Source organism: Aminobacter sp. 01T433, assembly GCF_056398585.1.
In genome coordinates, this window is record NZ_JBFTPR010000022.1 from 1 (window position 1) to 57,363 (window position 57,363).

At 63.8% G+C, this 57,363-nt stretch carries 47 protein-coding genes and 1 pseudogene (1 of these 48 only partly in view); 21 read left to right on the forward strand and 27 right to left on the reverse strand.

Annotated elements, in window-relative coordinates; all coding sequences use genetic code 11:
• Positions 1–318 (reverse strand): annotated as a pseudogene (locus tag AC1DLV_RS26425) (hypothetical protein); the annotation flags it as partial.
• 351 nt (positions 319–669) lie between these two features.
• Between AC1DLV_RS26425 and AC1DLV_RS26430 the strand changes: the two are divergent.
• Positions 670–975 (forward strand): hypothetical protein, encoded by a 306-nt coding sequence (locus tag AC1DLV_RS26430; RefSeq protein ID WP_476803010.1) that lies wholly within the window; start codon positions 670–672, stop codon positions 973–975.
• A 98-nt stretch (positions 976–1,073) separates the two neighbouring features.
• Here the strand turns inward: AC1DLV_RS26430 and AC1DLV_RS26435 are convergent, their stop codons facing one another.
• The 3 genes from AC1DLV_RS26435 to AC1DLV_RS26445 all read right to left on the reverse strand — a co-directional run bounded on the left by AC1DLV_RS26435 (position 1,074) and on the right by AC1DLV_RS26445 (position 8,223).
• On the reverse strand, positions 1,074–4,367 hold the full coding sequence (locus AC1DLV_RS26435; protein WP_476803011.1) for an autotransporter family protein: 3,294 nt from the start codon (positions 4,365–4,367) through the stop codon (positions 1,074–1,076).
• A 236-nt stretch (positions 4,368–4,603) separates the two neighbouring features.
• Positions 4,604–5,485: an aldo/keto reductase gene (locus AC1DLV_RS26440; protein WP_476803012.1), complete on the reverse strand. Its 882-nt coding sequence runs from the start codon at positions 5,483–5,485 to the stop codon at positions 4,604–4,606.
• A gap of 254 nt (positions 5,486–5,739) precedes the next feature.
• Positions 5,740–8,223, reverse strand: a complete 2,484-nt coding sequence (locus AC1DLV_RS26445) for a heavy metal translocating P-type ATPase (RefSeq protein WP_476803013.1) — start codon at positions 8,221–8,223, stop codon at positions 5,740–5,742.
• 162 nt (positions 8,224–8,385) lie between these two features.
• Between AC1DLV_RS26445 and AC1DLV_RS26450 the strand changes: the two genes are divergently transcribed.
• The 5 genes from AC1DLV_RS26450 to AC1DLV_RS26470 all read left to right on the forward strand — a co-directional run bounded on the left by AC1DLV_RS26450 (position 8,386) and on the right by AC1DLV_RS26470 (position 15,313).
• On the forward strand, positions 8,386–11,187 hold the full coding sequence (locus AC1DLV_RS26450; RefSeq protein ID WP_476803014.1) for a [protein-PII] uridylyltransferase: 2,802 nt from the start codon (positions 8,386–8,388) through the stop codon (positions 11,185–11,187).
• Positions 11,188–11,233: 46 nt separating this feature from the next.
• A complete protein-coding gene (gene murJ, locus AC1DLV_RS26455; protein ID WP_476803015.1) occupies positions 11,234–12,832 on the forward strand; it encodes a murein biosynthesis integral membrane protein MurJ in 1,599 nt (532 codons plus the stop codon).
• Positions 12,833–12,976: 144 nt separating this feature from the next.
• Positions 12,977–14,044 carry a tryptophan--tRNA ligase gene (gene trpS, locus AC1DLV_RS26460; protein WP_476803016.1) on the forward strand — a complete coding sequence of 356 codons (1,068 nt, stop codon included), beginning with the start codon at positions 12,977–12,979 and terminating at the stop codon, positions 14,042–14,044.
• A gap of 85 nt (positions 14,045–14,129) precedes the next feature.
• A complete protein-coding gene (locus tag AC1DLV_RS26465) occupies positions 14,130–14,621 on the forward strand; it encodes a universal stress protein (protein WP_476803017.1) in 492 nt (163 codons plus the stop codon).
• Positions 14,622–14,740: 119 nt separating this feature from the next.
• Positions 14,741–15,313, forward strand: a complete 573-nt coding sequence (locus AC1DLV_RS26470; protein ID WP_109578126.1) for a NifU family protein — start codon at positions 14,741–14,743, stop codon at positions 15,311–15,313.
• A 147-nt stretch (positions 15,314–15,460) separates the two neighbouring features.
• Here AC1DLV_RS26470 and AC1DLV_RS26475 read toward each other — a convergent pair whose 3' ends face one another.
• Positions 15,461–16,081, reverse strand: a complete 621-nt coding sequence (locus AC1DLV_RS26475; RefSeq protein WP_476803018.1) for a L,D-transpeptidase — start codon at positions 16,079–16,081, stop codon at positions 15,461–15,463.
• Between the two features lie 275 nt (positions 16,082–16,356).
• Here AC1DLV_RS26475 and AC1DLV_RS26480 point away from each other — a divergent pair, with 275 nt between their 5' ends.
• Positions 16,357–16,857 carry an MmcB family DNA repair protein gene (locus tag AC1DLV_RS26480; protein ID WP_109578128.1) on the forward strand — a complete coding sequence of 167 codons (501 nt, stop codon included), beginning with the start codon at positions 16,357–16,359 and terminating at the stop codon, positions 16,855–16,857.
• A gap of 105 nt (positions 16,858–16,962) precedes the next feature.
• Here the strand turns inward: AC1DLV_RS26480 and AC1DLV_RS26485 are convergent, their stop codons facing one another.
• From AC1DLV_RS26485 to hrpB, 3 genes are all read right to left on the reverse strand, one after another.
• A complete protein-coding gene (locus tag AC1DLV_RS26485) occupies positions 16,963–17,523 on the reverse strand; it encodes an ActR/PrrA/RegA family redox response regulator transcription factor (protein ID WP_476803019.1) in 561 nt (186 codons plus the stop codon).
• Between the two features lie 177 nt (positions 17,524–17,700).
• Positions 17,701–19,020 (reverse strand): ActS/PrrB/RegB family redox-sensitive histidine kinase, encoded by a 1,320-nt coding sequence (locus tag AC1DLV_RS26490; protein ID WP_476803020.1) that lies wholly within the window; start codon positions 19,018–19,020, stop codon positions 17,701–17,703.
• Between the two features lie 39 nt (positions 19,021–19,059).
• Positions 19,060–21,654: an ATP-dependent helicase HrpB gene (gene hrpB, locus AC1DLV_RS26495; RefSeq protein ID WP_476803021.1), complete on the reverse strand. Its 2,595-nt coding sequence runs from the start codon at positions 21,652–21,654 to the stop codon at positions 19,060–19,062.
• 257 nt (positions 21,655–21,911) lie between these two features.
• On the opposite strand from hrpB, the gene AC1DLV_RS26500 reads away from it, so the two are divergent.
• Positions 21,912–22,637, forward strand: a complete 726-nt coding sequence (locus AC1DLV_RS26500; RefSeq protein WP_476803022.1) for a hypothetical protein — start codon at positions 21,912–21,914, stop codon at positions 22,635–22,637.
• Between the two features lie 80 nt (positions 22,638–22,717).
• Here AC1DLV_RS26500 and AC1DLV_RS26505 read toward each other — a convergent pair whose 3' ends face one another.
• Entirely contained in the window at positions 22,718–23,827 is a 1,110-nt protein-coding gene (locus AC1DLV_RS26505) for a Gfo/Idh/MocA family protein (protein WP_476803023.1), read from the reverse strand.
• A gap of 160 nt (positions 23,828–23,987) precedes the next feature.
• On the opposite strand from AC1DLV_RS26505, the gene AC1DLV_RS26510 reads away from it, so the two are divergent.
• Positions 23,988–24,845, forward strand: a complete 858-nt coding sequence (locus AC1DLV_RS26510) for a MurR/RpiR family transcriptional regulator (RefSeq protein ID WP_476803083.1) — start codon at positions 23,988–23,990, stop codon at positions 24,843–24,845.
• A 140-nt stretch (positions 24,846–24,985) separates the two neighbouring features.
• Positions 24,986–26,827 (forward strand): dihydroxy-acid dehydratase, encoded by a 1,842-nt coding sequence (ilvD, locus tag AC1DLV_RS26515; RefSeq protein WP_476803024.1) that lies wholly within the window; start codon positions 24,986–24,988, stop codon positions 26,825–26,827.
• 63 nt (positions 26,828–26,890) lie between these two features.
• On the opposite strand, the gene AC1DLV_RS26520 is transcribed toward ilvD, so the two are convergent.
• Positions 26,891–27,814: a helix-turn-helix domain-containing protein gene (locus AC1DLV_RS26520; RefSeq protein WP_476803025.1), complete on the reverse strand. Its 924-nt coding sequence runs from the start codon at positions 27,812–27,814 to the stop codon at positions 26,891–26,893.
• A 270-nt stretch (positions 27,815–28,084) separates the two neighbouring features.
• Between AC1DLV_RS26520 and AC1DLV_RS26525 the strand changes: the two genes are divergently transcribed.
• The gene (locus tag AC1DLV_RS26525) at positions 28,085–29,473 is read left to right on the forward strand and encodes a pyridoxal-phosphate dependent enzyme (RefSeq protein ID WP_476803026.1); all 1,389 of its coding nucleotides are present in this window, start codon (positions 28,085–28,087) and stop codon (positions 29,471–29,473) included.
• Positions 29,470–30,636, forward strand: coding sequence for a cystathionine gamma-synthase (locus tag AC1DLV_RS26530; RefSeq protein WP_476803027.1), 1,167 nt, complete (start codon positions 29,470–29,472; stop codon positions 30,634–30,636). The genes AC1DLV_RS26525 and AC1DLV_RS26530 overlap by 4 nt, the downstream gene beginning before the upstream one ends.
• A gap of 173 nt (positions 30,637–30,809) precedes the next feature.
• Here the strand turns inward: AC1DLV_RS26530 and AC1DLV_RS26535 are convergent, their stop codons facing one another.
• Complete coding sequence (locus AC1DLV_RS26535; protein ID WP_476803028.1) at positions 30,810–31,298, reverse strand: MarR family winged helix-turn-helix transcriptional regulator; 489 nt, start codon at positions 31,296–31,298, stop codon at positions 30,810–30,812.
• 88 nt (positions 31,299–31,386) lie between these two features.
• On the opposite strand from AC1DLV_RS26535, the gene AC1DLV_RS26540 reads away from it, so the two are divergent.
• Positions 31,387–32,268 carry an EamA family transporter gene (locus AC1DLV_RS26540; RefSeq protein ID WP_476803029.1) on the forward strand — a complete coding sequence of 294 codons (882 nt, stop codon included), beginning with the start codon at positions 31,387–31,389 and terminating at the stop codon, positions 32,266–32,268.
• Between the two features lie 4 nt (positions 32,269–32,272).
• Here AC1DLV_RS26540 and tauC read toward each other — a convergent pair whose 3' ends face one another.
• From tauC to AC1DLV_RS26560, 4 genes are all read right to left on the reverse strand, one after another.
• The gene (gene tauC / locus AC1DLV_RS26545; protein WP_476803030.1) at positions 32,273–33,130 is read right to left on the reverse strand and encodes a taurine ABC transporter permease TauC; all 858 of its coding nucleotides are present in this window, start codon (positions 33,128–33,130) and stop codon (positions 32,273–32,275) included.
• Positions 33,127–33,900 (reverse strand): taurine ABC transporter ATP-binding protein, encoded by a 774-nt coding sequence (locus tag AC1DLV_RS26550; protein ID WP_476803031.1) that lies wholly within the window; start codon positions 33,898–33,900, stop codon positions 33,127–33,129. The genes tauC and AC1DLV_RS26550 overlap by 4 nt, the downstream gene beginning before the upstream one ends.
• A gap of 91 nt (positions 33,901–33,991) precedes the next feature.
• Positions 33,992–35,005, reverse strand: coding sequence for a taurine ABC transporter substrate-binding protein (gene tauA, locus AC1DLV_RS26555; protein WP_476803032.1), 1,014 nt, complete (start codon positions 35,003–35,005; stop codon positions 33,992–33,994).
• A gap of 183 nt (positions 35,006–35,188) precedes the next feature.
• On the reverse strand, positions 35,189–35,434 hold the full coding sequence (locus tag AC1DLV_RS26560) for a DUF982 domain-containing protein (protein WP_476803033.1): 246 nt from the start codon (positions 35,432–35,434) through the stop codon (positions 35,189–35,191).
• 261 nt (positions 35,435–35,695) lie between these two features.
• Between AC1DLV_RS26560 and AC1DLV_RS26565 the strand changes: the two genes are divergently transcribed.
• Genes AC1DLV_RS26565 through AC1DLV_RS26575 form a run of 3 tightly spaced genes read left to right on the forward strand, consistent with a single transcriptional unit; the run spans position 35,696 to position 40,960 of the window.
• Positions 35,696–36,814 carry an efflux RND transporter periplasmic adaptor subunit gene (locus AC1DLV_RS26565; RefSeq protein ID WP_476836292.1) on the forward strand — a complete coding sequence of 373 codons (1,119 nt, stop codon included), beginning with the start codon at positions 35,696–35,698 and terminating at the stop codon, positions 36,812–36,814.
• Entirely contained in the window at positions 36,811–37,875 is a 1,065-nt protein-coding gene (locus tag AC1DLV_RS26570) for an efflux RND transporter periplasmic adaptor subunit (RefSeq protein ID WP_476803035.1), read from the forward strand. Before AC1DLV_RS26565 ends, AC1DLV_RS26570 begins: the two co-directional genes overlap by 4 nt.
• 1 nt (position 37,876) lies before the next feature.
• Positions 37,877–40,960, forward strand: coding sequence for an efflux RND transporter permease subunit (locus AC1DLV_RS26575; RefSeq protein ID WP_476803036.1), 3,084 nt, complete (start codon positions 37,877–37,879; stop codon positions 40,958–40,960).
• A gap of 13 nt (positions 40,961–40,973) precedes the next feature.
• Here the strand turns inward: AC1DLV_RS26575 and AC1DLV_RS26580 are convergent, their stop codons facing one another.
• The 11 genes from AC1DLV_RS26580 to pcaD form a co-directional block, all read right to left on the reverse strand.
• Entirely contained in the window at positions 40,974–41,690 is a 717-nt protein-coding gene (locus AC1DLV_RS26580; protein WP_476803037.1) for an ABC transporter ATP-binding protein, read from the reverse strand.
• The gene (locus AC1DLV_RS26585) at positions 41,671–42,435 is read right to left on the reverse strand and encodes an ABC transporter ATP-binding protein (RefSeq protein WP_476803038.1); all 765 of its coding nucleotides are present in this window, start codon (positions 42,433–42,435) and stop codon (positions 41,671–41,673) included. Before AC1DLV_RS26585 ends, AC1DLV_RS26580 begins: the two co-directional genes overlap by 20 nt.
• Positions 42,432–43,439 carry a branched-chain amino acid ABC transporter permease gene (locus tag AC1DLV_RS26590; RefSeq protein WP_476803039.1) on the reverse strand — a complete coding sequence of 336 codons (1,008 nt, stop codon included), beginning with the start codon at positions 43,437–43,439 and terminating at the stop codon, positions 42,432–42,434. The genes AC1DLV_RS26585 and AC1DLV_RS26590 overlap by 4 nt, the downstream gene beginning before the upstream one ends.
• The gene (locus tag AC1DLV_RS26595; protein WP_476784091.1) at positions 43,440–44,303 is read right to left on the reverse strand and encodes a branched-chain amino acid ABC transporter permease; all 864 of its coding nucleotides are present in this window, start codon (positions 44,301–44,303) and stop codon (positions 43,440–43,442) included. It lies immediately after the preceding gene.
• Positions 44,304–44,368: 65 nt separating this feature from the next.
• Positions 44,369–45,541, reverse strand: a complete 1,173-nt coding sequence (locus AC1DLV_RS26600; RefSeq protein ID WP_476803040.1) for an ABC transporter substrate-binding protein — start codon at positions 45,539–45,541, stop codon at positions 44,369–44,371.
• A gap of 157 nt (positions 45,542–45,698) precedes the next feature.
• Entirely contained in the window at positions 45,699–46,871 is a 1,173-nt protein-coding gene (pobA, locus tag AC1DLV_RS26605) for a 4-hydroxybenzoate 3-monooxygenase (RefSeq protein WP_476803041.1), read from the reverse strand.
• Between the two features lie 87 nt (positions 46,872–46,958).
• Positions 46,959–48,023: a 3-carboxy-cis,cis-muconate cycloisomerase gene (locus AC1DLV_RS26610; protein ID WP_476803042.1), complete on the reverse strand. Its 1,065-nt coding sequence runs from the start codon at positions 48,021–48,023 to the stop codon at positions 46,959–46,961.
• Between the two features lie 3 nt (positions 48,024–48,026).
• Complete coding sequence (gene pcaG / locus AC1DLV_RS26615) at positions 48,027–48,641, reverse strand: protocatechuate 3,4-dioxygenase subunit alpha (protein WP_476803043.1); 615 nt, start codon at positions 48,639–48,641, stop codon at positions 48,027–48,029.
• Positions 48,641–49,396 (reverse strand): protocatechuate 3,4-dioxygenase subunit beta, encoded by a 756-nt coding sequence (gene pcaH / locus AC1DLV_RS26620; protein ID WP_476803044.1) that lies wholly within the window; start codon positions 49,394–49,396, stop codon positions 48,641–48,643. Before pcaH ends, pcaG begins: the two co-directional genes overlap by 1 nt.
• Positions 49,386–49,796 (reverse strand): 4-carboxymuconolactone decarboxylase, encoded by a 411-nt coding sequence (gene pcaC, locus AC1DLV_RS26625; RefSeq protein ID WP_476785325.1) that lies wholly within the window; start codon positions 49,794–49,796, stop codon positions 49,386–49,388. The genes pcaH and pcaC overlap by 11 nt, the downstream gene beginning before the upstream one ends.
• A 7-nt stretch (positions 49,797–49,803) precedes the next feature.
• Positions 49,804–50,601 (reverse strand): 3-oxoadipate enol-lactonase, encoded by a 798-nt coding sequence (gene pcaD, locus AC1DLV_RS26630; RefSeq protein WP_476803045.1) that lies wholly within the window; start codon positions 50,599–50,601, stop codon positions 49,804–49,806.
• A gap of 94 nt (positions 50,602–50,695) precedes the next feature.
• On the opposite strand from pcaD, the gene pcaQ reads away from it, so the two are divergent.
• Together pcaQ and AC1DLV_RS26640 are read left to right on the forward strand one after the other, a co-directional pair.
• Positions 50,696–51,613 carry a pca operon transcription factor PcaQ gene (gene pcaQ, locus AC1DLV_RS26635; protein WP_476803046.1) on the forward strand — a complete coding sequence of 306 codons (918 nt, stop codon included), beginning with the start codon at positions 50,696–50,698 and terminating at the stop codon, positions 51,611–51,613.
• 81 nt (positions 51,614–51,694) lie between these two features.
• Complete coding sequence (locus AC1DLV_RS26640; protein ID WP_476803047.1) at positions 51,695–52,447, forward strand: SDR family NAD(P)-dependent oxidoreductase; 753 nt, start codon at positions 51,695–51,697, stop codon at positions 52,445–52,447.
• A 74-nt stretch (positions 52,448–52,521) separates the two neighbouring features.
• On the opposite strand, the gene AC1DLV_RS26645 is transcribed toward AC1DLV_RS26640, so the two are convergent.
• Positions 52,522–53,892: an aspartate aminotransferase family protein gene (locus AC1DLV_RS26645; RefSeq protein WP_476803048.1), complete on the reverse strand. Its 1,371-nt coding sequence runs from the start codon at positions 53,890–53,892 to the stop codon at positions 52,522–52,524.
• A gap of 196 nt (positions 53,893–54,088) precedes the next feature.
• Between AC1DLV_RS26645 and AC1DLV_RS26650 the strand changes: the two genes are divergently transcribed.
• The 3 genes from AC1DLV_RS26650 to AC1DLV_RS26660 form a co-directional block, all read left to right on the forward strand.
• Positions 54,089–54,775 (forward strand): GntR family transcriptional regulator, encoded by a 687-nt coding sequence (locus AC1DLV_RS26650; protein WP_476803049.1) that lies wholly within the window; start codon positions 54,089–54,091, stop codon positions 54,773–54,775.
• A 1-nt stretch (position 54,776) separates the two neighbouring features.
• Complete coding sequence (locus tag AC1DLV_RS26655; protein ID WP_476803050.1) at positions 54,777–55,898, forward strand: NAD(P)/FAD-dependent oxidoreductase; 1,122 nt, start codon at positions 54,777–54,779, stop codon at positions 55,896–55,898.
• A gap of 82 nt (positions 55,899–55,980) precedes the next feature.
• Positions 55,981–57,363: the 5' portion of an NAD-dependent succinate-semialdehyde dehydrogenase gene (locus AC1DLV_RS26660; RefSeq protein ID WP_476803051.1), read on the forward strand. The gene runs 51 nt beyond the window's last position; the window shows 1,383 of its 1,434 coding nt (coding positions 1–1,383); its start codon is at positions 55,981–55,983; its stop codon lies off the right edge, out of view.

Consider the following 57,363-nt stretch of genomic DNA (forward strand, 5'->3'; position numbering starts at 1 on the left):
GGACGAAATCTTGGAGTAGATCAAATCGCCAAAGATGCTGTAGCGCCCGTTCCGCGCTTCGGCGATCGCCATCGCGGCAAAGTCGAGTTCATCCAGGATATCGCTGAAACTCGAATCGATATGAACGACAGGCAAGCCGAACTGCGCGGAGTCGCCCGAGAGCCCCGCCGCCCAGAAATAGGGCGTCACCGAAAACGTCCATCCCTGCTCGACTATCGGCGTCGCTACCGGACTGACTGGGGAAACAATGTCGGCAGCGACTGCCGGAACGGTGAGAAGGCCGCCGAAAACGAGGGTCCAAACAAAACCAGCTTTCATTCCCATCCTCCGGAACGAGCGTTCACGTGGTGGCGACCGTTCCGCCGGGCGGAACCGGACTTTGCCACGCGTTACTCTCAACTGCGACTATGTCCCCTGGCGTCCGTTCGGCAGGCACTGCCGAATGAAGCACCTTCCGCAAGGTTACACATAAACCGCCGCGTCGTGCGAGAGGGCGCATCTAATTTGCATGAAGTGATGCTAAATTATCTCACACAGAGCCCGTCGTTGCATGCCTGTGAGGCAATCTCGAAGTCATTCGTCCGGTCCGTAACCATGCGATGAAGCTTGCAGGCAAACAAATGCTGCGCGACAGTGCAAGTATTCAGCAACGTCGATCAGGAGAAGAAGATGAGAAAGCAATTCGTCGGTGCAGCTGTTTTCTTGGCAACCACCTCAATGGCCTGGGAGGCAAGTGCGTCCATCCCGCTGGTGAATGCCACCTGTCCCGGCAAGATCGAAGTTCACGCCGATGAGGGCGGCCCGATCTACATCAACGGCAAGGAAGGCAAGCTGAAGAAATTCAACAACAACTACTACGAGGCCAAGGGCAGCGGGGTGACGATCTCGCTGAGCATCAACCCGGATGGGTCTGCTTCCGTATCCTACACCGGCAAGCACGGAGCGAACGGCATTTGCGCGGTCAAGAACGATTGAAGCGTTTCTCGCGATGTTCGCGCTTGTGAAAGGCCGATCGGCGCTTCGGCCTTTTACCAATCGCCCGACGCTTGTGCCTGCACCGGCGGGAGCAATTTTCACCACTTGACCTTGAGCCCCGCCTTGCCTTCCCAGGCATGGTCGCCGCCGTTGAAGGCGGCTTCGTAATTGACATTGCCATAGAGCGTGGTGACGTCGCTGAGCTGCATGGCACCGCCGAGGCCAAGCTTGCCCCAGGTGCCGCCGAGATCGGCCGTGAAGGGGATGGGACCGGTGGCCGAGGAGAACTCGGTCGTGGGGTCGCCAAGGAATTCGTGCCAAATGTCGGCACGGCCCCACAAGGTCAGCTTGCGCGGCGCTGAGGAGCCGCTGCCGGCGATGTCCCAGCTGCGCGACAGCCGCGCGCCGACCCGCCCGGCCAACGAGTCAGTGTCGGAATAACTGACGTTGGCGGCCCCGTCGTTAAAGCCGGAAATGTTGATCGCCTGGTAGACAAGTTGCGCCTGCGGCTCGAGCAGCCAATTGTTGCCGAGGTCGAAGGGATAACCGCCTTCCAGCGAGGCGGCGAGGCCAAAGCCGTCGGTGTCGCCTGGCTGCAGGCCGCGATTGGCGCTCATCTCCATATCGTACCAGGTCGCCTGGACGACGCCGTCGAGATACCAGTTGTTGGCGCCGAACCGGGTCCAGTAGCCGCCGATACTGAAGGCGGTGAAATCGTCGGTACCAGCAGGGATGCTGGTGCCCAGCAGGCTGTGCTCGACATCGGCGCTGGCACGGCCGAGCGCGAAATAGACACCGGCATTGTCGCGCTTGCCGTCGTCAAAGTCCTTGCGATGCAGGTCGAGCCCGAACTGCAAGGCGCCGTAGGAATAGTCGAAGGCGGGACCGTCACTGCCATAGATGCCGACCGCATCGCCTTCGCGGTGGCCCCATTGGCCGATCACCCGTCCCCAGGCGCCATCGGGCTGGTGATCGCGGCCTGGGCTCAGCAACTGCGCATCGCCGCCCATGCGTTCATGCAGCGTGTCGATCAGCCCGCGGCCATAGGTGGCGACCAGAACCGGCATGGCCGTGTAGAGCGACACCTCCTGGCGATAATGCGGCGCCGGTGGCTGCGGCACGGGCGGCTGCAGGCACGCTGGCAGGGTCGGGGCCAGCGTACAATCGAGCGTCGAGCGCAGGTACCAGTTCTCAGGCCCTGAGGCATCGACGCTCGCGCGGAACAGCGTGTATTCGTAAGGGCCGGCGACCGCCGGCGCTCCAAGGGCGAAAGCACCAGGTGTCGTGGTGCCGCCATTGACCGCATCGACCACCAGGATGCCGTTGGCGGTGGTGACATCGCCGAGGCCGCCGGCATTCTTGATCAGAAGAGTGCTTGTGCCGCTTGCCGTTCCGCTATCGATGACCAGCCGGTCGGACGGCGAGCTATCGGCGGCGAGGAACGTGTTGAGCCCCAGCCTGCCACCCTGGCCGGCATAATTCACCGCCGTCAGCGTTTTGTAACTCGAAAGCTGCGTCGGATCGCCGACGGGCGCCGTGTAGTTGATCGTGCTGGCATCGTTCGCCAGGCTGGTGACGTTCGAGTTGCCAGTCATCGTCCACAGCGAGCCGGCCAGAAGCGAAACATTGGACGTGCTCAGCGCGTCGGTGAGAGCCGCGCCCTTTATGATCGAGGGATCGACCGTGATGTTGGCAACCGTCGGGTTTGCCGCGTCGGATGTCGCCACATTCAGCCAAAGGCCGTTGTTGATGACCGCAGTGGAATTGTTGAAGGCGACATTCGCCGTGCCGCCATCTACCGCAATCGAGGCGCCCTGGGGGCTAGCGAGCGTCACCTGGTTCAAGGTCGCCGTCTGGATGCTACCCGCTGGGCCGATCGCGGACAGGCCAGTTGCGCCGCCGCCATTTGCCGTCAGCGTGCTGTTGGCGAGGCTGAGCACTGCGTTGTCTTCCACGACAGCGCCGTGGGCATTTGCCCCGCTGGTGGTGACGCTAATGCCGACGGCTTTGATCGAAGAGCCTGGATTCATCGCATGGAGGCCGAAGCCGTTGTCTCCGGTCGTCGTGATCACGCTGTTCGACACTTCAGCCGTCGAAGCCACCCTGACATTGACGCCACTGCCTACGCTGTCGATGGTGCCGTTGCGAAATGTCGCCCGCGCCCCGGGGCTGAGGTTGATCCCGTTCCCGCTGGCGTTCACGACAACACCATCTGCGTTGATGATGGCCGCGTTTGACGCATTGAAGCCGTGGTCGCCGCCGCCATTGAGCGCCGTGACCGAACCCCCCGTCATATTGATCGTGCCGGCATTGGCGAACACCCCTAATGCATTGTTGCCGGTCGCGGTCGCAACCACGTTGGTGGCGTTGATCGTTCCTCCCGGACCAACGCGCAAAGCACTGTTGATGCTGGTAGCCACGCTGTCGGTCACCGTGATGGTTGCGCCGGCCTCGGCCCCGACGGCGAATCCGCCGAAATTGGTCACCAGGATGGTGGCGTTCGCGGCCCTGATGGTCGAGCCCGCGTCGGTTGCGAAGAGTCCCAGCGCGTCAGTGCCGTTGATGGTGATGGAAGCGCCCGCGCCGATATCGACCGAGCCGCCACTGTCGGCCCTGACGCCATGGGAGTTGGCGCCACGGGTTAACACCGTCAGCGGCCCGATGGTTTGGATAGTGCCGCCATTGGTCGCCTGGAAGCCCACGGCGTTGTTGCCTTGCGTCGTGACCGAGCCCCGCATGAACCCGATGAAACCACTATTGGCGACCACGCCGCTGCTGCCGGCGCCGCGCGTGGTGATGGTGACGTCGCTGGCTGTCACCGTCGAGCCGGTGGCCGAATTCAGCCCCAGGCTGTTGGTATTGAACGTGTCGATCGTGCCGCCCGTCAGCGCGATCGTGCTACCGTTCGCCGCGACGGCTCCGCTCGAAGTGGGGCCGCGCGTCACGATGGTGAGGTTGGTTCCGGTGATCGTGCCGATATCGGCCGACAAGGCGTTGGCGAGGCTGCCGGTGGTCGTCAACGAACTGGTGTTGAGGACGATTTCTCCGTTCTGTTCAACCCGTCCGACAAAGGCGCGGTCGCCGCCTGTCGTCATGGTGAGGCCACTGCCGGTGATCCGGCTCGGCGTGCCGGCATTCACCCCTGTAGAAAACAAAATGTAGCCGTTCTGGGCGAAGGCTCCGGTCGAGTAGGTGGTCGCCGGAAATGAAACGCTTGGCACGGTGACCTGGGCGCCATTGGTGGCGGAGATCGCCTGGGCGAATGCCGGGCCTGTTGCGGCCACAAGCGCGGTCGCGCCTGCGCCACAGAACAAGGCAAGCGCTGTGGTGGTCGAAAGCCGATCCAGCACTCGCCAGCAGGATGGGCTTTTTGGCAACAGGACAGCGCTCACGACACATCTCCGTCGTTGCACCCCATCCCCAACTCGCAGATGATTGCCAAGCCTTGGATTTCCGCAAGGTCATCCTGCCTGTGCGGGCGATATCATCAACGACGTGTTGCATAAATACCCACAACCTATGATCGAGGCAGGTTGCGGCTGTATGATTGAGGAAGTCTCACTTCTTCACGCAGTGGCAGGGGTCGAATCCGCGCTGCCGACAGCTTGCGGCGCCTGCGAACCGCCGCTCAGATCATTTCCAGCGGGCGCTTGCGGGCAGGCGGCGGGAAAAGTCGGTCGAGCTCGGCAAGGTCCTCTGATGTAAGGCTGATGTCGCGCGCGGCGGCGTTCTGCCTGAAATGTTCGAGGCTCGTCGCCTTGGGGATGGCGATGACGCCTGGCTGTGCCATGACCCAGGCGAGCGCGATCTGCGCGGCGGTGGCATCGTGGCGGTGAGCAATCGCGGCAAGGCCCTTGTTGTTGGCCAAAGCGCCCTGCTCGACCGGCGAATAGGCCATGACAGGCAAGCCGCTTTTCCGGCACAGGGATATCAGGTCGAACTCGATGCCGCGCCGCGTTAGATTGTAGAGCACCTGGTTGGCCTGGGCGTTCTGGCCTGCAGGCAGGCGGGCCATTTCCTCCATGTCGTCTGTGTCGAAATTGCTGACGCCCCAATGGCGGATCTTGCCTGACTGGCGCAGCTCTTCGAACACGGCGATGGTTTCCGACAACGGCACGCCGCCGCGCCAGTGCAGCAGATAGAGGTCGATGCGGTCGGTGTGCAGGCGCTTGAGGCTCGCCTCGCAAGCCCTGACGACGCCGTTGCGCGAGGCGTTGGACGGCAGCACCTTGGAGACCAGGAAAACCTCGTCACGACGCCCGGCGATGGCCTCGCCCACCACTTTTTCGGCACCGCCGCTGCCATACATCTCGGCGGTATCGATCAGCGTCACGCCCAGATCGAGCCCGAGCCTCAGTGCCGCAACCTCGTCAGCCGCGCTGCCGCGCGCCTCGCCCATCATCCAGGTGCCCTGGCCGAGCACGGGAACGACTTCGCCGGAAGGAAGCGTCGTTGTTTTGGACAGTGAGGCGTCTTGCGGTGAAGAAGGCATCTTCGATGTTGAAGACATGGCGGGCTCCTATCCGGTTTCCGCCACTATCTATCTCACTTCGCCGGGTTCGCGGCCAGCCAGGCTTGCGTCTGCTTGATCTCGGCCCCCTGTTACAGCGCTGTTGGCGGCAGGTGCCGCCATATGCGCTGCGATCGGTGGTCTAGGCCGGTGCAGTTTCGAGCAGCACCGCTACCAGCATGCCGGCCGCCATCAGGCCAAGCACAATCCTCTTCATCCAGTTCATCCAAAAGTCCTTTTTTCGGTGCCGGGCTTCAGAGCTTGAGGGCCCTGAGCCTGAGCGCGTTGGCAATCACCGACACCGACGACAGACTCATCGCGGCGGCGGCAATCATCGGCGACAAAAGCGTGCCGAGCACCGGATATAGGACGCCGGCGGCCACAGGAACACCCAGGACGTTGTAGATGAAGGCGAAGAACAGGTTCTGCTTGATGTTGCCGATGGTCGCCTGAGCCAGCTTGCGGGCGCGGACAATGCCGCCCAGATCGCCCTTGAGCAACGTGATGCCAGCGCTTTCCATCGCGACGTCGGCACCTGTGCCCATGGCGATGCCGACATCGGCCGCGGCAAGTGCGGGTGCGTCGTTGACGCCGTCGCCGGCCATGGCGACGCCCTGGCCCTTGGCACGCAGCTCGTCGACCAGCGCCTTCTTGCTCTCCGGCAACATGTCGGCGCGGACCTCGTCGATGCCAAGCTTCTGGGCCACCGCCTTGGCGGTGCGCTCGTTGTCGCCGGTCGCCATGATGATCCTGAGGCCAAGACCGTGCAGGGTGCGGATCGCCTCGGCCGCCGTCGCCTTGATCGGATCGGCGACAGCGACGATGCCGGTCGGCTTGCCATCGACGGCGACGAACATGGCGGTCTTGCCATCGCCGCGCAGGGCATCGGCACTTGCCGCAAGCTCGGCCGTGTCGAGGCCGAGATCGGCCATCATCGCGGCATTGCCGAGCGCGACCTTGCGACCGGAGACGGTGCCTGACACACCCTTGCCGGTGATGGATTCAAAGTCCTTCGCGTCATGCACGGCCACGCCACGCTTGGCCGCTCCTTCGACGATGGCTTCGGCGAGCGGGTGCTCGGAGCCTTTTTCGAGCCCGGCGGCGAGCGACAGCAACTCATCCTCCGTGATGCCCCTGGCGGCGACCACGTCGGTCAGCTGGGGCCGGCCCTCGGTCAGCGTGCCGGTCTTGTCGACAATGAGGGTGGTGACCTTGGAGAAGCGCTCAAGCGCTTCGGCATCCTTGATCAGCACGCCGGCCTGAGCACCCCGGCCCGTGGCCGTCATCACCGACATCGGCGTGGCAAGGCCAAGCGCGCAAGGACAAGCGATGATCAGCACCGACACAGCCGAAACGATGGCGAAGACCATGCTCGGCTCGGGGCCGAAAATCGCCCAGACGATGAAAGCAGCGATGGCGATCACCACCACCGCCGGCACGAAGTAGAACGAGACGCGGTCGGCGAGGCCCTGGATCGGCGCGCGGCTGCGCTGGGCCTTGGCGACCATCTCGACGATCTGCGACAGCACGGTGTCGGCACCGACCTTGTCGGCGCGCATGATCAGCGAACCGTTCTTGTTGAGCGTGCCGCCGGTCAGCCTTTCGCCCTCGACCTTTTCGACCGGGACCGGTTCGCCTGATATCATCGATTCATTGACCGAAGAGCGGCCTTCGAGCACTACGCCGTCGACAGGGATCGCATCGCCGGGCCGGATGCGCAGGCGGTCGCCGCTGACGACTTGCTCCAGTGGCACTTCGCTTTCCGAGCCGTCATCGGCGATGCGCCGCGCCGTCTTGGGGGCGAGATCGAGCAGGGCGCGGATGGCCGAGCCGGTGCGCTCGCGGGCGCGCAACTCCAGAACCTGGCCGAGGAAGACCAGTGCGATGATGACCGCCGCCGCCTCGAAATAGACCGGCACCGAGCCGCCATGACCGCGGAACTGATGCGGGAACAGGTCGGGGAAGAGGGTGGCGACAACGCTGTAGATGTAGGCTGCACCGACACCGAGCGAGATCAGAGTCCACATGTTGGGGCTGCGGTTGAGGACGGATTCCCAGCCGCGATGGAAAAACGGCAGCGCCGCCCACAGCACGACAGGCGTTGCGAGCACAAGTTCGAGCCAGACAGCGGTCCGTTCGCCGATCCAGTCGCGCACGGGCAGGCCGACCATGGGCCCCATGGTGATGATCAGAAGCGGGATCGACAGGATGGCGCTGACCCAGAACCGGCGGGTGAAGTCGACAAGCTCGGGGCTCGGCCCCTCGTCGCCGGTCGGCATGACAGGTTCCAGCGCCATGCCGCAGATCGGGCAGGAGCCGGGCTTGTCGCGAATGATCTCGGGATGCATCGGGCAGGTGTATTGCGAGCCCTTTGGCGCCGGTGCGGCGGCCGGCTTGTCGCCAAGGTATTTTGCCGGCTCGGCGGTGAACTTGCCCTCGCAGCTCGATGAGCAGAAATAGTAGCCGCTGCCTTCGTGCTTGAGGAAATGCCTGGCGCTGTCACGGGCGACGTCAATGCCGCAGACCGGATCGGTGGCGCTGATGAATTTTTCGGGCTCCTTGGCGAACTTGTCGCGGCAAGAAGCACTGCAGAAATGGAACAGATGGCCCTTATGTTCGAGCGTCGGCTTGCCGGCGGCCGGATCGACAATCATGCCGCAGACAGGGTCGCGAACCACTGTTTCCGGCGCGGCGGGCGTCTTTGCAGGATGATGATGGTGGGCGTGCTTGTCATTCATTGCTAAAAATCCACGCTTCTTCAAAGAATCAGCATAGGGCTTCCAACAGGGGGAAGGTCAATGCGAACCGCCCCTGACGGATGCGGCTCTTCTCAGCGCCATACCCATGGCAAAAAATTCGCGCTATAGACGCCGCCACAAGGGCAAGGCCAGCCGAGGCAGATGACAAAAATCCCGCTCAAGCTCGAACAGCTGATCAACGCGGACGAACTGCGCCGCGAACTGACGGCGCTGACCAGCGCCACAGGCGGCGACGGTGCCGATCCCGCCCTTCGCGCCAAGGCCTTGCTACTGTTCAAGGAGCGGATCGCCGCCGGCAAGAGCGTCGCCGAAAAGATGCTGATGGAAGACAGCAGCGGCACCGCCTGCGCGACGCGCATCTCGCACCTGATGGATGAGATCATCCGCGTCCTCTACGATTTCGCCGTCACCCATGTTTACCGGGCCAAGAACCCGTCCTCGGCCGAACGCATGGCGGTGGTGGCCGTCGGCGGCTATGGCCGCGGCACGCTTGCGCCGGGGTCCGACATCGATCTGCTGTTCTTGCTGCCCTACAAGCAGACGCCGTGGGGCGAGCAGATCGTCGAATACATGCTCTACATGCTGTGGGACATGGGGCTGAAGGTCGGCCACGCCACCCGCAATATCGACGAGTGCCTGCGTCTTGCGCGCGGCGACATCACCATCCGCACGGCGATCCTGGAAGCGCGCTTCCTTTGGGGCGAAGAACCGCTCTGCAACGAGCTGATCGAGCGCTTCGACCGTGAGCTGGTGAAGGATACCGGGGCCGAATTTGTCCAGGCCAAGCTCGCCGAGCGCGACGCCCGCCACGCCAAGGCAGGCGAAAGCCGCTATGTTGTCGAGCCGAACATCAAGGACGGCAAGGGTGGCCTGCGCGACCTGCATACGCTGTTTTGGATCGGCAAATATTACTACCGCGTGCGCACCGGCGCCGAACTGATCGACAAGGGCGTATTCACCGAAGGCGAGTATGGCCAGTTCGTCGAGGCCGAGGATTTCTTGTGGGCGGTGCGCTGCCACATGCATTTTTTGACCGGCAAGCCGGAAGAGCGGCTGCATTTCGACATCCAGCGCGAGATCGCCGAGCGGCTGGGCTACACCAACCAGCCGGGGCTATCGGCGGTCGAACGCTTCATGAAGGACTACTTCCTCGTCGCCAAGGAAGTCGGCGACCTGACCCGCATCTTCTGTGCTGCGCTCGAAGAAGAGCAGGTCAAGGACGTGCCCGGCTTCAACCGGTTCCTGCAGGGCTTTTCACGGCGCCGGCGCAAGCTTGCCGGCACCAGCGACTTCATCATCGACAACCATCGCATCACTGTCGCCGACGACAAGGTGTTCGAGCGCGATCCGGTCAACATGGTGCGCTTCTTCTGGTTCGCCGACCGGCACGGGCTGGAGCTGCATCCCAACGCGCTGAAGTTGCTCACCCGCTCGCTCGGGCTTGTCGATCGCGGCCTCAGGCGCAATGCCGAGGCCAACCGGCTGTTCCTCGACGTGCTGACCTCGGACCGCAACCCCGAGCTCAACCTCAGGCGGATGAACGAAGCGGGGCTGCTTGGGCGGCTGATCCCCGATTTCGGCAAGATCGTCGCGATGATGCAATTTTCGATGTACCACCACTATACGGTGGACGAGCATCTGCTGCGCTGCATCGGCGTCTTGTCGGAGATCGAGCATGGCGACGGCGCCAAGATCCACCCGCTGTCGCATACGCTGATCCCTGGCATCCAGAAGCAGCGCGAGGCGCTTTATGTCGCGGTGCTTTTGCACGACATCGCCAAGGGCCGTCCGGAAGATCACTCGGAAGCCGGCGCCAAGATCGCGCGGCGGGTCTGCCCGCATATGGGCCTGTCGCCTACCGATACCGAGACAGTTGCCTGGCTGGTCGAGAACCATCTGGTCATGTCGATGACGGCGCAGACGCGCGACCTCAACGACCGCAAGACGATCGACGATTTTGCAAGCGTCGTGCAATCGGTCGAGCGGCTGAAGCTTTTGCTGATCCTGACCGTGTGTGACATTCGCGGCGTTGGTCCTGGCGTGTGGAACGGCTGGAAGGGCCAACTTTTGCGCACGCTCTATTACGAGACCGAGCTTTTGCTGACCGGCGGCTTTTCCGAGCTGTCGCGGGCCGAGCGGACGGCTGCGGCGCGCGAGACGTTGGCAACGGCACTTGCCGATTGGCCGGAGGAGCTGCGCCAGAAATACGTCAAGCTGCACTATGACGCCTATCTGCTGACTGTCGATTTCGAAGACCAGAAACGCCACGCCGAATTCATCCGCGCCGCTGACGAGGCTGGCAAGCAACTGTCGACCATGGTGCGAACCCGCGAATTCGAGGCGGTGACCGAGATCACCGTGCTGGCGCAAGATCACCCCCGCCTGCTGTCGGTAATCGCCGGAGCTTGTGCGGCTGCCGGCGGCAACATCGTCGATGCGCAGATTTTCACCACCGTCGACGGGCGCGCGCTCGACATCATCCTGATTTCGCGCGAATTCGACCGTGACGAAGACGAGCGCAGGCGCGCCGAGCGCGTTGGCCAGCTGATCGAGGACGTGCTTTCGGGCCGGGCCTGGCTGCCGGAGATGATCGCCAAACGCGCCAAGCCCAAGCGCGGCCAAAAGACCTTCCGCATCCAGCCGCGCGCCGAGATCCGCAACGCTTTGTCGAACCGATTTTCGGTGATCGAGGTCGAGGGCCTCGACCGTCCCGGCTTCCTGTCGGAAATCACCGGCGCGCTGTCGGACCTTTCGCTCGACATCGCCTCGGCGCACATCACCACCTTTGGCGAAAAGGTCATCGACACGTTCTACGTCACCGACCTGACCGGCCAGAAGATCGAAAATCCGACCCGGCTCGAAAACATCCGCACAAGGCTGATCGCCACGCTCGATGGTCCAGCTGCCGAGCGCACCAAGGCCAAGGCGGCAGCGGCCGAATGATGACGGCCATTGTCCCGCCCAAATCCGCAAGGCATCGTCGCACCCCATGTCACTGATCAAGAAATTCGCGACCGTTGCGTCGGGCACGCTGATGAGCCGCGTGCTCGGTTTTGCCCGCGAGATGCTGATGGCCGCAGCCCTTGGCACCGGGCCGATTGCCGACGCCTTTTACGCCGCGTTCCAGTTTCCCAACACCTTCCGCCGGCTGTTTGCCGAAGGCGCTTTCAATGCGGCCTTCGTGCCGTTGTTTGCCAAGGAGATCGAGGCCAACGGCGTCGAGGGCGCGAAGCGCTTTTCTGAGGAAGTGTTCGGCGTGCTGTTTTCGGCACTTCTGGTGCTGACCATTGCCATGGAACTGGCGATGCCGCTGATCGTGCGTTTCATCGTAGCCCCAGGTTTCATCGACAACCCGGAAAAATACGACCTGACGGTGGCGCTGGCGACCATCATGTTCCCCTATCTCATCTGCATGTCGCTGGCGGCGATGATGAGTGGCATGCTGAATTCGCTGCGCCGCTATTTCGCAGCGGCGATCGCGCCTGTGTTCCTCAACATCATCCTTGTCGGCGTGCTGGCCAATGCCTGGTATCGCGGCCATGACGGGCTGGCGGTGGGTTATGCGCTTGCCTGGGGCGTGCTGGCGGCAGGGCTGGTGCAACTCGTCATCGTGTGGATCGCCGTACGCCATGCCGGCATTGCCATTGGCTTCCGCCGGCCCAAGCTGACGCCGAACGTCAAGCGTCTTCTGTGGCTGGCACTGCCGGCGGCGATCACCGGCGGCATCACCCAGATCAACACGCTGATCGGCACGGCCATCGCCTCAGGGCAGGAAAGTGCCGTGTCCTCGCTCAACCTCGCTGACCGGGTCTACCAGCTGCCGCTCGGCGTTGTCGGCGTGGCTGTCGCCATCGTCTTGTTGCCGGAGCTGTCGCGGGCGCTGAAATCGGGCAATCTGATCGAGGCCGCCAATTTGCAGAACCGCTCGGTCGAGTTCACTTTGTTCCTGACGCTGCCGGCTGCGGCAGCGCTGCTGGTCATTTCCGAGCCGATCGTGCGCGTGCTCTACGAGCGCGGCGCCTTCGCCGCTTCCAACAGCACACCCGTGGTGTCGGCGATCCTTGCCATATTCGGCCTTGGCCTGCCGGCCTTCGTGCTGATCAAGGCGTTCACGCCGGGCTTCTTCGCCCGCGAGGACACGCGCACGCCGATGTATTTCGCCGCCATATCCGTGGCGGTCAATATTTCGGTGGCGCTGACGCTGTTTCCCTCCTGGGGCGCGCCCGGCATTGCCGCTGCTTCCGCAATCGCCGGCTGGGTCAACGCCGCGATGCTTTTGGGAACCTTGATCTGGCGCGGCCAGTGGGACCGCGACTCAGCCCTGTTGAAGCGTATCCCGCGCCTTGTCATCGCCTCCGCCGTGATGGCGGCCGGCCTGTGGTTCGGCGCCCGCGAGGCCGATCAATGGCTCGGTTCGGCGGCACCGTTCTACACCCAGGCCGCAGCGCTGGCCGTTTTGGTGACCGGTGCGATGATCGTCTATTTCGGCATAGCCTTCGGCATCGGCGGCGCCGACACAGGCATGATCAGGCGCAACATCAGGCGCGGGCGCGAAAGTGCTGCGGCCACGGCCGTCGAGCCTGAGTAAGCGGCGGTAGACCGCGCTGTGCTACAGACCAGCGACCATGGTGCCAGATCAGTCGAGACTTGATCCAAGCTTCGGGCTCGTTCATAAGCGCCACTCGAATTTCGCCGCGCGCGAAACGGCCCTCCACAAGCCACGGGATCAATCATGACCGCCTTCAAACCGCTTATCTTCTCCGGCGTCCAGCCGACCGGAAACCTCCACCTCGGCAACTATCTCGGCGCCATCCGCAAGTTTGTAGCCCTGCAGGAAACCAACGAATGCATCTATTGCGTCGTCGACCTGCACTCGCTGACGGCCCAGCTCGTCCATGACGATCTTCAGGGACAGACGCGCTCGATCACCGCGGCCTTCCTGGCCGCCGGCATCGATCCCACCAAACACATCGTTTTCAACCAGGCGCGCGTGCTGCAGCATGCCGAGCTTGCCTGGATCTTCAATTGCGTGGCGCGCATCGGCTGGATGAACCGCATGACGCAGTTCAAGGACAAGGCCGGCAAGGACCGCGAGAACGCTTCGCTGGGCCTGCTTGCCTATCCCAGCCTGATGGCTGCCGACATCCTGGTCTACCGCGCCACCCATGTGCCGGTCGGCGACGACCAGAAGCAGCATCTGGAGCTGACGCGCGACATCGCCCAGAAGTTCAACAACGACTTTTCCGCCCGTATCGCCGATCTCGGCATCGGCGTGGAGATGCAGGTGGGCGAAGAGACGGTCAACGGCTACTTCCCGATCACCGAGCCGATCATCGGCGGGCCGGCAGCACGCATCATGTCGCTGCGCGACGGTTCAAAGAAGATGTCGAAGTCGGACCCCTCCGACCTGTCGCGTATCAACCTCACCGACGACGCCGACACGATCTCGAAGAAGATCCGCAAGGCCAAGACCGATCCGGCGCCGCTGCCGAGCGAACTCGAAGGCCTCAAGGAACGTCCCGAGGCGGAAAACCTCGTCGGCATCTATGCTGGCCTCGCCGACATCTCCAAGGAAGAGGTGCTGCGCCAGTTTGCCGGCCAGCAGTTCTCGGTGTTCAAGCCCGCCCTTGCCGACCTCGCGGTGGAGAAGCTCGCGCCGATCGCCGGCGAGATGCGCCGCCTGATGGCCGATCCCGGCCATATCGATGCCGTGCTGCGTGACGGCGCCGACCGCGCCCGCGTCATTGCCGAAGGCACCATGAAGGATGTGCGCAACATCATCGGCCTGCTCGGCGACTGAAAAAGACACCGGCGCTGGCTGCTTGCGGGCAGCTCGCGCCGGTGGCAGATTGCTAGCCAAAATAGCGCGTGGATCAGGGTAGGAAATGGTCTCCAAACGTCTCAGCAAGGAAGCCGGTCACCGGCGCAAGTTCCTGGCGATCATCGACGACACGCCCGAATGCGAACGCGCCGTCGCCTATGCCTCCAAGCGCGCCAGGAGCACAAGCGGCGTACTGGTGCTGCTTTATGTGATCGAGCCGGACGACTTCCAGCATTGGCTGGGCGTTGAAAAGATCATGCGCGAAGAAGCGACCGCTGCTGCCAACGGGGCGCTCGACACCCATGCCGCGAAAGTGCGCGAGACGCTGGGGATCGAGCCGGAACTGGTCGTGCGCGAAGGCCGGCCCGCCGACGAGATCCACAAGCTGATTGAAGATGACCAGGATATCGCTATCCTGGTGCTGGCGGCCGGTGCCGGCAAGGAAGGCCCTGGGCCATTGGTCGCCTCGATCGCCGGCAAGGGTGCAGCCTTCCCGATCCCGGTGACGGTGGTGCCGCAGAACCTGTCGGACGAAGAGATCGACAGCCTGGCCTGACGAGCAGGCGCAACATATTGGCGCGGAGGCGCGCCAGCGGCTTGAATGTCGGCCGTGTAAAGCCTAATTAGAACTATTCCAAACTGACAACCCGCGCGCGCGGGCACGGAGACACGGCCATGTTCATCCAGACCGAAGCGACCCCCAATCCGGCGACGCTGAAGTTCCTGCCGGGCAAGGAAGTCCTGCTCGAAGGCACGGCCGATTTCCGCGATGCCGACAGCGCACGCGCCGCTTCCCCGCTTGCCGGCCGGCTGTTCGACATTCCCGGCGTCACCGGCGTGTTCTTCGGCTACGACTTCATCACCGTTTCCAAGGACGGCCCGGACTGGCAGCACCTGAAGCCGGCGATCCTCGGCTCGATCATGGAACACTTCATGTCGGGTGCGCCCGTCATGGCCGGCCAGGCTGCCGGTGGTGGTGGCCATCACGACGACCAGAATGAATTCTTCGACCAGGCCGACGCCGAGATCGTGGTGACGATCAAGGAACTGCTCGACACGCGCGTGCGCCCGGCAGTCGCCCAGGACGGCGGCGACATCACTTTCCGCGGCTACGAAAACGGCACCGTGTTCCTGCACATGAAGGGCGCCTGCGCCGGCTGCCCGTCGTCGACCGCGACGCTCAAGCACGGCATCCAGAATCTCCTGCGCCACTTCGTGCCTGAGGTTCAGCAGGTCGAACAGGTCTGAGGCTGCCCGACAATTCTCCTCCGCCGGCCATCTGCTGCGGAACGAATTCTCAAAAGGGTCTCTGAAAAGACTGCCAAATAACAAAAAACCGGGCCCAAGTGCCCGGTTTTTCGTTTGCGACGTCCGTGTTGCCTGGACGGTTCGCGCTTATTTCACGATGACTTTGGCGCCGACTTCGACGCGGTTGTAGAGGTCGATGATGTCCTGGTTCATCAGGCGGATGCAGCCTGACGACATCGCCTTGCCGATGGAATTCCACTCGGGCGTGCCGTGCAGCCGGTAGCCGGAATCGCCGCCCTTGTTGAAGAGATAGAGCGCGCGCGCGCCGAGCGGGTTCTTGAGGCCGGGCTCCATGCCACGGGCATATTTGGCGAGCTCGGGCTGGCGCTGGATCATCTCGCTCGGCGGCGTCCAGGTCGGCCATTCACGCTTGAGCGCGATGCGGGCGGTGCCCTGCCACTCGAAACCTTCGCGCCCGACGCCGATGCCGTAGCGCATCGCCTTGCCGTCCGGTTCGACGAGATAGAGGAACTTCTCACCGGTATCGATGACGATCGTGCCCGGCTTCTGGTCGGTCTCGTAGCGCACCAACTGACGGTGATACTTGCTCGGGACCTTGTTGATCGGAATGGTCGGCAACTGATAGCCGGCATCCGTGCGCCCGCCGTAGTCGTTGGAAAACATGCGCGAAACGCCGTCCGTCGAGCAGCCCGCGAGCGCTGTGGTGAGCGCCAGGGCGGCGACAATGGCAAACGACTTCAATCGCATATGCTGTTCCCAAGCTGGTGCGGTGTCCGGGCCGATTCGGCCTCATTTTTGCCACCATCCTTAAGGCCCCAGCCTTTTGCTTGCCAAGAGGAAGCAGGGGCACAAACCATTCGTGCACAAACGTTAATCCCTCGATATGGCATTTCGGCAACACGTATCGCGGGAAAAGGTATGAAATTCAACGAGGAGCGGTAACGGATCCGTGAGCGGAAATGCGTCTGGAATAATCCAGCGAGCGGGTTCAAAACGTGAACAAATGATGCGATGATTGGTCCATGCCGATCATTTCACCACTTGCTTCGAATCCGCTCATCGACGGTCGCCAATCCGAACGCGCCATGCTGGTGCGCCGCGGCGTGCAGCGCCTGCTCATGCAGATGGGCGCACATGTGCTGCCCGAACTGTCGCTGGCGACCGGACGGCGCGCCGATCTTGTGGCGCTGACGCGCCAGGGCGACATCTGGATCATCGAGATCAAGTCGTCGATCGAGGATTTCCGCGTCGACCGCAAATGGCCAGATTACCGGCTGCATTCCGACCGCTTCTTCTTTGCTACCCATCCCGACGTGCCGGCCGAGATTTTCCCTGAGGAGTGCGGCTTCATCCTGTCGGACGGCTATGGCGCGGAAATCATGCGCGACGCACCCGAGCATCGAATGGTGGCTGCGACCCGCAAGGCGCTGATGCTGCGCATCGCACGCGCCGGTGCCGCGCGCCTGCTCGCCGCCGAACTCGCCGGCGTTTCAGTGCCGGCGCTGGAAGGGGAAAGTGAATGAGGGGGAAGGAAGTGGGGGAATAAGGCAGTAGGGCAGTAAGGCAGTAATTAGGCTGATCGGCCGAGTTTCCTTACTGCCCTACTGCCCCATTCCCCTATTGCCTACTTATCTCGGCGCCCGCTTGGCGAGAATGCGCTGTAGCGTGCGGCGGTGCATGTTAAGCCGGCGCGCGGTCTCCGACACATTGCGCTCGCACATCTCGTAGACGCGCTGGATATGCTCCCAGCGGACACGGTCGGCGGACATCGGGTTTTCCGGCGGGGCGGCACGCTCGCCCGTGGCGTTGGTGAGCGCGGCATAGACGTCGTCGGCATCCGCCGGCTTGGACAGATAGTCGATCGCACCAAGCTTCACGGCGGTGACGGCGGTGGCGATGTTGCCATAGCCGGTCAGGATGACGGTACGGGTGTCTTCGCGGCGCTCGCGGATGGCCAACACGACATCGAGGCCGTTGCCGTCGCCAAGGCGCATGTCGACAACAGCGTAAGCGGGGGGATTGGCGCGCACCTTGGCGACCGCTTCCTCGACGCTCTCGGCAGTGTCGACGACAAAGCCGCGGCTTTCCATGGCGCGTGCCAGGCGCGTCACGAATGGCTTGTCGTCATCGACAAGCAACAATGAATGGTCTTCGCCCGGCAACCCGGCCGCAATGTCCTGGGTGGTCATCGCCTTTGATCCTTTTTGTCGTTGATCCCAGTCGTTCTTATGGTTTTACAAGCAGATATAGGTGCAAAGCCGCGATGTCCAATGGCCGGGTGCATGACCCGAAAATCGAAGTCGATTTTCCGGAGGGACCACGCCCCAAATTCAATTGGTACAGCGTCCTTTGCGCGTCATTCCGGCTCAGGCAGAGTCGAACATCGTCGACCCGGCCGGTAGCGGACTGAGGAAAGCGGCGCGCGGCCACGAGATCTCGACCACAGCCCCTTCTCCCGGCACGCTCGAATTGGTGAAGGTGATTTCAGCACCTGAACGCTCGAGCAAGGTCTTGGCGATGAACAGGCCAAGACCAAGACCGCCGCCGGGCTCCGCACCCTGGCGGGTCGACATATAGGGCTCGCCGATGCGGTCGATGATATCAGGCGGGAAGCCAGGGCCGTCGTCCATGATGGAGAAGCTGACATCGTCGGCATCCCAGCTCCACCGGATCGTCACATGGCTGCGGGCGAAGTCGACGGCGTTTTCCACCAGATTGCCGAGACCGTAGATAACGCCCGGGTTGCGATGGCCGACAGGCTCGGGACCGTTGCGTTCGCCCGGGTCGAGCTTGATGGTGATGCCGAAGTCGCGATGCGGGGCGATGACCTCTTCGACCAGCGAGGTCAGCGGCAGGCGGGCGAGATGCTGTTCGCCCTCCGACGACAGGCTGGTGAGGCGCTTCAAGATCTCGCGGCAGCGCTCGCTCTGGCTGCGCAGCAAGGTGACGTCCTCGCCATATTTCGGATCGTTGCCGAGCGCGCGTTCCATCTCCTTGGCGACCAGCGTGATGGTGGCGAGCGGCGTGCCGAGTTCGTGGGCGGCAGCGGCGGCGAGACCATCGAGCGCCGACAGATGCTGCTCGCGCTGCAGCACCAGCTCGGTTGCAGCCAGCGCATTGGCAAGCAGGCGCGCTTCGTCGGCGACACGGAAGGCATACATGGCGGTGAAGGCGATCGAGCAGCACACCGCGATCCAGATGCCGGCGGTGTAGATGAAGGGCATGGCAAGCTCGATGCCGTCATACCAGGGCAAAGGCAGATGGAAAAACGCAAGCAGGCTGACGATGACGATGACCAGGCCAGCGAGGATGGTGGTGAGGCGCAGCGGCAGCGACGTCGCCGAGATGACGACCGGCACCGTCATCAACAGCGAGAACGGGTTGGTCAAGCCGCCCGTCATGTAGAGCAGGCCGGCGAGCTGCAGGCTGTCAAAGGCCAGAATGCCCAAGGCGGCGAACGGGTTGAGCCGATGCGTGGCGGGATAGCGGAAGGCCAGGAACAGGTTGAGCCAGGCGGAACTGGCAATGAGGGCAAAACACAGGCTGACCGGAAGCGGGAATTCGAGCCAGTAGGCAACGAAGATGACCGTGATGCTCTGGCCGACGATCGCCAGCCAGCGCAGGCGGATCAGCGTGTTGAGGCGGAGCCGGTGGCTGTGCTGGAGGTCGGGCGTGCGCGTGTTCATATGCGCTATATGCGCTGGACGCGGCGCGCCGCCAAGAGCCTAAGTACCGCGCGGTTTGGCACGGGCGGTTGCCTGCGCCTCCAGGGGATTGTCGGGCCAGACGTGGCGGGGGTAGCGGCCGCGCATGTCGGAACGCACATCGGCCCATGAGCCGCGCCAGAAGCCGGGCAGGTCGCGCGTCGTCTGGATCGGGCGATGCGCCGGCGACAGAAGTTCGAGCGTGAGCGGAACGGTGCCGTCGGCGATCGAGGGGTGTTTGTCCATGCCGAACAGCTCCTGCACGCGCACAGCCAGTACCGGCCATTCACCGTCATAGCGGATCGGCACATGGCTGCCTGACGGGGCTGTGAAATGGGTGGGCGCAAGTGTGCCGATCTTGCGCTGCAGGTCGTGCGGGACAAGCGACATCAGCCCATCGTGAAAGGTGCCCGCGCCAATGCGGGCAAAGGAGGCCTCGCCGCGCAGGAAGGGCAAGAGCCAGTCTTCGAGGCGCTCGAGCAGCGCCTCGTCGGACATGTCGGGCCAAGGATCGCCCAGGCCGCGATGCAGCCAGGACAGGCGCTGGCGCAAGGTCTCGGCCTCCTTGCCCCAGTCGAGCAAATCGAGACCGTGGGCGCGAAGTGCTTCAAGGATCGCGCGGTCGGCCTCTTCGCCCTTGGGCGCGGGCAGCATGCGCTCGGACAGGGTGACAGCGCCGATGCGGACGGTTTCGCGCACGCGCACCGAGCGTTTTTCCCTGTCGAAGCTGGCTTCGGTTTTCCGCTCCAGATGCGCAGAAAGGATGGTGCGGATATCGGCTTCCGAGACGGCGGCGGCGGACGAAATGCGGGCGTTCTGCGCCTTGCCCTGGAGATCGGCGACGACGAGATAAGGCTCGCCGGCCAGCGGGTCGGCGGCGTCGACAGCGGCACCGCTGCCATTGGCCAGAACGAAGCGCCCACGCTCGCCCCGCGCCTTGGCGACCCGGTCGGGCCAGGCAAGGAGAAGGAGCGTGCCGGGGGTGAATGTAGCGGCCGTCGCCGATCCTCGCGCAGATTCGCGCTGCCCCTCATCCCCTGCCGGACCTTCTCCCCGTAACGACGGGGAGAAGGAGGGCGGCCGCGACGTAGACGCCCCCCTCTCCCCGTCCTTCACGGGGAGAGGGTAAGGGTGAGGGGCAGCTTTTTCAGCCTGCCGCGCCAGCCGCTCGGCTAGCTGCCGCGCTGCATTGGCGCGGGGCGAGCGCTCGTTGCGGAAGCGCTGCAGACGGCGTTCGAGGTCGGCGCTGTCGCCGCCCAGGCCGCGCTCGGTCATCAAGACGGCGAGCTGTGCCGCCTCAAGGGCCGTGCCCTGGCGGGCCGCTTCGGCGACCATGTGGGCGAGACGGACCGGCAGCGCAAGCTTCCTCATGGCCTGGCCAGAGGCCGTCAGGCGGCCGTCGGCGTCGATGGCGTCGAGCTCGATGAGGAGTGCCTTTGCCTCGGCCAATGCCGGTGCCGGCGGCGGGTCGAGAAAGGCAAGCGTGGTCGGATCGGCGACACCGAAGGCTGCGCAGTCGAGCAAAAAGCCGGACAGGTCGGCCTCAAGAATCTCGGGTGGCGAGAAAGCCGGCAGTGCCGCTGTCTGCTCGGCGCGCCAGAGGCGCACGGCGACACCGGGGCTGGTGCGGCCGGCGCGGCCGGCGCGCTGGTCGGCGGCGGCGCGCGAGGCGCGCACGGTTTCAAGACGGGTCAGGCCGCTCGAAGGTTCATATTTCGGCAGTCGCGACAGGCCGGAATCGACGACGACACGGACGCCGTCGATGGTGATCGAGGTCTCGGCGATGGAGGTGGCGAGCACGATCTTGCGGCGGCCGGCAGGCGCGGGCCTGATCGCGGCGTCCTGCGCCTTGCCGTCAAGCATGCCGTAGAGCGGCACGATGTCGGTGTCTGCACCAATGCGGCCGTCAAGGCGTTCGGCGGTGCGCTCGATCTCGCGCTGGCCGGGCAAGAAGGCAAGCACGCTTCCCGGCTCATTGGCGAGCGCGTCGCGGATCGCCTTGGCCATGGCGTCCTCGACTGAAACGCCTGCCGGGCGTTCATCGTAGCGGATATCGACGGGATAGCTGCGGCCCTGGCTTTCGATGACAGCGGCACCGTCGAGCAATCTTGAAACACGCGCGCCGTCGAGCGTCGCCGACATCACCACCAGCCGGAGATCGGGCCGCAACGCACCTTGCACGTCGAGTGCCAGTGCGAGGCCGAAATCGCCATCGAGCGAACGCTCGTGGAACTCGTCGAACAGCACGGCGGCTGTGCCGGGCAATTCGGGATCGTCGAGGATCATGCGGGCGAGAACGCCCTCGGTGACGACGAGGATTTTTGTCTTGGCGCTGACCTTGTTTTCCATGCGCATGGCATAGCCAACTGTTCCACCGGGCTCTTCGCCGAGCAGCGAAGCCATGCGTCGTGCCGCGGCACGGGCAGCCAATCGGCGCGGTTCGAGCAGGATGATCTTGCCGTCGCCGCGCCAAGGTGCGTCGAGCAGCGCCAGAGGCACCAGCGTCGTCTTGCCGGCGCCGGGCGGCGCGACCAGAACGGCGCTGTTGCCGGAAGCAAGGGCCTCGGCAAGTCGCGGCAGGACCGCCGTCACCGGCAGGTCGGGAAGCTTGGTCATGAGATCGTTCCGGCGGCGTATGAAGCCGCACGAGCGGCATGGCCGGCAATATCAGCGGAAGCAGGCACGAGGCAACAAGCGACGACGGCCAAGCGCCGTTCGGTCATCTGAGTTTCGGCCCGATCGTGTCGGCAGGCTGCAGCTATTCTTACGGTGCGTCGCGAGGATTGATCGATCCGGCAGCCGGTCGCCCTTCCCTTGCCCGAAACCGACAATATGTGACGGCTCCCCGATAGTTTTGCGACAGGAGAGGGTCCATGGCGCAGATCATCCATCCGGCAGCGCTTGTTGCTCCGACGCGTTTGCGTCAACGCGACCAATCCTGGTTCCTGGTCGCTGCATTGACGGTTGTGAGCGCGGTTACCGTCGCCGCTGCCCTGACAGCAATCCTCGCTCCCGGCATCCGCTCGCTGCTCCTGCATGAGGACGGCATCGTCGAGACGGGCACCGTGTTGTCCCTGGCCGCAGCCGTGCTCGGAGCGGGTGCGGCAACCGCGCTTCGTGGACCACGCGTGCCGCTGGTGCTAGCGGGTGTGATCGGGCTCGCCGAACTGCTCGATGAAACCAGCTTCGGCTCCCGCTTGTTCGGCTTCGAGCCGCCAGCACTTTATGGTGGCGGGCAACTCGACGGATTCCATGACCTTTTGATCCTGGCCTACCGGCTGCTGCAGGGCGTCAGCCAGAATCTCGCCTGGCTGTTGATCGGGCTGATGCTCGCCTTGTCGGTGGGGCTGGTGCTTTTTGCACTACGCCAGATCGTCAGGAGCGGAGCGACGACATGGCTCTCGGGACACGCTCTGCTTTTCCTGCATGTCGGCTTCATTGGGCTAGCGCAAGTCATCGACATCGCGACGTCGTCGCGCGCATTCTCCGCCGTGGAGGAAGTGCTCGAGATGAACGCCGCGATCCTGTTGGCGTTTTATGCGGCTCAACAGGCGTGGGTGGAGTCCACCCGACGCGTTCGGCCAAGTGAGGCGCGCTGAAACGCCCCCCTCACCGGTTTGCTGCGCAAACCACCTCTCCCCCACTGCGTGGGGGCGAGGAACCCAAGCTGGAACGCCCCCTACCTCACCTTCACCCATTTCTGTTCCGCAAACGACTGCGCCATGGCATGCACCGTGCGCTCGATCTCAAGCCCCTCGTCGAAGTCGATGACTCGCGCCGGCGCACCTGCGATGCGGGCGAGGAGTTCGCGGCATTCGATGGTCTTGAGGTCATTGAAGCCGAGGCCGTGGCCGGGCGCGGGGACAAACTTGCCGTAGGGCTCGTGGACGGGGGCGGCAAGGATTGTGCGGTAGCCCTGCTCGGTCGGGCGGTCCGAAGTGACATAGAGCTGGATCTCGTTGAAACGCTCCTGGTCGAAGACGATCGAGCCTTTGGAGCCGAAGATCTGCAGCTGGATGCGGCCCTTGCGGCCCCAAGCCGAGCGATTGACCAAAAGCGTGCCGGAGACGCCGTTTTCGAGATGGATCAGGCCCGAGGCGATGTCGTAGGTCTCGACCGCGCGGCGGCCACCGCCCGTCACCTGCCGGTCGGGATAGGGTTTGGCCATGTCGCACATGACGCTTCCGACCCGGCCGAACAGGGCCGTGATCAGCGACAGCGGGTGGACGGCGAAGTCGTCGAGGGCGCCGTAGCCAGATGTCGCCTCATGCTTCCAGAAGAAGGGAGCCTCGGGATCGGCCATGAAGTCCTCGTCCATCTCGACGCGGAGATGGTTGACCTCGCCGATGATCTTTTCGTCGAGCAGCTTGCGAATGTGGCGAATGGTCGGGCTCTGGATATAGTTGTAGCCGAGGACCGCCACCTTGCCCGATTTGCGCGCGGCAGCGGCCATGGCCTCGGCCTCGGCCAGCGTCGGCGCCATCGGCTTTTCGCACCACAGGTGCTTGCCGGCTTCGAGGATGGCGATGGCCATCTCGGGGTGGAACTGGTTGGGCGTGGTCAGCGAGACGATGTCGACCTCGGGGTCAGCGACGACAGCGCGCCAGTCGCCGGAGGATTTTGCGAAACCGAGCTCGGTGGCGCGGCTCGCTGCGAGGTCGGCATTGGCCTCGCCAAGATGGACGAGCCGCACGCGCGGCACGTCGCCGAACACGGTGCTGACGGCGTTCCAGGCGAGCGCGTGGCACTTGCCCATGAAGCCGGTTCCGATAAGTCCTACACCTGTCACTTCACGCTCTCCCGGTTTATAGAAGTGGCATCGCCATCGACGGACTGAATAGTCGAATTTTGTCGAAAATGGAACATACAGTTCATTATATTTGGACAGGCGGGCGTGGCAGCGATATGTTGCAATGGGCGGAGGCGGAATGGACCAGATGAACGAGACGATGTCGGAGGCGCTGCCGCGCGATTTCGAGGCCCTGCGGTCGTTGATCCTCGATCGCCGCCAGTCGCTGCCCAAGCGCATCGCGCAGGTCGCAGCCTACGCGCTCGACAATCCCGACGAGATCGCCTTCGGCACCGCCGCCAGCATCGCCACATCGGCCGGCGTGCAGCCCTCGACGCTGATCCGCTTTGCCCAGCATCTCGGCTATGACGGCTTCACCTCCCTGCAGCAGGTTTTTCGCGAGCGGCTGCGGGAGCGCACGACGTCCTACGAAGAGCGGCTGACCGTGGTGCGCGGCGACGCCGACGAAGGCACCTCCAACCGCCGCATCGTCGACGGATTCCTGGCGGCAGCCAGCAAGTCGCTCGACGTGATGTCGCGCAACCTTGACGACGACACCCTCGACCGCGCCATCGACATCCTCAACGGCGCCGAAACGATCTACATCCTTGCCCGCCGCCGCTCCTATCCTGTCGCAAGCTACATCGCCTATGCGCTGGGCAAACTCGGCGTCCGTAGCCAGTTGATCGAATCCGCTTCCGGCTTGAGCCCCGAGATCATCTCATTTGCCTCGTCCAAAGACGCAGTGATCGCCATCAGCTTTTCGCCCTATGCCTCGGCGACGGTCGAGGAGGCGCGGATACTTTCGGCCAACAACGTGCCGGTCATCGCCATCACCGACAGCGCATTTTCGCCCTTGGCACAGTTCGCCAAGGTGTGGTTCGAGGTGGCGGAGGCCGATTTCGGCGGCTTCCGCTCGCTGGCTGCGACCATGGCGCTGGCGATGGGGCTGACCGTTGGCGTCGCCGAGTTGAGGCGCGGCCGAAAGGGCAGGAAATCGGCCAATCCCAAGGGCTGAGCCAGCAGTTGAACTGTGCCCGGTGCATGGCAGCTGCCCGCTGTTGTCATGCCAGGATGCCGCTCAGGCGAAAAATAGTTGACGCAAGGGCGATAGTGGCTCAATCCCACTGTTAGCCATCTATTGTATGAGAGAGCCCCATGCCTGTTTATCGTTCGCGCACCACCACACACGGCCGTAACATGGCGGGTGCCCGTGGCCTTTGGCGCGCCACCGGCATGAAGGACACCGATTTCGGCAAGCCGATTATCGCGGTGGTCAACTCCTTCACCCAGTTCGTGCCGGGACACGTCCATCTCAAGGATCTCGGCCAGCTGGTCGCCCGCGAGATCGAAGCCGCCGGCGGCGTGGCCAAGGAATTCAACACCATCGCCGTCGATGACGGCATCGCCATGGGCCATGACGGCATGCTCTATTCGCTGCCGAGCCGGGAGATCATCGCCGACAGCGTCGAATACATGGTCAACGCGCATTGCGCCGACGCCATGGTCTGCATCTCCAATTGCGACAAGATCACGCCCGGCATGCTGATGGCCGCGATGCGCCTCAATATTCCTGCGGTCTTCGTTTCGGGCGGCCCGATGGAAGCCGGCAAGGTAGTGCTTGGCGGCAAGAACGTCGCGCTCGACTTGGTCGATGCCATGGTGGCGGCGGCCGACGACAAGGTTTCGGACGAGGACGTCAAGATCATCGAGCGCTCGGCCTGCCCGACCTGCGGTTCGTGCTCGGGCATGTTCACCGCCAATTCGATGAACTGCCTGACCGAAGCGCTCGGCCTGTCGCTGCCAGGCAACGGCTCGACGCTGGCAACGCACGCCGACCGCAAGCGCCTGTTTGTCGAAGCGGGTCACCTCATCGTCGACCTCGCCCAGCGTTATTACGAGCAGGACGACGAAAGCGTTCTGCCGCGCAACATAGCCTCCAAGGGCGCGTTCGAAAACGCCATGGCGCTCGACATCGCCATGGGCGGGTCGACCAACACCGTGCTGCATATCCTGGCCACGGCACATGAGGGCGAGATCGACTTCGACCAGGACGACATCGACGCGTTGTCGCGCAAGGTGCCGGTGCTGTGCAAGGTGGCGCCTGCCAAGGCCGACGTGCACATGGAAGATGTCCACCGCGCCGGCGGCATTTTCGCCATCCTCGGCCAGCTCGACAAGGCCGGTCTGCTCAACCGCGACCTGCCTACGGTGCACACGGCGACCATTGGCGAAGCCATTGATCATTGGGACACCTCGCGGACCAAGAGCCAGACTGTGCGCGACTTCTACCTCGCGGCTCCCGGCGGCGTGCCGACGCAGGTTGCCTTCAGCCAGGACCGGCGCTGGGACGAGCTCGACCTCGACCGCGAAAAAGGCGTCATCCGCTCGGCCGAGCATGCCTTTTCCAAGGACGGCGGCTTGGCCATTCTCAAGGGCAACATCGCCCGCGACGGCTGCGTGGTGAAGACCGCGGGCGTCGACGAGTCGATCCTGAAATTCTCCGGCCCCGCTCGCGTCTTCGAGAGCCAGGACGCGTCGGTCAAGGCGATCCTCAGCAACGAAATCAAGGCCGGCGACGTGGTGGTGATCTGCTATGAGGGCCCGAAGGGCGGTCCCGGCATGCAGGAAATGCTCTACCCGACCAGCTATCTCAAGTCGAAGGGCCTGGGCAAAGCCTGCGCGCTTTTGACCGACGGGCGTTTTTCGGGCGGCACTTCGGGCCTGTCGATCGGCCACGTTTCGCCTGAGGCGGCGAATGGCGGCATGATCGGGCTGGTGCGCGAAGGCGACATGATCGACATCGACATCCCCAACCGCACCATCAGCCTGCGCGTCGACGAAGCAACGCTCGCCACCCGCCGCGCCGAGCAGGACGCCAAGGGCTGGAAGCCGACAGAACTGCGCAAGCGCAAGGTGACCAAGGCGCTGAAGGCCTATGCCGCCTTTGCAACGTCCGCAGATCGCGGCGCGGTGCGTGACCTCGGCGATTTCGAATAGGATCAGACGCTTTTGAAATGACCAAGGGCCCGCACCGACATGCGGGCCCTTTTCTTTACGGGATCAGAGAAGGTCGCCCATCGCATCGTTGATCCAGCGCCATTCCTCGCCCGCAGGGGTCGTCGGTTTGTCGCCGCGCAGGATGTGGATCAGTTCGTTGTAGCGTAGGGAACGGGAATGGTACTTGCGGTACTGCTGCAAATGCCAGTCGAGGAAAGCCTTGTCGTGGCTCTTCTTCATCGCCTTGGCCGAAGCGTCGAGCCAGTCCAGAGCGATGGATTTCCCGATTTCGGACTCCGGCATTGCGCCTTCGTCAATCGCTGCTCTGACACGATTGAAGATCGCTTTGGAGGCTTCGGCATAGGCGGCCGGGTCGAACTCGCCATTCCACATCGACGACATGCTGGCGCGCATCTCCTCGACATACGCCTTGTCGGAAATGATCGTCATGATCTCGGTCCAGGCGTCGACCTGCTCGGGTGTGGGATCGTCGGGCAGCTCGGGTGTGGAGGCGTCGACCATCTGTTTTTTCCAGTCCGCATCCATCTTCGCGCCCGAGGCGACCTGGTCGAAAAAACGTTCGATGGCGGCGCGGAATTCGCTCTGAGAGAGTTTGGTCACGGTCCATATTCTCCTTAGGTCATCTATCTGGGGATCAGTGACGCGCAGCGCCGCGCGCAAGGCAGCGGCGACGCGGCGCTTGGACACAATCTCGGCTTCGAGCGTCTCAAGCCTGAGCTTGAGCACGTCGCCCGCCGCGAGGCGTTTCGACAGGATCTTGCCGATCTCGGCGAGGCTGACCCCGGCATCGCGCAATGCCAGGATGAGGCCCAGCCGCTCGAGGTCGGCGCCTGAGAACATCCGGTAGCCGCTCTCGGCCCGAACAGTGGGCGGCAACAGCCCCTTGTCGGAGTAGAAGCGGAGCTTGCGAACCGAGATGCCGCTCAGCTTCGAAAGCTCGCCGATTGTGTAGATCCTGTCGTCCATGACAGCCCTTGTAGGTGCTCCACCAAGTGGAGAGTCAACAACATCGGGTGAGGAAAGATATTGCCGTGTGACGGAACTATTGAACCGCCCCAGGAATTTCTTTCTCAAGGTTTGCTCCGAAACGAAATCCGCTGCCTTTGTTCACGGCAGGTGCCTCCGGTAAATGCGGCGATACCGGCTGATGCGGCCGGGGATCAACCGGACGGCAGGTGCCGGCCCGCCTGACATGGGATATGCTCGATGAGCTTGCTTGACGTGGGAGACGCCGCCATGAGCCGTTTGAACCCGCCTTTCAGCTCCGTGCTCGATTTGATCGGCGAGACGCCGGTTGTCGAGCTGACGCAGTTCGACACCGGGCCGTGCCGGCTGTTCATCAAGCTCGAAAGCCAGAACCCCGGTGGCTCGATCAAGGACCGCATCGCGCTGTCGATGATCGCGGCGGCCGAGCGCGAGGGCAAGCTCAAGCGCGGCGGCACCATCGTTGAGGCGACCGCTGGCAACACTGGGCTCGGTCTCGCCCAGGTCGGCATCCCCAAGGGCTACCGCATCATTCTCGTCGTGCCCGACAAGATGAGCCGCGAAAAGATCCAGCACCTGCGCGCGCTCGGCGCCGAGGTTAGGCTGACGCGCTCGGACGTCGGCAAGGGCCACGCCGAATATTACCAGGACATGGCCGAGAAGATCGCCGCTGAAATACCCGGCTCGTTCTACGTCAACCAGTTCGCCAACCCGGCCAACCCGGAGGCGCATGAGACGACGACCGGGCCGGAAATCTGGGAGCAGCTTGGGGGCGACGTCGATGCGGTTGTGGTCGGTGTCGGCTCAGGCGGCACGCTGACCGGGCTCGGGCGCTTCTTCGCCAGGGTTTCGCCCAAGACGGAAATGGTGCTGGCCGATCCTGTCGGCTCGGTGCTGGCGCCGCTGATCAAGACCGGCAAGATGGAAGAAGCGGGAAGCTGGACGGTGGAAGGCATCGGCGAGGATTTCGTGCCGCCGAACGCTGACCTCTCGCTGGTCAAGAAGGCCTATTCGGTGACCGACAAGGCGAGCATGCTGGCGGTGCGCGACCTGCTTGCCAAGGAAGGCATCTTGGCTGGGTCGTCGTCGGGCACGCTGCTGTCGGCGGCACTGCGCTACTGCCGCGAGCAGAAGACGCCGAAGCGCGTCGTCACCTTCGTTTGCGACAGCGGCAACAAGTACCTGTCCAAGGTGTTCGACGATTTCTGGCTGGCCGAACAAGGCCTCGACGAGCGCGCGCAACATGGCGATCTGAGCGACCTCGTGGCGCGTTCGCATCGCGAGGGCGGCACGGTGTTTGTCGGGCCCGGCGACAGTTTGCTTACCGCCTACGGCCGGATGCGGCGCGGGGACGTGTCGCAACTGCCGGTGCTCGACGAGGGCAAGCTTGTCGGCATCGTTGACGAGAGCGATATCCTGGCCGTTGTCGAAGGACCCTATGACAGCCGCTGGAACCGCTTCAACGCACCGGTCGCAACCGCGATGAGCAAGGATCTGCACACGCTGCAGGCCAACCAGACGCTCGATGCGCTGCTGCCGATCTTCGACCGCAACGAGGTGGCGATCATCTTCGACGGCGAAGACTTCATCGGGCTGATCACCCGCGTCGACCTCATCAACCATCTCAGGCGGGCAAGATGACAGCTCCAAAGAACCGTTTGGCATTTTCGACACGCACGATCCATGGCGGCCAAAGCCATGACCCGACGACGGGTGCGGTGATGGTGCCGATTTATGCCACCTCGACCTATGGCCAGCAGAGCCCCGGCGTGCACAAGGGGTTCGAATACGCCCGCAGCCAGAACCCGACGCGCTTTGCCTTCGAACGCGCGATTGCCGATCTCGAAAGCGGTTCCGCTGGCTTTGCCTTCGCCTCGGGGCTGGCGGCGATCGCCACGGTGTTCGAGCTGCTGGATTCGGGCTCGCATATCGTTGCCACCGACGACATCTATGGCGGCACGTTCCGGCTACTGGAACGGGTGCGCAAGCGCTCGGCCGGGCTTGAGGTCAGCTTCGTCGACTTCACCGATCTTGCCGCCGTCGAGGCAGCAATCCGGCCGGAGACGAAGATGCTTTGGGTCGAGACGCCGACCAATCCGTTGCTGCGGGTTGTCGATCTCGAAGGGGTGGCGGCACTCGCCAAGCGCAAGGGCGTGCTGTCGGTCGCCGACAACACCTTCTGCAGTCCCTATCTGCAGCGGCCGCTGGAACTCGGCATCGACATCGTGGTGCATTCGACGACGAAGTATCTCAATGGCCATTCCGACATGGTGGGTGGCTGCGTCGTTGTCGGCGACAACAAGGATCTGCGCGACCAGCTGAAATTCCTGCAGAACGCGATTGGCGCGATCTCCGGGCCATTCGACAGCTTCCTCGCCCTGCGCGGCATCAAGACGCTGGCGCTCAGGATGGAGCGGCATTCGCAGAACGGAGCGAAGATCGCGCGCTGGCTCGAGGCCCGCAAGGATGTGCGCCGGGTGATCTATCCCGGTCTCGAAAGCCATCCCCAGCACGCCATCGCCAAGGCGCAGATGTTTCATTTCGGCGGCATGATCACGGTCGAACTCGACCGCGACCTCGCTGCGACCAAGCGTTTCCTCGAACGGACGCAGCTGTTCACGCTGGCCGAGAGCCTGGGCGGCGTCGAAAGCCTGATCGAGCATCCGGCATTGATGACGCACGGCTCTATCCCGGCCGAGAAACGCACTGAGATCGGCATATCGGATTCGCTGGTGCGGCTGTCAGCCGGCATCGAGGACGGCGACGATCTGATCGCAGACCTGGAGCAGGCGCTGGCGGGGTGATTTTTCCACTCTACAGTCATCCGGGAGGCTTGCTCTCGCCCCTCACCCTTACCCCGTGAAGAACGGGGAGAGGGGGCGTCAGCGTTGCAGCCATCCTCCTTCTCCCCGTCATTACGGGGAGAAGGTCCGGCAGGGGATGAGGGGCAGCGCGACAGTCCGCGAGCCCTGCTCCGTCAGGCGTTTTCGAACCCCACCAAAAACTTGCTGAGCAGCGCGTCGAGCGCTGCCCGCTCCTGGGCGGATAGCATTTGAACGATGCGCGTCTGCGTCGCCACATGGTCGGTGACGGCGGCATCGATGGTGGCGAAGCCCTTGTCGGTCAGCGAGACGATGAAGCTGCGGCGATCGCCGGGATTGAGGGTGCGCACGACAAGCCCTGCCTTTTCCAGCTGGTCGACGCGGTTGGTCATCGTGCCCGAGGTGATCATCATGGTGGCGGAGAGGTCCCCGGGGGACAGCGCATAAGGCGGGCCTGAGCGGCGCAGCGTCGCCAGCACATCGAAGCTGGCATAGTTCAGCCCGTGTGCTGCAAAGGTCTTTTCCATCTCGCGGCCGAGATGCTGGGACACCCTGTTGATGCGGCCGATCACGCCCATCGGCGCAACGTCGAGGTCGGGCCGTTCCCGGTTCCATTGGGCAAGAATGTCGTCAACGCGATCCATGCCGCACCATCGAGAAATAATATCTTGACGTCAAGAGAATCTGCATTACTTTGATATCAAGATATTTGACCTCAAGAGAGATGCGGCCATGACGACGCGCAACACCGACCTGCTTTTGACGGCCATCGCCCCGGCGATCTGGGGCAGCACCTATCTGGTGACGACCGAGTTCCTGCCCGCGGGCTATCCGCTGACGGTCGCCATGCTGCGGGCGCTGCCCGCCGGCCTGTTGCTGCTGCTTGTGGTCCGGCAGCTGCCGCAAGGCATCTGGTGGGCCCGGGTGCTGGTGCTCGGCGCGCTCAATTTCTCGATCTTCTGGTGGCTGCTGTTCGTCGCCGCCTACCGCCTGCCGGGCGGCGTTGCCGCGACCGTCGGCGCGATCCAGCCGCTGATCGTCATTCTGCTCGCCCGCGCCCTGCTCGGCTCGGCCATTCGCCCGCTGTCCATCATGGCTGCGATTGCCGGCATGGGCGGCGTGGCACTGCTGATCCTGACGCCGAATGCGGCGCTCGATCCCGTGGGCATAGCTGCCGGCCTCGCCGGTGCCGTGTCGATGGCCGCGGGCACGGTGCTCAGCCGCCGCTGGCAGCCGCCAGTAACACCGCTGACCTTTACGGCATGGCAGTTGACCGCAGGTGGGTTTCTGCTGCTCCCGGCAGCCCTTTGGTTGGAACCGTCGCTGCCTTCGCTGACCAGCGCCAACCTGCTCGGCCTCGCCTGGCTTGGCCTGATCGGTGCGGCGTTGACCTACATCCTGTGGTTCCGCGGCATCGCGAAACTGGAACCATCAGTCGTGTCGCCACTCGGCTTCCTCAGCCCGATGACCGCCGTGATCCTTGGCTGGTCGGTGCTCGGCCAGTCGCTCAGCCCAGCGCAGATCTTGGGCATGGTCGTTGTGCTCGGCAGCGTCTGGCTCAGCCAGCGCGCCCAGCAGGGCAAGCCCGCCCCGACCAAGCTCGCGAGCGCCTGACGGCCTACTCGCGGCCGGCCCAAGGCACCAGCCTGCGTTCCAGGAAACGCAGTCCGAATTCGAGTACGAAGGCCACCGCCGCGATGACCAGGATGCCCATGACGACGACGTCGGTGACGAGGAACTGCGCCGCCGACTGGATCATGAAGCCGAGTCCGCGCGTCGCCGCCACCAATTCGGCGGCGACCAGCGTGGTCCAACCGGCGCCGAGCGCGATGCGCAGGCCGGTGAGGATCGACGGCAGCGCACTCGGCAGCACGACGAAGCGGATGACCTGCCGGCGCGATGCGCCAAGGGAACGTGCCGCGCTGATGCGGTCCCGCTGGACGCCGCGCACGCCTGAGGCGGTGGACAAGGCGATGGGTGCCACCATGGCAATCGCGATGACCAGCACCTTGGCCGACTCGCCGATGCCGAACCAGATGATGATCAGCGGCAGGTAGGCGAGCGGCGGAATCGGCCGCAGGAACTCGAGCACGGGGTCGAAGATGCCGCGACCGATGCGGCTGGTGCCAATGGCAAGGCCAACCGGGATGCCGACCAGCGTGGCGGCAACCAGTGCCGCAAAGACGCGCCCCAGCGAGGCAAGCAGATGCTGGGCAAGTGTCGCATCGACAAAGCCCTGGGAGGCCACTTTCCAGAACTTTGCGAGCACGTCCTGCGGCGGCGGCAGGAACAGTGGCGCGACCAGCCCCAGCCGGGTGACCAGTGTCCATGCCAGCAGTGCAACCAGGATGGTGATGGCGCTGATGCTACGCGACGACAGCTCGCGGCGGGGTGTTTCGGGGCGCTGCGCGCGCACCGTCGAAATCTCGGGTTCGGCCAGTTCGCGGCGGCCGCGCTCGGCATGAAGCAAGGTCATGCCGGCTCTCCTTCGAAGATCGCGTCGGCAAGCTCGGCCCTGGCGGTGGCGAAGGCCGGATCGGCCTTGATCGAGCGGACGGGCTCGCCTTCGGCATAGCGCCGGCTGAAGCCAGCCTCGAAGCTTAGAGCGATACGGCCGGGATCGGGCGCCATGACAACGATTCGGGTGCCGAGCAGAAGCGCTTCTTCGATGCCATGGGTCACCATCAGCACGCCGAGATTGCCCGGTGCCCAGATGTCGAGCAACAGGGTCTGCATGCGCTCGCGGGTCAGCGCATCGAGCGCGCCGAGCGGCTCGTCCATCAGCAGGAAATCAGGCTCGGCGGCGAGCGCGCGGGCAAGGCCGACACGCTGGCGCATGCCGCCCGACATCTCCCACACCGGCTTGTCGCCGAGGCCTTCGAGGCGAACGCGCTTGAGCAGGTCGTCGGCAAGGGCGTGGCGCTGCCTTTCGCCGATGCCGCGCAGTCTCAGCGCGAATGCCACGTTGTCGCGGGCCGAAAACCAGGGAAACAGCGCGTCGCTCTGGAAGACAACGGCGCGGTCGGCGCCTGGCCCTTCGATCGGCCGGCCGTCAACTGCGGCCTCGCCGCGCTCTGGAAGGACCAGACCCGCCGCTACGTTGAGCAAGGTCGACTTGCCGCAGCCGGAACGGCCAGTGAGCACGACGAACTCGCCATGGCCGACCGAGAGCGATGCGCCCTCGACGGCGGGTCGCGGCTGTCGGTTGTAGCGCACGGCGATGTTGCTGAGCGTAAGCGTCGACATGGATGCATCTCCTGGAAAAAGGGATGCCCCGGCCGGGAGGAGCCGGCCGGGGCTTCGTGCCCGCGTGGGAGGACGCGGGTCGCTTGACGCCTCAGTTGGAGGCGAGCGCCTCGGTGACATATTTGGACGTCACGTATTTCGAATAGTCCGGCTGAACGGCATCGATCTTGCCCTGCTCCTTGAGGAAGGCAGAGGTCGCCGCGACCGCCTTGACGGTGTCGCCGCCGAGGAAATGGGCTGACGCCTGCTCTTGCAGCGTCGGGAAGACGTAGCCCTTGAGCAGCGCCGGCACTTCCTCGACCTTGGCGCCGGTCAGGCGGGCGATCTTCTCGGCCTGCGGCGAGCCCTTGTCCCAGGCTTCCGGCTTGGCGAGGAATTCTCCATAGGCAGCGCCCGTCACCTTGACGAAGTCGCGCACGGCGGCCGGGTTCTTTTCGGCGAAGTCGGTACGGACGATCCAGGCGTCGAAGGTCGGCGCGCCCCATTCAGCGACCTTCGCCGAGTCGAGCACGACCTTGCCGGAGGTCTTGATCTGGCCGAGCGCCGGGTCCCAGACATAGGCCGCGTCGATGTCGCCGCGCTGCCAGGCGGCCGCGATCTCGGGTGGGCGCAAATTGAGGATCTCGACCGACTTGGGATCGACGCCCTCGTGCTTGAGTGCTGCGAGCAGGCTGTAGTGCGTCGTCGAAACGAATGGCACGGCGACCTTCTTGCCTGCGAGGTCGGCTGCCTTTTCGATGCCGGCGCCATCGCGAGCGACGAGCGCCTCGGACTCGCCGATCAGGCCGACAACGAAGATGGTCTCGATGGGCAGTTGGCGGCTGGCGGCAGCCGCGAGCGGGCTCGAGCCGACATAGCCGATGTCGACCGCGCCGGAAGCGATGGCGGCGATGACGTCGGCGCCGGAATCGAACTTGCGCCAGTCGATGCTGGCCTTGGTGGCGGCCTCATAGGCACCATCGGCCTGTGGCACTTTCGAGGGTTCGACCACTGTCTGGTAGCCGATGGTGATCTTGAGGTCCTCTGCATGGAGAGCACCGACAGACGGCGCAATCGACAGAGCGGCAACGGTGGCGAGCAAGGCACGACGCGAGAGACTGGACATGGGCTTCCCCCTTGGGGTTGAAAACGATGCCCATTCAGCATGTGTAATTCTACAAACTCTGTAGAGTTAATTTATTCCGGCAAACCTGTTGGTCGCGGAAATGTCCTGCCCGATTTCGCCCGCAACAAGGGCCGGACCGTTCGCCACATGTGCAAACGGTCACGGCGTCGTACCTACGATCGATCAGACCCGGATGCCGATCTCGTCGGCGGCAGCCTCAAAAGCGCGCTTGGCCGCCTCGCGCGTGCGGGTGCCGGCAAGGGCCGCGGAGACGGTGGCCACCGCCTCGCGATAGAGCGGGCCGCTGCGCTTGGCGTGCGGCCAGTCGACCAGCGCCTCATAGGCGCCCTTGACGCTCGTGACCTCGCGCCGGGTGCTTTCCGGCCCGATGCGAACCGAGACGGGATGGTCAAAAAGCATACGATCCATAATGGTCTCCGGCATCTTGTCGTTCGAACATCCGATCTCCCCAACCGGCTCCCCACTTCGGGTCGGATGTTCTGCAATGCCCCTTTCAACGCACCGAAATTGCTCCGGTTCCCTGGCTCACACCGTCAAAAATCACACCCGTGTTACCTTCCTTAAACCGTGACCCCAAACACGCGTCTGTGGCCCGACAAGAAAAGCAACTAGACGTTGCCGGATTGTATTCGGCGTCGTAGCGTGGGTCGAAGCGATTTGGGGGTGTACATGCGACCCATCAACCCGGTCCCGTCCGGCGCGCCTGGCAGAACGCCGGCATACGCCAATTTCCCCCCGTTCCTCTCCATGCTTGCGCTTTGTCTGACCCTCGCCGCCTGCCAGAAACAGGAGGCGGCGGAACGGCTGCCGATCATGGTGCGCTCCGTCGAAGTGAAGCTGTCCGATTTCGCGCCAGCCACGTCGCTGACCGGCGTCATTGCCGCGCGTACCCTCAACAACCTGTCGTTCCAGGTCGGTGGCCGCGTTGCAGTACGCAGTATCGACGTCGGCCAGCGGGTGACAAAAGGCGAGGTGCTGGCCAAGCTCGACCCGCAGGAGCAGGAGTCGGATGTGAGGGCAGCCCAGGCGAGCCTCTATGCGGCGCAGGCGCAGTTGCGCCAGGCCTCGGCGGCCTTCGATCGCCAAAAGACCCTGCTTGCGCAAGGCTTCACAACGCGGCGCGACTACGACCAGGCCGACCAGGCGCAGCGCGTTGCCCAGGGCGGCGTGCAATCGGCAGAAAGCCAGCTCGCAAACGCCCAGGACCGGCTGACCTACACCGAGCTCAAGGCCAGCGCCGACGGCGTGGTGACGGCGCGAACAATCGAAGTCGGCCAGGTGGTGCAGGCAGCCCAGACGGTCTTCACCGTTGCTGAGGATGGCGACCGCGACGCCGTGTTCAACGTCGACGAGGCGCTGGTGGCTCGGAACCCGGTGGCGCCGGCGGTGCAGATCTCGCTCATTTCCAACCCCAAGATCGAGGCGGCGGGCCAGGTGCGGGAGGTCTCGCCCGCGGTCGATCCCGCATCCGGGTCGATCCGTGTCAAGATCGCGGTACCCAACACGCCGGCCGAAATGCCGCTGGGAGCCGCCATCACAGGCACCATCGTGTCCGAACCCGAGCCATCGATCGTGCTGCCGTGGCAGTCGCTCATGTCCGACCGCGGCACGCCTGCCGTTTGGACCATAGACCCCGCTACCAAGGCGGTGACGATGGTGCCCATCGAGGTGCAGCAATTCGCATCCGGCATCGTGGTCGTCGCCAAGGGGCTGAAAATAGGACAAACCGTGGTCGCGCAAGGAGGCCAGCTTCTAAGCCCCGGCCAGGTCGTGGAGGTCGCGCCATGAAGTCCTTCGCGCCCTTCGGCATGATGGCCATGCTGGCGTTCGCCGGCTGCAGCCAGGAGCAGCCGGCACCCAAGGAAGTTATCCGGCCTGTGCTGTCGCGAGTGGTCCAGCCGCAGGCACACACACCGCAAGGATTTGCCGGCACGATCCAGCCCCAATTTTCCGCGGAGCTCGCCTTTCGCCTGCTCGGGCGGTTGGTGGCACGCGATGCCAGCGTCGGCGACCAGGTGACCAAGGGAACGACCCTTGCGGCCATCGATCCGCTTTCGCTTGAGCTGGCATCGCAGGCCGCGCGCGCCGACCTGTCGACGGCGGAAGCGCAATTTGCCAACGCCGCCGCCAGCGAAGAGCGCCAGCGCGCGCTGCTCGCCCAGGCCAACACATCGCAAGCCGTCTATGATTCCGCCAAGCAGGCGCTTGATTCCGCGTCAGCCAATGTCGAGCGGGCGCGTGCTGCCTTGGCCAAGACAGACGAGCAGCTCGGCTATGCCAGGCTGTTTTCGGACTTCGACGGCATCGTGACGGCAACAGGCGCCGAGGTCGGCCAGACGGTTTCGCCGGGCCAGATGGTGTTGACCGTAGCGCGCTCGGACGCGCGCGAGGCCGTGGTCGACATACCTGACCAACTGGCCGCCACACTCAAGAACGGCGATGAATTCGAGGTGGCATTGCAGACGCTGCCGTCGCTGCGCACCACCGGACGCATCCGCGAGATCGCGCCGCAGGCCGACGCAGCGACACGAACGCGGCGGGTGCGGCTGGCATTGGACGCGCCACCGGTCGCCTTCCGGCTCGGCGCGACGGTGACGGCAACAAAGGTATCGCGAGTGGGAGAGACGATCGAGTTGCCACTTTCGGCACTGCTTGAACGAGACGGGAAGCAATTTGTCTGGGTGGTCGACCCGACGGCATCGACAGTCAGCCTGCATGGCGTTCAGGTAGAGGCAAAGCAAGGGTTGAGCTTCACGCTGAACGGCATCGAGCCAGGGACTCGGGTCGTGACGGCAGGCGTGAACAGTCTCGCAGAGGGCCAGAAGGTCAGTATTCCGGAAGGGGCATAGCGTGAAGGGTTTCAATCTTTCCGACTGGGCGCTGAACCATCGTTCATTGGTCTGGTACTTCATGCTGATCTTCACGATCGCAGGCATTTTCGCCTATCTGAATCTCGGCCGCGAGGAAGACCCCAGCTTCACCATCAAGACGATGCTGATCCAGGCCAATTGGCCCGGCGCCTCGGTCGAAGAGACCACCAGGCAGGTGACCGACCGGATCGAAAAGAAGCTCGAGGAACTCGAAAGCCTCGACTACAGCCGCAGCGTGACCACCGCCGGCCAGACCCTCATCTTCGTCAATCTCAAGCCGACCACCAAGGCGCGCGACGTCACCCCCACCTGGGTGGAAGTGCGCAACATGATCAACGACATCAGGTCGCAGTTCCCGCAAGGGGTGCAAGGCCCGTTCTTCAACGACCGCTTCGGCGACGTGTTCGGCAACATCTATGCCTTCACCGCCGACGGGCTGTCGATGCGCCAGCTGCGCGACTATGTCGAGACGGTGCGCACGCGCGTCCTCAGCATTCCCAATGCCGGCAAGGTGGAACTTGTCGGTGAACAGGACGAGGTCATCTATCTCGAATTCTCCACCAAGCAGATCGCGGCGCTGGGCCTCGACCAGCAGGCCGTCGTCGAGAGCCTGCAGGCGCAGAATGCGGTGTCGCCGTCTGGCGTGATCCAGGCCGGGCCGGAGCGGATCGCCGTGCGCGTCGGCGGCCAGTTCACCTCGGAAGAGAGCCTGCGGGCGATCAATCTCAGGGTCAATGACCGCTTTTTCCGACTCAGCGACGTAGCCACCATCAGCCGCGGCTATGTCGATCCGCCGAGCTCGCTGTTTCGCGTCAATGGCGAACCGGCGATCGCACTCGCCATCGGCATGAAGCCGAACGCCAACCTTCTCGATTTCGGCGCTGAGCTGGCGAAGGTGATGGACGAGGTGATCGGCGACCTGCCGATCGGCGTCGGCGTGCATCTCGTGGCTGACCAGCCGGTGATCGTCGAACAAGCCGTGTCGGGCTTTACCCGGGCGCTTTTCGAGGCCGTGGCAATCGTGCTCGCCGTCTCCTTTGTCAGCCTTGGCATGCGCGCCGGTTTCGTTGTCGCGCTATCGATCCCGCTGGTGCTGGCGATCACCTTCCTGGTCATGGCCTATATGGGCATTTCGCTGCAGCGCATTTCGCTCGGCGCATTGATCATCGCGCTCGGGCTTCTGGTCGACGATGCGATGATCGCGGTCGAGATGATGGTGGCGCGGCTGGAGGTGGGCGATTCACTGAGAAAAGCCGCGACCTACGTGTACACCTCGACGGCGTTTCCGATGCTGACGGGAACGCTGGTGACGGTGGCGGGCTTCATCCCCATCGGGCTGAATACAAGCGCGGCGGGCGAATACACCTACACGCTGTTCGTGGTCATCGCCGTGTCGTTGCTGCTGTCGTGGATCGTTGCAGTGCTGTTTGCCCCGCTGCTCGGCGTCACGCTCCTGCCGGCGACGATGAAGAAGCACGACGAGCGGCCGGGCCGCGTCGCAGCCGGCTTTTCGCATCTGCTGCATCTTGCGGTGCGCCGTCACTGGATCACCATCTTCGCCACCATCGCGCTGTTTGCCGCGTCGGTATTCGGGCTGACATTCGTGCAGCAGCAGTTCTTTCCGCCGTCGGATCGTCCGGAGCTGATCGTCGACTGGAACCTGCCGCAAAACAGCTCGATTGCCGAGACGCGCGCCCAGATGGAGCGCTTCGAGCAGATCGCCCTCAAGGGCAATGCCGATATCGACCACTGGAGTTCCTATATCGGCCAGGGCGCGGTGCGTTTCGTGCTGGCCTATGACGTACAGCCGGCCAATCCCTATTTCGGCCAGACCGTCATCGTCACCAAGGACCTCGAAGCGCGGCACCGGGTACAGCCTGTGCTCGAAAAGATCCTGCGCGAGCAGTTCGTGGGAACCGACGCCTTCGTCAAGACGCTGGAACTCGGCCCGCCCGTGGGACGGCCGGTACAGTATCGCGTCAGCGGTCCCGACATTCAGACGGTACGCGCGCTGTCGCAGCAGCTTGCTGGGCAGATCTCAGCCAATCCGAAGCTGCAAGCGCCTAGCTTCGACTGGAACGAGCCTTCGCGCGTGCTCAAGGTCGATGTGCTGCAGGACAAGGCGCGCCAGCTCGGCATCACATCGCAGGACATCGCCAGCGCGATGAACGGCGTTGTCGGCGGCGTGGCCATCACCCAGGTGCGCGACGCAACCTATCTGATCAACGTGGTGGTGCGGGCGGGCGAGGACGAACGCGGCTCGATCGAGACGCTACGCAACCTGCAGATACCGACCGGAAACGGCGAGGCGATCCCGCTCGCCACCGTCGCCGACGTCCGCTACGAGATCGAACAGCCGACAGTCGCGCGGCGCAGCCGGATGCCGACGATCACGATCAAGGCCGGGCTGGTCGGCAACACGCTGCCCGCCACCGTCGTTGCCGAGCTGAAACCGACGATCGACGCGTTCAATGCCAAGCTGCCGGCTGGCTATGCGGTCGCGACCGGCGGCACCGTCGAAGAAAGCGCCAAAAGCCAGGGGCCGATCATCGCCGTGGTGCCAATCATGCTGTTTATCATGGCAACCGTCTTGATGATCCAGCTGCAAAGCTTCCAGCGGTTGTTCCTGGTCGTGGCTGTCGCACCGCTGGGCCTGATCGGCGTGGTGGCGGCACTAGTGCCGACCGGGCAACCCATGGGCTTCGTGGCGGTACTGGGGGTGCTCGCGCTGGTCGGCATCCTGATCCGCAATTCGGTGATCCTGATCGTGCAGATCGAGGAGCTGATCGCGGCGGGCACCGACCGCTGGCACGCGGTGATCGAGGCATCGGAGCACCGCATGCGACCCATCGCGCTGACAGCCGCCGCCGCAAGCCTTGCGCTGATCCCGATCGCGCGCGAGGTGTTCTGGGCGCCAATGGCCTATGCGATGATGGGCGGCATCCTGGCGGGAACGGCGATCACGCTGCTGTTTTTGCCAGCCCTCTATGTCGCCTGGTTCAGGCTTGAGGAACCGGCGGAAAACGCACCCCACAGGGAACCCGCAGAGGCCCCGGCTGCATAAGCCGGCCCTCGGATCAGTGCAGGCCGCCGACGCCGAGCAGACGCTCGACGACGTCCGGCTGGGCGGAAAGCTCGACGGGCGTGCCCGACCAGGCCACGCGGCCACGCTCCAGAATGATGGCGTGGTCGGCGAAATCGAGCGCGCTCTGGATGCGCTGTTCGACCAGGACGACGGTCATGTCGCCGCCTGAGGCGAGCTTCGAAAACGCCGCCATCAGCTCTTCGCAGATGACAGGGGCCAGGCCTTCCAGCGGCTCGTCGAGCAACAGCACGGTCGGGCGGCCGAGGATGCTGCGGGCGGTCGACAGCATCTGCTGCTCACCACCGGAAAGCTGGGACCCAAGGTTCTTGCGCCGCTCCTTGAGTCGCGGGAACATGTCGTAGGCTTCTTCGATGGCCGAACGGTCGCGGCCCTTGAGGCCGACGAAGAGGTTCTCCTCGACGGTGAGCGAAGGGAAGATGCAGCGCGCCTGCGGCACGTAGCCGAGGCCGCTGCGGGCGCGCGCCGAGCTTTCCTGGCTGCTCATGTCGGTGCCGCCGAGGCGGATCGAGCCGCCATAGCGCTTGGTCTGGCCGGCGATGGTGGCAAGCAGCGTCGTCTTGCCCATGCCATTGCGTCCAAGCACCGCAAGCCGCGAACCGGCTGGCACGGAGAAGCTGATGCCCTCCAGCACCCGCGTCGGGCCGTAGCCGGCGCTCAGGTCTTTGACTTCAAGCGGCGCTGCGGTCATTGGCGTAGCTTCCGAGATAGGCTTCGCGCACACGCGCGTCCTTGGTGACGTCCTCAGGCGAACCATCGAAAATGATGGCGCCGGCGGCGAGAACGATGACACGCTTGGCGAAGCGGAAAACGAGATCCATGTCGTGCTCGATCATCAGCACGGCAAGGTCGGATGGCAGTCCGGCAAGGGCGGCTTCGATGCGCGGCGTATCGCTTTGCGGCACGCCGGCGGCAGGTTCGTCGAGCAGCAGAACCTTGGGCTTGAGCGCAAGCGCCAAAGCGATTTCGAGCAGGCGCTGCTGGCCGTAGGCGATCTCCGAGACCTTGCGGGTGGCGATGTGGTCGAGGCCGAGCGTGCGCAACAGCTCGGCGACCTCGGCCAGGACATCGGGCATCGACTGGTAATGGCCAAAGATGCGGCCGGTGCGACCGGCGCGCTGCATGACGGCAAGTGCAAGATGTTCTTCCGGCGTCATGTCGGGAAACAGGCGCGTGACCTGGAACGATCGCACGAGGCCCTGGCGCACACGCGGCGTCGGGCCAAGGGCCGTGACATCGTTGCCGCCGAGCATGACCTTGCCGGAATCGGGTTCCAGATGGCCGGTGACCAGATTGACGAAGGTGGTTTTGCCGGCGCCGTTGGGGCCGATCAGCGCCACCCGGTCGCCGGGGTTCATGGTGATCGACACGTCCTGCGTGACGGCGAGGCCGCCGAAGGATTTTTTCAGGTTTTCGACCTGGAAGACCGCACTCATTTGCCGTCACCTTTGAAACGATCGAGCAGCGTGAGCGCCGTGCCGTAGAGGCCGCGCGGCGCAAACAGCACGACCGCGATCAGCAAGGCACCAACGATGGTGAGCCAATGGAACGGATTGGCGGCGGAGACGAAGTCCTCGAACCACATGAAGCTGACGGTGCCGATGAGCGCGCCATAGAGCGAACCCGTACCGCCAAGCACCAGCATGACCAGCGCCTCGGCAGACAGCGTGAAGCTGAGCGAGTCGAGACCGACAACCTGGGTGGAAATGGCGTTGAGCGCGCCACCGACGCCGGCGACAGCACCCGAGATGACATACATCTTGAGCAGCGTGCCTTGCACCGATGCACCCATGGCGCGGATGCGGATCGGGTCTTCCTTGATGCCACGGCAAAGCATGCCGAAGGGCGAGCGGGTGATCAGGCGCAGCACGATAAACGTGATGACCACCAGCGCCACGGCGAAACCGTAGGCGGTGCGGCCCCAGAGATCGAAGGCGAACATGCCGAAGATCGGGTCGGGTGAGATGCCCGACAGACCGTCGCTGCCACCGGTGTAGGCAGAGGCCTTGTTGGCGGCCTCGTGGAACAGGTGGACGACGGCGATGGATAGCACCAGCTGCGCGAGCCCATGGCCGCGCAGGATGACGGCACCGGAGACGATGCCGGCGAGCGCACCGCCGATGGCGCCGACGACGACCATCAACAGCGGGTCGGTGATGCCGAAATGAACCGCCGCGATGCCCGAGGCATAAGCGCCGGCGCCGAACAGCGCGGCGTGGCCAAGCGTGGCGACGCCGCAGAAGCCGGTGACGAGGTCGATCGACAGGACCAGCAGTGCGACGCCCAAGATGCGCGTCAGCAGGGCCAGATTGTTGGGGAACAGGAAATAGCCGATGGCGGCGAAGGCCAGGATGACAGCGAGACCGATGAGGTCACGCATCAGCCAGTTCGGGCGCGCCGCGGCAGGCTTGGCAGCGGCGGTGTTTTCGATGGCTGCCATCTACTTGCTCCTGCCCAAAAGGCCGCGCGGGAAGACGCAGACGATGGCAATGACAGCGAGGTAGAAGAAGAACTCGCCATATTCCGGCAGAAGATAACGACCGGTGGTGTCGATGGCGCCAAGCAGCAGGCAGGCGAGCAGCGCGCCGGGGATGGAGCCAGCGCCGCCGACCGAGACGACGACCAGGAAAGTGACCATGTAGCGCAGCGCGTAATAGGGCTCGATCGGCAGAAGCTCGGCACCGACGATGCCACCAAAGGCGGCAAGGCCGACAGCGACCGCGAAGCTCACGGCGTAGACGATCTTGGTGCGCACGCCGAGCGACGCTGCCATTGCGGCATTGTCGACCGAGGCGCGCAGCTTGACGCCGAAGGATGTCTTTTCGATCAGGAACCACAGCGCGCCAGCCACGGCTACGCCGCACGCGATGGCAAACAGCTTGTGGGCAGCAATCGAGCGGAAGCCGAGATCGACCGGGCCGCGCAGCGTTTCGGGCAAAGGAATTGTCTTCAGCGTCGGACCAAAGACATAGTTGGCGATGCCGATGACGCAGAAGGTGATGCCGATGGTCATCAGCACCTGGGTGAGTTCAGGCGCGCCATAGATGCGGCGGTAGAGAAACCGCTCGACCGGAATGGCAATGATGATCGTGCCCACCACCGCAACAAGGATCGCGACGCCATAGCCGAAGCCGAGCGTTTGGGTGGCATAAGAGGCGATATAGCCGCCGATCATGGCGAATGCGCCATGGGCGAGGTTGACCACGCGCATCAAGCCCATGGTCACCGAAAGTCCAATCGAGATGACGAACAGCACCATGCCATAGGCAAGGGCGTCGATCCCAACACTGAAAACGGTTTGCATCGTTTTATCCAGCAGCAGCCCGGAAGCCGAGGTGGCGTCCGGGCTCTGTCGTTGGCGTAACGCTGTTACTTCGCAGCCGCAAGGCCGGGGTCGCCCTGCTTTTCGAAGGTCGCGATTTCCTTGTTGTAGTAGGTGCCATCAGCGGCCTTGGCGACCTCGCGCAGATAGATGTTCTGCGTCATGTGACGGGTCTCGGGATCAATCGAAACCGGACCGCGCGGGCTTTCCCAGGCAAGGCCCTTGACGGCATCGACCGCCTTCTGGGCGTCCTGCTTGCCACCGGTCGCCTCGATCATCTTGTAGATGACGTGCATGCCGTCATAAGCACCGACCGAGGGGAACGACAGCTCGGCCGGGTTGCCGATCGCCTTGTGGGCTGCCTCGACGAACTTCTTGTTTTCAGCCGAGTCATGCGAGACGGCATAGTGGAAGGTCGTCAGCAGGCCTTCGGCCGCCTGGCCGAGTGCCGGCAGGTCGGACTCCTGGGTCAGGTCGCCGGGTGCCAGGAATTGGATGCCGGCTTTTGCCAGGCCGTTTTCGTTGTAGGCCTTGACGAAGCCGAGTGTGGTCGGGCCCGACGGCAGGAAGGCGAACACGGCATCGGCGCCGGAATCCTTGACGCGCTGCATGATCGGGCTGAAGTCGTTGGTCGACAGCGGCAAGCGAATGGAATCGACGACCTCGCCGCCTTCGGCGGTGAAGGTGGTCTTGAAGGCGTTTTCGGAATCGACGCCCGGGCCGTAGTCGGAGACCACGGTGATGACCTTCTTGACGCCGCGTTCTTTGGCGACCTTGGCCATCGGCGCCGAGGTCTGCCAGGTAGTGAAGGAGGTGCGCACGATCAGCGGGCTCTTGGTGACGATCGCCGAAGTGGCGGCGTTCATGACGACCAGCGGCACATTGGCCTGCTCGAGCAGCGGGGTCACCGCCATGGCATCGGGGGTGAAGTAGAAGCCGGCGAGATACTGCACGCCTTCCTTGACGACCAGTTCCTGGGCCAGCGCCTTGGACTGTGCCGGATCGGCGGCTGGCAAGTCGCGGTAGACGATCTCGATGTCGCTGTCGCCGACCTTCGAGCCGTTCAGCGCCATCCAGGCGTCGATGCCGGCCTTGAAATTCTTGCCCTGGATGGCAAACGGGCCGGAGAAAGGACCAACGACGCCAACCTTGACGGTGTCGGCAAAGGCGGCGCTCGAAAGCGCCAAAACCGCAAGCGCGGCCAAAACAGACTTCTTCAATTTTTCCTCCACATGGTCGAGCCGGCACAGTCGGGCGCGCCGGTCTCGGTTTCTCCGTATCGTGCCAAGTGTCATGCTCGAAACGGTAATGTAAAATGAAAAGAAACGCGCATCCTATAACCTGACGGATATGTGATTTACTCGTTTCCTTTGTAGATCAGTAAGGCAGTCCGACATAGTTTTCGGCAAGCGAGGCGGACGCTGCCTGCGAGTGGACGAGATAGTCCAGCTCCGCTTCCTGGATACGCTGGCCAAAGTCGTCGGTGTCGGGGAAACGGTGCAGCATGGTGGTCATCCACCAGGAAAAACGCACTGCCTTCCAGACGCGCGACAAAGCCCGCGCCGAGTAGACATCGATGCCTGCGCTCGACTTGTCCTGGTAGAACTCACGCAGACCCCAATAGAGATAACGCACGTCGCTGGCAGCGAGATTGAGGCCCTTGGCGCCTGTCGGCGGCACGATGTGGGCGGCGTCGCCGACGAGGAACATGCGGCCAAAGCGCATCGGCTCGGCGACGAAGGAGCGCAGAGGGGCGATCGACTTCTCAAAGGACGGGCCGGTGACGACGCGTGCTGCAGCCTCCGGCGGCAGGCGGCGGCGAAGCTCGTCCCAGAAGCGCTCGTCGCTCCAGTCCTCGACCTTGTCGTCGAGCGGGCACTGCACATAGTAGCGGCTGCGGTGGGTCGAGCGCATCGAACACAGCGCGAAACCCCTGGGATGATTGGCATAGATCAGCTCGTGATCGGCCGGCGGCACCTCGGCCAAAATGCCAAGCCAGCCGAACGGATAAGCACGCTCATAGGTCTTGATCGCGCCTTCCGGCACCGACTTGCGGCTGACGCCATGGAAGCCGTCGCAGCCGGCGATGAAGTCGCAATCGATGCGATGGGTGGTACCATCCTTCTCATAGGTGACGAAGGGTGCGTCGTTGTCAAAACCCTGCGGCGTAACGTTCTTGGCGTCGTAGATGGTGGTCAGGCCTTCAGCCTCGCGCTTGTCCATCAGGTCGTGCGTCACCTCGGTCTGGCCGTAGACCATGACGCGCTTGCCGCCGGTAAGCTGAGCGAGATCGATGCGGTGAAGCCGACTGTCGAAGGCAAGCGAGATGCCATCGTGCGGCAAGCCCTCGGCATGCATGCGCGCGCCCGCACCCGCCTCGTCGAGCAGGTCGACCATGCCTTGCTCCAAAACGCCGGCACGGACGCGGCCGAGCACATAATCTCGGTCGACGCGCTCCAAGATGACGTTGTCGATGCCGCTGTTGGCGAGCAGCTGTCCAAGCAGAAGCCCCGAGGGGCCCGAGCCGATGATGACCACTTGCGTACGCATTTGTTGTCCTTCTTGCCGCGCTGCCCATCCGTAGCGTGGCCGTCTCGGCCAGCTGTCGGTCAGGCGCTTGGTTGCCTGCGCCTTGGGCTAGATGCCCGCCTTGGCGCCCATCGTTTCGATCTGTCCGGCGAGCGTATTGGCCAACCGTAGAGAGGCTGCGGTTGCCACCACCATCTGCGGCAGGAGCAGCCATTCCAGCGTCCAGGCCGCGCCCGAACGCTCCTGCTCATGCACCAGCGCCTGATGCATTCCAGAAAGCTGGGTGGCATTGAAGCGCGCGAGCGTGACCAGCGCTTCGGCCGCAACCGGGTTTTGCTTGTGCGGCATGGCCGACGAGCCACCGCCGCCGCTGAGCGAAATCTCCGAGCCGTCCTGCGCCATCAACGCGATGTCCTGGCCGAATTTGCCAAGGCTGCCGCTGATCAGCGACAGCAGGCTCGCGAAATCGGCGAGCCGATCGCGCTGGCTGTGCCATTGCGGAACGTCGTTGAGGCCGAGCTTTTGCGCCAGCGCCTGGCGCACGGCGACCGCTTTGTCGCCAAGCTTTTCCAGCGTGCCGGCGGCACCACCGAACTGGACGACGAGAAGTTCCGAGCGGATCGCTGCAAGCCGGGCGCGATTGCGTTCGAGAGGTTCACGCCAGGCGCGGATGCGGTCGGCAACGATGATTTCGATCGCTGCCTGCATGCGGGTGCGGCCCATCATCGGGCGGGTGCCGAATTTTGCCTCGAGGGCGGAAAGTTTCGCAGTGACTTCGGCGAGCTGATCGTCAAGCCGCTCTATAATGACCTTCAACCGCAGCACCAACGCCGTGTCGATGACATCCTGGCTGGTGGCGCCGAAATGGACTTTTTCACCATGCGGCTTGCCGACTGCCAAACGCAGCTGGCGCACAAGTTCGGGCACGACGACGCCGTCACGAGCAACGCCGTCCTTGAGCGCGGGTACGTCAGGCACAAACGAAGCTAGCGCCGAGACGATCGCCGCGGCAGCATCGCTGCTGATCACGCCTTCGACAGCTTCCGCCTCGGCAAGCGCACGCTCAAACGCCACCATCGCCACCACTTCCGTTTCCACGGAAAACTGGCGCGATGCCTCCTCGTCGCCGAGCAAGCCTGACAGATAGGGGTGATCGAATGGCGAAACTGTCATGATCTAGATGTCAAGGAACACGGTCTCCTTGTCGCCCTGGAGGTGGATGTCGAAGACATAGGCATCGCCCTCGCGCGCGGCGATGAGGGTAGCCACGCGTTGACGGTGCTCGATGCGGGCGAGCACAGGATCTTCTGCATTGGCCTGTTCTTCGTCGGCAAAATACATGCGTGTGTTGAGGCCGAGATTGATGCCCCGCGCGACGATCCAAAAGCTGATGTGCGGCGCCATCAGCCGGCCGTCCTTGAACGGCGCGCGACCGGGCTTGATGGTTTCGAAGACACATTCGCCCGAAACCATGTCGGTCGCCTTGCGGCCCCAGCCGGTGAAATTAGAGTCGGCTGGACCGCGCAATTCGGACGGCGAATTGTAGAGACCAGCGGCATCCGCCTGCCATATCTCGATCAGCGCGTCCTTGAGCGGGGTGCCGGTTCCGTCGAGCACACGGGCGCGCACGGTGATGCGCTCGCCCTTGGTCTTGGGGTTGACCATTTCGGTGCCGAGGTCTTTTTCAAAGACGACCGGGATGCCGCAGAAATTGGGTGTCAGGCCGATATGGACATAAGGACCTGCGGTCTGCGAGGGGCTTTCCTTGAGCCGGTTGAGAGCCTGAACCATCAGTTGCCCTCCAGGCGGTTTTCAAACAGCGACGAACGGCGGCCGCGCAAAACGATGTCGAATTTGTAGGCGCGCGCGTCCATCGGGATCGTCGCCTGCATGTCGAGCGCTGCAACCAGCATCTCGATTGCCGCGCGGTCGGGGATGGTCCTGACGATCGGGCACTGCCAGATCATCGGGTCGCCTTCGAAATACATCTGGGTGATCAGGCGTTGGGCAAAGCCGTGGCCGAAAACCGAGAAATGGATGTGCGCCGGGCGCCAGTCATTGACGCCGTTCGGCCAGGGATAGGGGCCGGGCTTGATGGTGCGGAAGGCGTAGGAGCCGTCCTCGTCGGTGATGGCACGCCCGCAGCCACCGAAATTCGGGTCGAGGGCGGCGATGTAGCCCTCCTTCTTGTGGCGGTAGCGGCCGCCGGCATTGGCCTGCCAGAACTCGAGCAAGGCACCCGGCACACCCCTGCCACGCTCGTCGAGCACGCGGCCATAAACGATGATGCGTTCGCCAATGGCGCTCTCGCCGGGCTTGGCGAAATTATGGATCAGGTCGTTGTCGAGCTCGCCCAGCATGTTGTGGCCGAAGACCGGACCGGTGATCTCGGAAATGGTGTTATCTAGCGATAGCAGCGCCTTTTGTGGCGAGCGCAGCACCGAGGTCTTGTAGGTCGGGGTGAAAGCCGGCGGGTGCCAGTCGCGGTCGCGCTGGAAGAAGGCGCCCGTCTCGGGCTTGCGGTTCGAGGTGGGGTCAGTGGTCATCGGACTTGCCTGCATCCATTTCGGCAAAGACATGCTTGGCGATCTTGATGGCGCGGTTGGCTGCCGGCACGCCGGCATAGATCGCCACATGCAGGAAGGCTTCGCAGATGTCTTCGCGCGAAGCCCCGGTGTTGACGGTGGCGCGCACATGCATCGCCACTTCCTCGTCATGGCCAAGGGCTGCCAGCAGCGCCAGCGTGACCATCGAACGCTCACGCTTGCTCCAGGTCGGACGCGCCCACACCGTGCCCCAGGCGGCCTCGGTGATGAGCTCCTGGAACGGCCGGTCGAAATCGGTCGAGGCCGTTTCGGCGCGGTCGACATGGGCATCGCCGAGCACGGAGCGTCGGACGGCGAGACCTTCGCGATACCTGGTCGAGGCTGGCGCCGATGGGTTCATTGTCAGTTCACTCCAGTGGAAGGCGGGCAACGAAGCGCTGGATCAGGGTGGTCAGCGTTTCGGGCTGTTCGATGCAAGGGATATGGCCGGCGCCGTCGATGATCTTGAAACGCGAACCGGGGATGAGATCGGCCATGGAGCGCACCAGTGCCGGCGGGGTCGAGCCGTCCTGGTCGCCGACGACGCAAAGGGTTGGCACTGATATCGCCTTGGCGGCTTCAGTGTAGTCGGCGTCGCGTAGCGCCGCACAAGTTCCGGCGTAGCCGGCGAGCGGCTGGCGCACCAGCATGTTGCGGTAGCCGATCAGGTCGGTGCTGCGCTTTTCATGGAATTCCGGTGTGAACCAGAGCTTGAGGACGCCATCGGCGATGGAGGCGATGCCGTCTTTTTCGACAGCGGCGATGCGGGTGTTCCAGGATTCGGTCGTGCCGATCTTGTGGGCGGTGTCGCAAAGGATGAGCGCGCTCACCAGGTCGGGGCGCTTGGCGTAAAGGCCCTGCGCGATCAGCCCGCCGACCGACAGGCCGCAGATGATCGCGTTCTTGACCTTGAGATGATCGAGCAGGCCTTCGAGATCACCGACGTGATCGTCCATCGAATAGGGAGCCGTGCCCATGTCTGAAAGGCCATGGCCGCGCTTGTCATAGGTGACGATAGGAAAGTCGCCTGCAAGCCGGACGATGACGTCGCGCCAGATGCGGAAATCGGTGCCCAGCGAATTGGCGAAGACGATGACCGGCTTGTTTGCGGGTCCGCCGATGAGCTGGTGGTGCAGCGTGATGCCGCGGATGTCTGTGAACTGCACTCGATTTCTCCTCGTGATGACAGTGGATGAGTTATTTGGTTTGGTAAAATGATATTTTGTGGCCTTCTCTTAACTCCTGGGTTATGAAAAACCTATGATCGAAAGCCGTGTCAGGTTCCGCCACCTCCAGACGTTCCTAGAAGTCGCGCGCCAGAAAAGCGTGGTCAAGGCGGCCGGGCTGCTCAATGTCAGCCAGCCGGCGGTGACCAAGACGATCCGCGAGCTGGAAGAAGCGCTCGGCGTTTCCGTGTTCGAGCGCGACGGGCGCGGCATCAAGATCACGCGCTCGGGCGAAGTGTTCATGCAGCATGCTGGCATGGCGATCACAGCACTGAGGCAAGGCATCGATTCAGTTGCCAACTCCCGCGCCGAAGGTGCTCCGCCGATCCGCATCGGCGCGCTGCCGACGGTTTCAGCGCATATCATGCCGCGCGCGATGAGCCTGTTCCTCAGCGAAAATACCGGCGGCACGATCAAGATCGTCACCGGAGAAAACGCGGTCTTGCTCGAACAGCTCAGGCTCGGCGAACTCGACCTCGTTGTCGGGCGCCTGGCGGCACCGGAAAAGATGACCGGCTTCTTCTTCGAGCACCTTTATTCCGAGCAGGTGGTGTTTGTTGTGCGTGCCGGCCATCCCCTGCTCAAGGCGGACCAGGACGTGTTCGAGCGGCTGGGCGAATTTCCGCTGTTGATGCCGACACGCGGCTCGATCATCCGGCCCTTCGTCGAGCGCTTCTTCATCACCAATGGCGTCGCCTCCATCCCGACCGAGATCGAGACGGTCTCGGATGCCTTCGGCCGCGCCTTCGTGCGCCAGAGCGATGCGGTGTGGATCATCTCGCACGGCGTCGTCAGCGACGACATCAAGGCCGGCACGCTGAAGATGCTGCCGGTCGACACCTCGGAGACGCGCGGGCCGGTGGGGCTGACCATGCGCACCGACACGCAGCCCTCGCCCGCGTTTTCGATCCTGCTCAAGACGATCCGCGAAGCAGCCAGCGAGCGCGGCTGAAAGCCACCGCCATTCGTCGCGCCCCCTCGCAATGGCAGGATGCATCCGCTACATACGCTTCAAGCTTGCAATGAGGATGAAATGGCCGAGAAAACCGAAGGGCGAAAGACGATCGTATTGACCGGAGCCAGCCGTGGCATCGGCCATGCGACAGTGAAGCGCTTTTCGCGCGAAGGCTGGCGCGTCATCACCTGCTCGCGCCAGGCATTTTCCGATGACTGCCCGTGGCCGGCCGGCCCGGAAGACCACATCAAGGTCGACCTCGCCGACCAGGGCGATGTCGGCAGCGCTGTCTCGGAAATCCGCCAGCGGCTGGAAAAAGAAGGCGGCATGCTGCACGCGCTGGTCAACAATGCCGGCATCTCGCCCAAGCACCAAGGCGGCGGCCGGATGAACTCGATCGACACGCCGATGCATGTCTGGCGCGACGTGTACCAGGTCAATTTGCTGGCGCCGATCATGCTGGCGCGTGGCCTGTTCAAGGAGTTGGCTGCGGCAAAGGGCTCGGTGGTCAATGTGACGTCCATCGCCGGAACCCGCGTTCATCCTTTCGCCGGCACGGCCTATGCGACATCCAAGGCAGCACTTGGCGCGCTGACACGCGAGATGGCGGCCGACTTCGGCCCGCACGGCATTCGCGTCAACGCCATTGCGCCCGGCGAAATCGACACCGCGATCCTGTCGCCCGGCACCGAGAAGATCGTCGAGACGATCCCAATGCGCCGGCTCGGCCTGACGTCGGAGGTCGCCGACATCATCTATTTCCTGTGCTCAAGCCAGGCGTCCTACGTCACCGGCTCCGAAATCCACATCAATGGCGGCCAGCACGTTTGAGTATTGTGCCGTCTGACTGAACGAAAACGCCCGCCGGATCGCTCCGGCGGGCGTTTTGATTTGATGGCTTGAGATCAGGCCTTGATCTGCTTGGCCGCCTGATCGAGCGACAGCTCGACCGCATCGAAGATGGTGTCGACCTGCTTTTCGTCGATGATCAGCGGCGGGCAGAAGGCCAGCGCATCGCCCATATTGCGGGAGATGACGCCGTTCTGCTGCAGGATGCCGTTGACCAGGCCGCCAAGCGCACCGACGTTGCCCCAAGGCGCCTTGGTTGCCTTGTCGGTGACGAGTTCCATGGCGCCGATCAGGGCTACACCGCGCACTTCGCCGATGAGGTCGTGCGAGGTCAGCTCGCGCAGGCGCTTTTGCATATGAGCGCCGACCTCGCGGGCGTTGTCGACCAGGTTGCGCTCTTCGATGATGTTGATGTTTTCGATCGCGACGGCGGCAGCGACAGGGTGGCCGCCGGCGGTGAAGCCGTGGCCGAAGGTGCCGATGCGGTTGCTTTCGTCGGCGATCGGCTCGAACACCTTGTCGTTGATCAGCATGGCCGAAATCGGCAGGTAGGACGACGAGATCTGCTTCGACATGACCATGATGTCAGGCTTCATGGCATAGGTCTCGGTGCCGAACATCTTGCCGGTACGGCCAAAACCGCAGATGACTTCGTCGGCGACGAGCAGGATGTCGTATTTCTGCAGAACGGCCTGGATCTTCTCCCAGTAGCCGGCCGGCGGCACGACGACGCCGCCCGCGCCCATGACCGGCTCGCCGAAGAAGGCAGCGATGGTCTCAGGCCCTTCGGCGATGATCAGCTTTTCGAGATCGTCGGCGAGGCGGGTCGAGAACTGCTGCTCGGTTTCACCGGCAAGCGCCTCGCGCCAGTAATGCGGCGACGAGGTGTGCAGCACATTGGCGATCGGCAGGTCGAAGGACAGGTGGTTGTTGGGCAGGCCGGTGAGGCTGGCCGAGGCAATGGTGACGCCGTGATAGGCGCGCTTGCGCGAGATGATCTTCTTGCGCTCAGGCTGGCCGAGCGCATTGGAGCGGAACCAGATCATCTTCATGGCCGTGTCATTGGCCTCGGATCCGGAATTGGTGAAGAACGCCTTGCTCATCGGCACCGGCGCCATGGTGACCAGCTTCTCGGCCAGGTCGATCAGTGGCGAGTGACCCTTGTGGGTGAAGTTGTGGTAGAAAGGCAGCTTGGACATCTGCCTGGTAGCGGCATCGACAAGGCGCTGCTCGGAGAAGCCGACGCCGACGCTCCACAGGCCCGACATCGCCTCGATGTAGCGCTTGCCCGAAATGTCCTCGACATAGATGCCGTCGCCCTTTTCGATGATCAGCGGGCCGACTTCCTGATGCCGGCGGGCATTGGTGTAGGCGTGCATATGGTATTTCTTGTCGCGCGCCTCGGGCGAATTGGGCTGGCTGTCCATGCTGAGTTCCTCTGCTCGGTGTTTTACGCGATCTGGCCTTGGCGCCATCCGCGTTCAATCGATCCGGCCAGTCCATGGCCGCTCTTGCAAAATTGGAGTTTTGCTGTTTGATGCATCATGTTTTTCCGACACAGGACTGTCAAGGGCCAGCGCAGGCCCGCAAGCAGGCCACGCCTGTCGGCAGGATCGAGCAGCGATGAACGAGAATTTCGGCCTACAGTTGGTGGAACACGACAATCTCGGCGAGATTGTCTACGCCCAGCTGTCTGACGCGCTGATCAAGGGGCGCTTTGCGCCCGACGCGCGGCTGACCATTCGGGATCTCGCGCAATCGCTCGGTACCTCCGTGACACCGGTGCGCGACGCTATCCTGCGGCTGATCCAGGACGAGGCACTTGTGCAGAAATCGGCGCGCGAGGTACGCGTGCCTGTCATGACACTGGAGCGATATCTCGAAATCCGCCAGATCAGGATGAAGCTAGAGGGGTTGGCCGCGCGCGAGGCAGCACTCAAGGCCGAGGCCCACGATATTGCGCGGCTGCGCGATCTCATCGTACGCAACGAACAAGCGATCACCGCCAAGGACTGGGCGACGGCACTCGAACTCAACCAGACCTTCCACTTCGCTCTTGCCCAGATCGCCAACATGAATGTGCTGCGCGGCATCCTCAACCGGCTGTGGCTGCAGATGGGGCCGCTGATCGCGGCTTCATACGAGCACGGCGGCAGGGCGATGATCGACCAGCATCATGTGATCCTTGCCGCCATCGAAGGCCGCGACGCCGACAAGGCCGAACGCGCCATCGTCGACGATATCAAAGGCGCAAGCTCATTCATCATCGACCAGCTCGCCGCGTTGAAACCCGCCGGGAGTGCTACCTGAGATGGACACTGTCGATTGCATCATCGCCGGAGCTGGCGTCATCGGCCTGGCGGCGGCACGCGAATTTAGCCGGCTTGGCATGGAAACAATCATCATCGAGGCCGCCGATGCCATCGGCACCGAGACCAGCTCGCGCAACTCGGAAGTGATCCACGCCGGCATTTATTATCCCACAGGCAGCCTGAAGGCTAAGCTGTGTGTTGCCGGTCGCGGCAAGCTTTACGCCTATGCCGCCGAGCGCAACATTCCCCACAAGCGCTGCGGCAAGCTGATCGTGGCAACGCTGCCCGAGCAGGTGGCGACGCTAACCGGCATCATCGACAAGGCCAAAGCGTGCGGCGTCGAAGACCTCGTCATGCTGAGCGCTGCCGAAGCGATCGCCATGGAGCCGGGGCTGACATGCACTGCCGCCGTGCTGTCGCCTTCGACCGGCATCGTCGACAGCCACGCGCTGATGCTGGCGCTGCTCGGCGAGGCCGAGGAGCGCGGCTCATATCTGAGCCTCAACACCGAGATCGTGTCGGGACGGGTCGAGGCCGACCGTTTCGTACTGCAGACGCATGACCGCAGCACCGGCAGCGACTACGAGATCGCCGCCCGCCATTTCGTCAACGCAGCCGGGCTCGGCGCGAACGCGCTTGCCGGCCGGCTCGAGGGCCTCGGTCCAGAATTCGTGCCGGAACTTCACCTGGCGCGCGGCAATTATTTCTCGGTCACCGGCAAACCAGCCTTTTCCAGGCTGATCTATCCGGTGCCGGAGCCGGGCGGGCTTGGTGTGCACCTGACGCTCGATCTGAATGGCGGCATGCGCTTTGGCCCCGACGTCGAGTGGATCGACGAAAAGGATTACAGCGTCAATCCGCGCCGCGCCGACCATTTCTATGGCGAGATCCGCAAATACTGGCCCGACCTCGCCGACGGCAGCCTGAGCCCAACCTATAGCGGCATCCGCCCCAAACTGTCGGCACCGGGCGAGCCGGCGGCCGATTTCGTCATCCAGGGGCCGGAGACCCATGGCGTCAAGAATCTGGTCAATCTGTTCGGCATCGAAAGCCCGGGACTGACCTCGTCGCTGGCGATCGCCGAACTGGTGGCACAAAGGCTTGTGCCAACCTATGTCTAGCCAAGGCTCCGAGACTCGCGTCTAGGCCAGCGCCGACGCAAGCCCTGCCCGATCCTCACGAACGACCCAGCAAGGACAAAATATGTACCCGGAAGTGAAACTGTTCATCGACGGCAAATGGACGGCTGCTGAAGGCGGCAAGACCATCGACGTCTACAATCCCGCCACCAACGAGGTGATCGGCAAGGTCGCTTCGGCCGGCAAGGGCGATCTCGACCGGGCACTCGCCGCCGCCGAACGCGGCTTCAAGGTGTGGCGCAAGGTTTCGCCCTACGAGCGCTCCAAGGTGTTGCGCCGCGCCGCCGAACTGATGCGCGAACGCGCCGACGCGATCGCAGCGCTGATGACCCAGGAACAGGGCAAGCCGGTTGGCGAAGCCAAGATGGAGATCCTGTCGTCGGCCGACCTGTTCGATTGGTTCGCCGAGGAAGGCCGCCGCACCTATGGCCGCGTCATTCCGGCCCGCGCCTCCGGCATCCAGCAGCTCGTCGTCAAGGAGCCTGTCGGTCCGGTAGCAGCATTCACGCCGTGGAACTTCCCGGTGTCGCAGGCCGTGCGCAAAATCGGCGCGGCATTGGCCACCGGCTGCTCGATCATCGTCAAGCCGCCGGAAGAAACGCCAGCCTCGCCTGCTTGCCTCGGCGACATCTTTAGGGATGCTGGTCTGCCTGATGGCGTGCTCAACCTCGTCTACGGCAACCCGCCTGAGATTTCCGGCTACCTCGTGCCGCATCCGGTGATCCGCAAGGTGTCGTTCACCGGCTCGGTGCCGGTCGGCAAGCATCTGGCGGCACTCGCCGGCACGCATATGAAGCGCGCGACGATGGAACTGGGCGGCCATGCACCGGCGATGGTGTTCGACGACGCCGATGTCGATGCCGCAGCAGCAACGCTTGCCGCCTCGAAGTTCCGCAATGGCGGCCAGGTCTGCGTGTCGCCGACGCGCTTCCTGATCCAGGAAGGCTCCTACGACCGCTTCCTCGGCAAGTTCGTCGAACATGCCGAGGCGGTGAAGGTCGGCGATGGTCTCGACGCCAGCAGCCGCATGGGCCCGCTGGTCAACGAACGCCGTTTGCAGGCCGTCGAAACGCTGATCAATGAAGCCGTCGCTGATGGCGCCAAGCTCGAAACCGGCGGCAAGCGCATCGGCAACAAGGGCTCCTATTTCGAGCCGACGGTGCTTTCGGGCCTGCGCACCGACATGCGCATCATGAACGAGGAGCCGTTTGGTCCCGTCGCTCTTGTGCTGCCGTTCAAGAGCTTCGACGACGTCGTGACCGAGGCCAACCGCCTGCCCTACGGGCTTGCGGCCTACGCCTTCACCAAGTCGAACAAGACGGTAACGGACCTCGGTGCCGAGATCGAAACCGGCATGCTGACGATCAACCATCTCGGCCTGGCGCTGCCGGAAACGCCGTTCGGCGGTATCAAGGACAGCGGCTATGGTTCGGAAGGCGGTTCGGAA

Bases quoted from the DNA above. Each gene is read 5' to 3' on its own strand.
- tauA (WP_476803032.1), bottom strand. From the start codon at position 35,005: ATGTCCAGTCTCTCGCGTCGTGCCTTGCTCGCCACCGTTGCCGCTCTG.
- murJ (WP_476803015.1), top strand. From the start codon at position 11,234: ATGTCACTGATCAAGAAATTCGCGACCGTTGCGTCGGGCACGCTGATG.
- AC1DLV_RS26530 (WP_476803027.1), top strand. From the start codon at position 29,470: ATGACAGCTCCAAAGAACCGTTTGGCATTTTCGACACGCACGATCCAT.
- AC1DLV_RS26465 (WP_476803017.1), top strand. From the start codon at position 14,130: ATGGTCTCCAAACGTCTCAGCAAGGAAGCCGGTCACCGGCGCAAGTTC.
- AC1DLV_RS26470 (WP_109578126.1), top strand. From the start codon at position 14,741: ATGTTCATCCAGACCGAAGCGACCCCCAATCCGGCGACGCTGAAGTTC.
- AC1DLV_RS26640 (WP_476803047.1), top strand. From the start codon at position 51,695: ATGGCCGAGAAAACCGAAGGGCGAAAGACGATCGTATTGACCGGAGCC.
- AC1DLV_RS26480 (WP_109578128.1), top strand. From the start codon at position 16,357: ATGCCGATCATTTCACCACTTGCTTCGAATCCGCTCATCGACGGTCGC.
- AC1DLV_RS26535 (WP_476803028.1), bottom strand. From the start codon at position 31,298: ATGGATCGCGTTGACGACATTCTTGCCCAATGGAACCGGGAACGGCCC.
- AC1DLV_RS26585 (WP_476803038.1), bottom strand. From the start codon at position 42,435: ATGAGTGCGGTCTTCCAGGTCGAAAACCTGAAAAAATCCTTCGGCGGC.
- AC1DLV_RS26570 (WP_476803035.1), top strand. From the start codon at position 36,811: ATGAAGTCCTTCGCGCCCTTCGGCATGATGGCCATGCTGGCGTTCGCC.
- AC1DLV_RS26445 (WP_476803013.1), bottom strand. From the start codon at position 8,223: ATGAATGACAAGCACGCCCACCATCATCATCCTGCAAAGACGCCCGCC.
- pcaQ (WP_476803046.1), top strand. From the start codon at position 50,696: ATGATCGAAAGCCGTGTCAGGTTCCGCCACCTCCAGACGTTCCTAGAA.
- AC1DLV_RS26540 (WP_476803029.1), top strand. From the start codon at position 31,387: ATGACGACGCGCAACACCGACCTGCTTTTGACGGCCATCGCCCCGGCG.
- AC1DLV_RS26565 (WP_476836292.1), top strand. From the start codon at position 35,696: ATGCGACCCATCAACCCGGTCCCGTCCGGCGCGCCTGGCAGAACGCCG.
- AC1DLV_RS26510 (WP_476803083.1), top strand. From the start codon at position 23,988: ATGTCGGAGGCGCTGCCGCGCGATTTCGAGGCCCTGCGGTCGTTGATC.
- AC1DLV_RS26655 (WP_476803050.1), top strand. From the start codon at position 54,777: ATGGACACTGTCGATTGCATCATCGCCGGAGCTGGCGTCATCGGCCTG.
- AC1DLV_RS26485 (WP_476803019.1), bottom strand. From the start codon at position 17,523: ATGACCACCCAGGACATTGCGGCCGGGTTGCCGGGCGAAGACCATTCA.
- AC1DLV_RS26520 (WP_476803025.1), bottom strand. From the start codon at position 27,814: ATGGACGACAGGATCTACACAATCGGCGAGCTTTCGAAGCTGAGCGGC.
- AC1DLV_RS26610 (WP_476803042.1), bottom strand. From the start codon at position 48,023: ATGACAGTTTCGCCATTCGATCACCCCTATCTGTCAGGCTTGCTCGGC.
- trpS (WP_476803016.1), top strand. From the start codon at position 12,977: ATGACCGCCTTCAAACCGCTTATCTTCTCCGGCGTCCAGCCGACCGGA.
- AC1DLV_RS26490 (WP_476803020.1), bottom strand. From the start codon at position 19,020: ATGAACACGCGCACGCCCGACCTCCAGCACAGCCACCGGCTCCGCCTC.
- hrpB (WP_476803021.1), bottom strand. From the start codon at position 21,654: ATGACCAAGCTTCCCGACCTGCCGGTGACGGCGGTCCTGCCGCGACTT.
- AC1DLV_RS26440 (WP_476803012.1), bottom strand. From the start codon at position 5,485: ATGTCTTCAACATCGAAGATGCCTTCTTCACCGCAAGACGCCTCACTG.
- AC1DLV_RS26550 (WP_476803031.1), bottom strand. From the start codon at position 33,900: ATGTCGACGCTTACGCTCAGCAACATCGCCGTGCGCTACAACCGACAG.
- AC1DLV_RS26650 (WP_476803049.1), top strand. From the start codon at position 54,089: ATGAACGAGAATTTCGGCCTACAGTTGGTGGAACACGACAATCTCGGC.
- pcaG (WP_476803043.1), bottom strand. From the start codon at position 48,641: ATGGTTCAGGCTCTCAACCGGCTCAAGGAAAGCCCCTCGCAGACCGCA.
- tauC (WP_476803030.1), bottom strand. From the start codon at position 33,130: ATGACCTTGCTTCATGCCGAGCGCGGCCGCCGCGAACTGGCCGAACCC.
- pcaH (WP_476803044.1), bottom strand. From the start codon at position 49,396: ATGACCACTGACCCCACCTCGAACCGCAAGCCCGAGACGGGCGCCTTC.
- ilvD (WP_476803024.1), top strand. From the start codon at position 24,986: ATGCCTGTTTATCGTTCGCGCACCACCACACACGGCCGTAACATGGCG.
- AC1DLV_RS26525 (WP_476803026.1), top strand. From the start codon at position 28,085: ATGAGCCGTTTGAACCCGCCTTTCAGCTCCGTGCTCGATTTGATCGGC.
- AC1DLV_RS26560 (WP_476803033.1), bottom strand. From the start codon at position 35,434: ATGGATCGTATGCTTTTTGACCATCCCGTCTCGGTTCGCATCGGGCCG.
- pcaC (WP_476785325.1), bottom strand. From the start codon at position 49,796: ATGAACCCATCGGCGCCAGCCTCGACCAGGTATCGCGAAGGTCTCGCC.
- AC1DLV_RS26580 (WP_476803037.1), bottom strand. From the start codon at position 41,690: ATGACCGCAGCGCCGCTTGAAGTCAAAGACCTGAGCGCCGGCTACGGC.
- AC1DLV_RS26450 (WP_476803014.1), top strand. From the start codon at position 8,386: ATGACAAAAATCCCGCTCAAGCTCGAACAGCTGATCAACGCGGACGAA.
- AC1DLV_RS26430 (WP_476803010.1), top strand. From the start codon at position 670: ATGAGAAAGCAATTCGTCGGTGCAGCTGTTTTCTTGGCAACCACCTCA.
- AC1DLV_RS26475 (WP_476803018.1), bottom strand. From the start codon at position 16,081: ATGCGATTGAAGTCGTTTGCCATTGTCGCCGCCCTGGCGCTCACCACA.
- AC1DLV_RS26595 (WP_476784091.1), bottom strand. From the start codon at position 44,303: ATGCAAACCGTTTTCAGTGTTGGGATCGACGCCCTTGCCTATGGCATG.
- AC1DLV_RS26500 (WP_476803022.1), top strand. From the start codon at position 21,912: ATGGCGCAGATCATCCATCCGGCAGCGCTTGTTGCTCCGACGCGTTTG.
- AC1DLV_RS26645 (WP_476803048.1), bottom strand. From the start codon at position 53,892: ATGGACAGCCAGCCCAATTCGCCCGAGGCGCGCGACAAGAAATACCAT.
- AC1DLV_RS26590 (WP_476803039.1), bottom strand. From the start codon at position 43,439: ATGGCAGCCATCGAAAACACCGCCGCTGCCAAGCCTGCCGCGGCGCGC.
- pobA (WP_476803041.1), bottom strand. From the start codon at position 46,871: ATGCGTACGCAAGTGGTCATCATCGGCTCGGGCCCCTCGGGGCTTCTG.